This window comes from Leucobacter chromiiresistens, assembly GCF_001477055.1.
GTDB lineage: Bacteria > Actinomycetota > Actinomycetes > Actinomycetales > Microbacteriaceae > Leucobacter > Leucobacter chromiiresistens_A.
In genome coordinates, this window is sequence record NZ_LDRK01000028.1 from 1 (window position 1) to 57,671 (window position 57,671).

General features: G+C 70.1%; 47 protein-coding genes (1 of these 47 running past the window's edge). 16 read left to right on the forward strand and 31 right to left on the reverse strand.

All coding sequences use genetic code 11. The annotated features are described in order from the left end of the window. From NS354_RS06195 to NS354_RS06225, 7 genes are all read right to left on the reverse strand, one after another. The coding region (locus tag NS354_RS06195; RefSeq protein ID WP_153002125.1) for a response regulator transcription factor at window positions 1–436 on the reverse strand (436 nt) is incomplete at its 3' end. After that, window positions 433–3,138: a DUF4118 domain-containing protein gene (locus NS354_RS06200; protein ID WP_082677934.1), complete on the reverse strand. Its 2,706-nt coding sequence runs from the start codon at window positions 3,136–3,138 to the stop codon at window positions 433–435. The genes NS354_RS06195 and NS354_RS06200, both read right to left, overlap by 4 nt. 2 nt (window positions 3,139–3,140) lie before the next feature. Beyond that, window positions 3,141–3,842 carry a potassium-transporting ATPase subunit KdpC gene (kdpC, locus tag NS354_RS06205; RefSeq protein WP_058593714.1) on the reverse strand — a complete coding sequence of 234 codons (702 nt, stop codon included), beginning with the start codon at window positions 3,840–3,842 and terminating at the stop codon, window positions 3,141–3,143. Between the two features lie 70 nt (window positions 3,843–3,912). After that, window positions 3,913–6,108: a potassium-transporting ATPase subunit KdpB gene (gene kdpB, locus NS354_RS06210; protein WP_082677935.1), complete on the reverse strand. Its 2,196-nt coding sequence runs from the start codon at window positions 6,106–6,108 to the stop codon at window positions 3,913–3,915. Further along, window positions 6,105–7,790, reverse strand: a complete 1,686-nt coding sequence (kdpA, locus tag NS354_RS06215; RefSeq protein ID WP_058593715.1) for a potassium-transporting ATPase subunit KdpA — start codon at window positions 7,788–7,790, stop codon at window positions 6,105–6,107. Before kdpA ends, kdpB begins: the two co-directional genes overlap by 4 nt. Continuing rightward, window positions 7,790–7,879, reverse strand: coding sequence for a K(+)-transporting ATPase subunit F (kdpF, locus tag NS354_RS13350; protein ID WP_040504909.1), 90 nt, complete (start codon window positions 7,877–7,879; stop codon window positions 7,790–7,792). The genes kdpA and kdpF overlap by 1 nt, the downstream gene beginning before the upstream one ends. 261 nt (window positions 7,880–8,140) lie before the next feature. Beyond that, the gene (locus tag NS354_RS06225) at window positions 8,141–8,731 is read right to left on the reverse strand and encodes a TetR/AcrR family transcriptional regulator (RefSeq protein WP_241490384.1); all 591 of its coding nucleotides are present in this window, start codon (window positions 8,729–8,731) and stop codon (window positions 8,141–8,143) included. A 104-nt stretch (window positions 8,732–8,835) separates the two neighbouring features. Between NS354_RS06225 and NS354_RS06230 the strand changes: the two genes are divergently transcribed. Next, the gene (locus NS354_RS06230; protein ID WP_058593716.1) at window positions 8,836–9,837 is read left to right on the forward strand and encodes an SDR family NAD(P)-dependent oxidoreductase; all 1,002 of its coding nucleotides are present in this window, start codon (window positions 8,836–8,838) and stop codon (window positions 9,835–9,837) included. Between the two features lie 9 nt (window positions 9,838–9,846). On the opposite strand, the gene NS354_RS06235 is transcribed toward NS354_RS06230, so the two are convergent. Genes NS354_RS06235 through NS354_RS06245 form a run of 3 tightly spaced genes read right to left on the reverse strand, consistent with a single transcriptional unit; the run spans window position 9,847 to window position 11,988 of the window. Then, on the reverse strand, window positions 9,847–10,500 hold the full coding sequence (locus NS354_RS06235; protein ID WP_082677938.1) for a YdeI/OmpD-associated family protein: 654 nt from the start codon (window positions 10,498–10,500) through the stop codon (window positions 9,847–9,849). Then, window positions 10,487–11,461, reverse strand: coding sequence for an NAD(P)H-quinone oxidoreductase (locus tag NS354_RS06240; protein ID WP_058593717.1), 975 nt, complete (start codon window positions 11,459–11,461; stop codon window positions 10,487–10,489). The genes NS354_RS06235 and NS354_RS06240 overlap by 14 nt, the downstream gene beginning before the upstream one ends. 32 nt (window positions 11,462–11,493) lie before the next feature. Beyond that, entirely contained in the window at window positions 11,494–11,988 is a 495-nt protein-coding gene (locus NS354_RS06245) for an FBP domain-containing protein (protein ID WP_058593718.1), read from the reverse strand. 323 nt (window positions 11,989–12,311) lie between these two features. On the opposite strand from NS354_RS06245, the gene NS354_RS06250 reads away from it, so the two are divergent. Further along, window positions 12,312–13,790: a dihydrolipoyl dehydrogenase family protein gene (locus NS354_RS06250; protein WP_058593719.1), complete on the forward strand. Its 1,479-nt coding sequence runs from the start codon at window positions 12,312–12,314 to the stop codon at window positions 13,788–13,790. Between the two features lie 22 nt (window positions 13,791–13,812). On the opposite strand, the gene NS354_RS06255 is transcribed toward NS354_RS06250, so the two are convergent. Next, complete coding sequence (locus NS354_RS06255; protein ID WP_058593720.1) at window positions 13,813–15,087, reverse strand: AI-2E family transporter; 1,275 nt, start codon at window positions 15,085–15,087, stop codon at window positions 13,813–13,815. Window positions 15,088–15,130: 43 nt separating this feature from the next. Here NS354_RS06255 and NS354_RS06260 point away from each other — a divergent pair, with 43 nt between their 5' ends. Both NS354_RS06260 and NS354_RS06265 read left to right on the forward strand, forming a co-directional pair. After that, window positions 15,131–15,373: a hypothetical protein gene (locus NS354_RS06260; protein WP_206542597.1), complete on the forward strand. Its 243-nt coding sequence runs from the start codon at window positions 15,131–15,133 to the stop codon at window positions 15,371–15,373. Between the two features lie 175 nt (window positions 15,374–15,548). Next, window positions 15,549–18,926, forward strand: a complete 3,378-nt coding sequence (locus NS354_RS06265; protein ID WP_082677939.1) for a putative Ig domain-containing protein — start codon at window positions 15,549–15,551, stop codon at window positions 18,924–18,926. Window positions 18,927–19,075: 149 nt separating this feature from the next. On the opposite strand, the gene NS354_RS06270 is transcribed toward NS354_RS06265, so the two are convergent. From NS354_RS06270 to NS354_RS06290, 6 genes are read right to left on the reverse strand one after another with little or no spacing between them, the layout of a single operon-like run. After that, window positions 19,076–20,302 carry a C2 family cysteine protease gene (locus NS354_RS06270; RefSeq protein ID WP_153002126.1) on the reverse strand — a complete coding sequence of 409 codons (1,227 nt, stop codon included), beginning with the start codon at window positions 20,300–20,302 and terminating at the stop codon, window positions 19,076–19,078. Next, entirely contained in the window at window positions 20,299–20,673 is a 375-nt protein-coding gene (locus tag NS354_RS06275; RefSeq protein ID WP_058593723.1) for a hypothetical protein, read from the reverse strand. Before NS354_RS06275 ends, NS354_RS06270 begins: the two co-directional genes overlap by 4 nt. Continuing rightward, a complete protein-coding gene (locus NS354_RS06280; RefSeq protein WP_058593724.1) occupies window positions 20,670–20,984 on the reverse strand; it encodes a hypothetical protein in 315 nt (104 codons plus the stop codon). The genes NS354_RS06275 and NS354_RS06280 overlap by 4 nt, the downstream gene beginning before the upstream one ends. Further along, window positions 20,981–21,346, reverse strand: coding sequence for a hypothetical protein (locus tag NS354_RS06285; RefSeq protein WP_058593725.1), 366 nt, complete (start codon window positions 21,344–21,346; stop codon window positions 20,981–20,983). The genes NS354_RS06280 and NS354_RS06285 overlap by 4 nt, the downstream gene beginning before the upstream one ends. Then, window positions 21,346–21,468, reverse strand: coding sequence for a methionine/alanine import family NSS transporter small subunit (locus NS354_RS13130; protein WP_082677941.1), 123 nt, complete (start codon window positions 21,466–21,468; stop codon window positions 21,346–21,348). Before NS354_RS13130 ends, NS354_RS06285 begins: the two co-directional genes overlap by 1 nt. Beyond that, window positions 21,465–23,081, reverse strand: coding sequence for a sodium-dependent transporter (locus NS354_RS06290; RefSeq protein WP_241490387.1), 1,617 nt, complete (start codon window positions 23,079–23,081; stop codon window positions 21,465–21,467). Before NS354_RS06290 ends, NS354_RS13130 begins: the two co-directional genes overlap by 4 nt. 119 nt (window positions 23,082–23,200) lie before the next feature. Here NS354_RS06290 and NS354_RS06295 point away from each other — a divergent pair, with 119 nt between their 5' ends. Further along, a complete protein-coding gene (locus NS354_RS06295) occupies window positions 23,201–24,415 on the forward strand; it encodes a heparan-alpha-glucosaminide N-acetyltransferase domain-containing protein (protein WP_058593727.1) in 1,215 nt (404 codons plus the stop codon). A gap of 50 nt (window positions 24,416–24,465) precedes the next feature. Here the strand turns inward: NS354_RS06295 and NS354_RS06300 are convergent, their stop codons facing one another. Beyond that, window positions 24,466–27,606, reverse strand: a complete 3,141-nt coding sequence (locus NS354_RS06300; protein ID WP_058593728.1) for a hypothetical protein — start codon at window positions 27,604–27,606, stop codon at window positions 24,466–24,468. Between the two features lie 94 nt (window positions 27,607–27,700). Then, on the reverse strand, window positions 27,701–28,447 hold the full coding sequence (locus NS354_RS06305; protein ID WP_058593729.1) for a DUF429 domain-containing protein: 747 nt from the start codon (window positions 28,445–28,447) through the stop codon (window positions 27,701–27,703). A gap of 322 nt (window positions 28,448–28,769) precedes the next feature. Between NS354_RS06305 and NS354_RS06310 the strand changes: the two genes are divergently transcribed. Then, complete coding sequence (locus tag NS354_RS06310; RefSeq protein ID WP_058593730.1) at window positions 28,770–29,789, forward strand: endonuclease/exonuclease/phosphatase family protein; 1,020 nt, start codon at window positions 28,770–28,772, stop codon at window positions 29,787–29,789. Here the strand turns inward: NS354_RS06310 and NS354_RS06315 are convergent. From NS354_RS06315 to NS354_RS06360, 10 genes are all read right to left on the reverse strand, one after another. After that, window positions 29,780–30,142, reverse strand: a complete 363-nt coding sequence (locus NS354_RS06315; protein ID WP_058593731.1) for a hypothetical protein — start codon at window positions 30,140–30,142, stop codon at window positions 29,780–29,782. The two genes, NS354_RS06310 and NS354_RS06315, sit on opposite strands and share 10 nt — an antisense overlap. Further along, on the reverse strand, window positions 30,142–30,795 hold the full coding sequence (locus NS354_RS06320) for a hypothetical protein (protein WP_058593762.1): 654 nt from the start codon (window positions 30,793–30,795) through the stop codon (window positions 30,142–30,144). The genes NS354_RS06315 and NS354_RS06320 overlap by 1 nt, the downstream gene beginning before the upstream one ends. Then, window positions 30,792–31,361 (reverse strand): RNA polymerase sigma factor, encoded by a 570-nt coding sequence (locus NS354_RS06325; RefSeq protein ID WP_082677942.1) that lies wholly within the window; start codon window positions 31,359–31,361, stop codon window positions 30,792–30,794. The genes NS354_RS06320 and NS354_RS06325 overlap by 4 nt, the downstream gene beginning before the upstream one ends. Before the next feature lie 12 nt (window positions 31,362–31,373). Further along, on the reverse strand, window positions 31,374–31,991 hold the full coding sequence (locus tag NS354_RS06330; RefSeq protein ID WP_058593732.1) for a hypothetical protein: 618 nt from the start codon (window positions 31,989–31,991) through the stop codon (window positions 31,374–31,376). Then, on the reverse strand, window positions 31,988–32,575 hold the full coding sequence (locus NS354_RS06335) for a hypothetical protein (RefSeq protein WP_058593733.1): 588 nt from the start codon (window positions 32,573–32,575) through the stop codon (window positions 31,988–31,990). The genes NS354_RS06330 and NS354_RS06335 overlap by 4 nt, the downstream gene beginning before the upstream one ends. Then, window positions 32,576–32,971: an NTP pyrophosphohydrolase gene (locus NS354_RS06340; RefSeq protein WP_241490389.1), complete on the reverse strand. Its 396-nt coding sequence runs from the start codon at window positions 32,969–32,971 to the stop codon at window positions 32,576–32,578. Between the two features lie 65 nt (window positions 32,972–33,036). Beyond that, window positions 33,037–33,228: a DUF2273 domain-containing protein gene (locus NS354_RS06345; RefSeq protein WP_010154727.1), complete on the reverse strand. Its 192-nt coding sequence runs from the start codon at window positions 33,226–33,228 to the stop codon at window positions 33,037–33,039. After that, a complete protein-coding gene (locus tag NS354_RS06350; protein ID WP_058593734.1) occupies window positions 33,225–33,740 on the reverse strand; it encodes an Asp23/Gls24 family envelope stress response protein in 516 nt (171 codons plus the stop codon). The genes NS354_RS06345 and NS354_RS06350 overlap by 4 nt, the downstream gene beginning before the upstream one ends. Window positions 33,741–34,080: 340 nt before the next feature. Further along, window positions 34,081–40,383 (reverse strand): Ig-like domain-containing protein, encoded by a 6,303-nt coding sequence (locus tag NS354_RS06355; RefSeq protein WP_058593735.1) that lies wholly within the window; start codon window positions 40,381–40,383, stop codon window positions 34,081–34,083. A gap of 106 nt (window positions 40,384–40,489) precedes the next feature. Further along, complete coding sequence (locus NS354_RS06360) at window positions 40,490–40,969, reverse strand: hypothetical protein (RefSeq protein ID WP_058593736.1); 480 nt, start codon at window positions 40,967–40,969, stop codon at window positions 40,490–40,492. 381 nt (window positions 40,970–41,350) lie between these two features. Here NS354_RS06360 and NS354_RS06365 point away from each other — a divergent pair, with 381 nt between their 5' ends. The 10 genes from NS354_RS06365 to NS354_RS06405 all read left to right on the forward strand — a co-directional run bounded on the left by NS354_RS06365 (window position 41,351) and on the right by NS354_RS06405 (window position 54,674). Continuing rightward, window positions 41,351–41,692, forward strand: a complete 342-nt coding sequence (locus NS354_RS06365) for a PadR family transcriptional regulator (protein WP_058593737.1) — start codon at window positions 41,351–41,353, stop codon at window positions 41,690–41,692. After that, entirely contained in the window at window positions 41,689–42,597 is a 909-nt protein-coding gene (locus NS354_RS06370; RefSeq protein WP_058593738.1) for a DUF5808 domain-containing protein, read from the forward strand. The genes NS354_RS06365 and NS354_RS06370 overlap by 4 nt, the downstream gene beginning before the upstream one ends. A gap of 28 nt (window positions 42,598–42,625) precedes the next feature. Beyond that, complete coding sequence (locus tag NS354_RS06375) at window positions 42,626–43,285, forward strand: hypothetical protein (RefSeq protein WP_058593739.1); 660 nt, start codon at window positions 42,626–42,628, stop codon at window positions 43,283–43,285. 120 nt (window positions 43,286–43,405) lie between these two features. Next, window positions 43,406–43,810, forward strand: a complete 405-nt coding sequence (locus tag NS354_RS06380) for a PLD nuclease N-terminal domain-containing protein (protein ID WP_058593740.1) — start codon at window positions 43,406–43,408, stop codon at window positions 43,808–43,810. Further along, window positions 43,807–44,784 carry an ABC transporter ATP-binding protein gene (locus NS354_RS06385; protein WP_058593741.1) on the forward strand — a complete coding sequence of 326 codons (978 nt, stop codon included), beginning with the start codon at window positions 43,807–43,809 and terminating at the stop codon, window positions 44,782–44,784. The genes NS354_RS06380 and NS354_RS06385 overlap by 4 nt, the downstream gene beginning before the upstream one ends. Then, the gene (locus NS354_RS06390; RefSeq protein WP_058593742.1) at window positions 44,781–45,632 is read left to right on the forward strand and encodes an ABC transporter permease subunit; all 852 of its coding nucleotides are present in this window, start codon (window positions 44,781–44,783) and stop codon (window positions 45,630–45,632) included. Before NS354_RS06385 ends, NS354_RS06390 begins: the two co-directional genes overlap by 4 nt. Window positions 45,633–45,884: 252 nt before the next feature. Then, complete coding sequence (locus NS354_RS13355) at window positions 45,885–46,454, forward strand: hypothetical protein (protein WP_153002127.1); 570 nt, start codon at window positions 45,885–45,887, stop codon at window positions 46,452–46,454. 615 nt (window positions 46,455–47,069) lie between these two features. Further along, entirely contained in the window at window positions 47,070–50,228 is a 3,159-nt protein-coding gene (locus tag NS354_RS06395) for a hypothetical protein (RefSeq protein ID WP_058593743.1), read from the forward strand. A 160-nt stretch (window positions 50,229–50,388) separates the two neighbouring features. Next, window positions 50,389–52,338 carry a site-specific DNA-methyltransferase gene (locus tag NS354_RS06400; RefSeq protein ID WP_058593744.1) on the forward strand — a complete coding sequence of 650 codons (1,950 nt, stop codon included), beginning with the start codon at window positions 50,389–50,391 and terminating at the stop codon, window positions 52,336–52,338. Between the two features lie 2 nt (window positions 52,339–52,340). Next, on the forward strand, window positions 52,341–54,674 hold the full coding sequence (locus NS354_RS06405; protein ID WP_058593745.1) for a DEAD/DEAH box helicase family protein: 2,334 nt from the start codon (window positions 52,341–52,343) through the stop codon (window positions 54,672–54,674). Window positions 54,675–55,185: 511 nt separating this feature from the next. Here the strand turns inward: NS354_RS06405 and NS354_RS06415 are convergent. Both NS354_RS06415 and NS354_RS06420 read right to left on the reverse strand, forming a co-directional pair. After that, window positions 55,186–56,499: an RHS repeat-associated core domain-containing protein gene (locus tag NS354_RS06415; RefSeq protein ID WP_058593747.1), complete on the reverse strand. Its 1,314-nt coding sequence runs from the start codon at window positions 56,497–56,499 to the stop codon at window positions 55,186–55,188. Next, window positions 56,445–57,671, reverse strand: the 3' portion of a protein-coding gene (locus NS354_RS06420) for an RHS repeat protein (protein ID WP_082677943.1). Its footprint extends 282 nt past the window's final position; only the last 1,227 of its 1,509 coding nucleotides appear in the window; the start codon falls outside the window, past its right edge — the gene reads right to left on this strand; it ends in the stop codon at window positions 56,445–56,447. The genes NS354_RS06415 and NS354_RS06420 overlap by 55 nt, the downstream gene beginning before the upstream one ends.

The following is a 57,671-nucleotide window of genomic DNA, read 5'->3' on the forward strand; positions in this document are numbered from 1 at the left end:
GGGGCTCGCGGGTCGCGCTCCGCGCCGCGAGATCGACGGTGACGTCGCCGAGCCGCACCACGGGCACCGCCTCGTCGCGCACCACGCGCCGGGCGAGCGCGCGGATGCGGGCCAGCAGCTCCTCGATGGCGAACGGCTTCGTCACGTAGTCGTCGGCTCCCGCATCGAGCGCGTCGACCTTGTCCGCGGCGCCCGCGCGCCCCGAGACGACCAGGATCGGGGCCTGCGACCACCCGCGGACGGCTTCGATCACCTCGATGCCGTTCAGCGCCGGCATTCCGAGGTCGAGCAGGAAGAGGTCGGGCCGGTGGTCGATGGCGGCCGCGATGGCCTGTGCGCCGTCCGCAGCCACGAACACGTCGTACCCCTTCGCGGTGAGCGTGATGCGCAGTGCGCGGAGAATCTGCGGGTCGTCGTCGGCGATGAGAATCTTCATGGGCGGGGGCCTCCTGACGGTGCAGCATCGTGGGCGGGGGCGGAACCGGGCGCGCGGTCGGTCTCCGGCGCGAGGGCGGATCCGAGTGCGGGATCAGCGACGGGCGCGGGTTCGGCTCCGCGTGCGATGGGCAGCGAGACGACCATGGTGAGCCCGCCCCCCGGGGTGCCCTCGGGCAGCAGCGTGCCGTGCATCGAGTCGACGAAGCCGCGCGAGAGGGCGAGGCCGAGGCCGAGACCCGAGGTGTTGTCGGTGTCGCCGAGGCGCTGGAACGGCACGAAGATGTCGTCGTACTTGTCTGCGGCGATGCCGGGCCCGTGGTCGATGATGCGGATCTCGAGGCGATCGGCGAACGTGCTCGTGGTGACGGCGACCCGCTCCCCCGCGGCGGTGTAGCGCGACGCGTTCGCGAGCAGGTTCACGATGACGCGCTGCAGCAGCACCGAATCGGCCTGCACCGCCGTGTCGCCGTGCTGCAGGGCGAGCGAGACCTCGTTCGGCCCCATGCCGAGCTCGTCGAGCGCCGGGGCGATCACGGCTTCGGGGTCGGTCGGGGCGACGCGGACCGAGAGCGCCCCGGCCTGGATGCGCGTCACGTCGAGCAGGTCGGTGACGAGGGCGCCGAGCCCGTCGAGGCTCTCGGCGGCGGTGTCGAGGAGTTCGCGCCGGTCGTCCGCGCTCAGCGCGATGCCGGGGGCCCGCAGCCCGCCGATCGCGGCGGTCGCGGCGGCGAGCGGACGGCGCAGGTCGTGGCTGAGCGCCGAGAGCAGTGCGCCCCGCACCCGGTCCGAGGCGGCGATGGGCTCGATCTCGCGTGCGGTGCGCTCGAGGCGCCGGTGCTCGAGCGCGGCCGAGAGCTGGGAGCCGACGACGGTGAGGAGGCGGCGCTCGGAGGCCGCGAGCTCGGCGCCGGTGAGCTCGAGGGTCGCGTCCTCGCCGACGGCGATGTCGATGCACGCCGGATCGGCTCCCGCCGGCACCGGCGCGGCGCCCTCGGCCGGCGCCTCGATCCCGGCTCCCGCGCCGGCTCCCGCGCCGGCGACCGCCCCGGCCCCGTCGGTCGCGGCCGGCGCCGCCGAATCGCCCGATGCGGCGAGCACGGCGCCGCCCGCGTCGACGAGCCGCACGGCGCTCAGCCCGAAGGCCTCGCGCGTGCGGTCGACGAGCGCCTGCAGCGCGTCGTCGCCGCGCAGCACGCTCCCCGCGATCGTCTGGATGAGCTCGGCCTCCGCGGCCGAGCGGCGAGCGGCGCGCGTGTACCGCGCGGCGCGGTCGACGATGACGCTGACGAGCACGGCGATGACCACGTACAGGGCGACGGCCAGCAGGTGCAGCGGTTCGTGGATGTGCACCGTGTGCAGCGGCTCGATGAAGAAGAAGTCGAGTGTGATCCCCGAGAGCACCGCGGCGAACAGGGCGGGCCAGAAGCCGCCGACGAGCGCGACGAGCACGACGAGCAGCTGATAGCTGAGCACGTCGCTCGTGATCGAGTCGTCGCTGCGCAAGGAGGCGAGCAGCCAGGTGAGCAGCGGGCCGCCGACGAGCGCGAGCGCGAAGCCGAGCAGGCGGCGCCGCGCGGTGAGCGCCCCGGTGCGGCGCGGCAGGGCGAGCCGCCGGGCGCCCTCCGCGTGATTCACCATGTGCACGTCGATGTCGCCCGATTCGCGCACGACGGTCGCGCCGATCCCCGGGCCCGTGAGCGCGGCGACGAGGCGCCCGCGCCGGCTCGCGCCGAGCACGAGCTGGGTGGCGTTCACGGAGCGCGCGAATTCGACGAGCGCGGTCGGCACGTCCTCGCCGATGACCTGGTGGTAGCTGCCGCCGAGCTTCTCGACGAGCGCGCGCTGCTGCGCAAGTGCGGCGGGGTGCTCGGTGCGCAGCCCGTCCTGGTTCGACACGTGCACGGCCAGCAGCTCTCCGCCCGCCGAGCGCGCCGCGATCCGGGCCCCGCGTCGCAGCAGCGTCTCCCCCTCCGGCCCGCCGGTGAGCGCCACCACGACCCGCTCGCGCGCCTCCCAGGTGCTGCTGATGCCGTGCTCCGCTCGGTAGCCCTTGAGGGCCTGGTCGACCTCGTCGGCCAGCCACAGCAGTGCGAGCTCGCGGAGCGCGGTCAGGTTGCCGATGCGGAAGTAGTTGGAGAGGGCGGCGTCGATGCGCTCCGCGGGGTACACCGAGCCGCCCGAGAGGCGGTCGCGCAGGGCTTGCGGTGCGAGGTCGACGACCTCGATCTGGTCGGCGCCGCGCAGGAAGCGGTCGGGCACCGTCTCGCGCTGGGGGGCGCCGGTGATCTGCTCCACCACGTCGTTCAGCGACTCGATGTGCTGGATGTTGAGCGTCGAAATCACGTCGATGCCGTGGTCGAGCAGCACATCGACGTCCTGCCAGCGCTTCTCGTGGGCGCCGCCCGGCGCGTTGGTGTGGGCGAGCTCGTCGACGAGGGCCACCTCGGGTGCGCGTTCGAGCACCGCTGCGAGGTCCATCTCCTCCAGCTGCACGCCGCGGTGCGTCACCCGGGTGCGGGCCACCTCGGGCAGCCCGGCGGCCATCGCCGCGGTCGCCTGCCGCCCGTGCGTCTCGACGAGGGCGATCACTACGTCGACGCCGTCGGCGCGCATGCGGCGGGCCTCCTCGAGCATGGCGAACGTCTTGCCGACTCCGGGGGCGGCGCCGAGCAGCACCCGGAGCCTCCCCCGTCTCGTCATCGTCACTCCTCGGTTTCGGCGGGCGCCGCGCCGGGCTGCCCGCTCCGCCCCGCGTCGAGCCCCGCTCCGGCGGCCTGCACCGGGTGCGTCGCGTCGAGCGCCACGTTGAGCTCCAGGATATTCACTCGCGGCTGTCCGAGGAATCCGAGGTCGGGGGCGCGCGTGTGCGCCGCGACGAGTTCGCGCACCTCGCCGACGTCGAGGCCCCGGGCCGCGGCCACGCGCTCGACCTGGATGCGGGCGTACGCCGGGCTGATGTGGGGGTCGAGCCCGGATGCGGAGGCGGTCACGGCGTCGGCGGGCACCGCAGACTCGGGCACGCCGTCGAACGCGGCGATGTCGGACCGCCGCTGCTCGATGGCGGCGACGAGGTCGGGGTTCTCGGGGCCGAGGTTCGACCCCGAGGATGCGGCTGCGTCGTAGCCGTCGCCCGCGGCCGACGGGCGCGGCTGGAAGTACTCGGGCAGGGGCGCGCCGTCGGCGTCGGCGAACGCCTGGCCGATGAGGGATGACCCGACGACGTCTCCGTCGGGCCCCGAGACGAGTGAGCCCGCGGCCTGCGCCGGTGCGACGAGGTGGGCGACGCCGGTGATGAGCAGCGGGTAGCCGATGCCGAGGACGAGGGTGCCGAGGGCCATGGCTCGGAGGGCGACTCCGATGGTGCGGAGCTGCGGGCGGCCCGCGGGCCGGGTGCGTGCGTGCATGTGAGACAGCTTTCTGTGCGTTGGGGAGGCGAGAATCGGGGGCGCGTGCTGCGGACGGAATCGCCGACGGTCAGAATCCGGGGATCAGCCGCACGGCCTGGTCGATGAGCCAGATGCCCGCGAACGGCGTGATGAGGCCGCCGAGCCCGTAGAGCGCGAGGTTGCGACCGAGGATCTGCGACGCGCCGCCCGCCCGGAAGCGGACGCCGCGCAGCGCGAGCGGGATGAGGAACACGATGACGATCGCGTTGAAGACGATCGCCGAGAGCACCGCGGAGGCCGGCGAGTGCAGCCCCATGATGTTGAGCACCGCGAGCTGCGGGAACACTCCCATGAACATCGCCGGGATGATCGCGAAGTACTTCGCGATGTCGTTGGCGATCGAGAAGGTCGTGAGCGCGCCGCGCGTGATGAGGAGCTGCTTGCCGATGCGCACGATGTCGATGAGCTTCGACGGGTCGGAGTCGAGGTCGACCATGTTGCCGGCCTCCTTCGCGGCCGAGGTGCCGGTGTTCATCGCGACGCCCACGTCGGCCTGCGCGAGCGCCGGCGCGTCGTTCGTGCCGTCGCCCGTCATCGCGACGAGGTTGCCGCCCTCCTGCTCGCGGCGGATGTAGGCGAGCTTGTCCTCCGGCGTCGCCTCGGCGAGGAAGTCGTCGACTCCCGCCTCCTGCGCGATCGCGGCGGCGGTGAGCGGGTTGTCGCCCGTGATCATGACGGTCCGGATCCCCATGCCCCGCAGCTCCGCGAACTTCTCGGGGAGCCCCTCCTTGACGACATCCTTCAGGTGCACGACGCCGAGGATGCGCGCGGGCGCTCCGGGGCGGTGCTCGGCGACGACGAGCGGCGTGCCGCCGCTCTGCGAGACCTCGGCGACGCGCTGCTCGAGCTCGGCGCGCACCGCTGCGGGCAGCCCGGCGCGGTCGGCGCCGCGCGCTGCGAGCCCGGTCGCGGGCCCGGGCTCGGCGCCGTTCGCGCCGCCCGACGCTCCCACCGCCGCGACCTCTGCCCGCTCGGTCTGCTCCGCCTGCTCCACCTGGTCCACCCAGGCGGCGATCGCGGAACCCGCGCCCTTGCGGATGCGGGTGCCGTCGGGCAGGTCGAGGCCCGACATGCGGGTCTGCGCCGTGAACGGCACGATCTCGCCGGCAGGGCGCCGGTCGAACCGGTGCCCCTCCGCCTCGGCGAGCTCGACGATCGACACGCCCTCCGGCGTGGGGTCGGCGAGCGACGAGAGGGCCGCCGCCTCGACGAGCTCCTGCTCGCGCACGCCGTCGAGCCGCAGGAACGCGCTCGCGCGACGGTTGCCGTAGGTGATGGTGCCCGTCTTGTCGAGCAGCAGCGTCGTCACGTCGCCGGCGGCCTCGACCGCGCGGCCCGACATCGCGAGCACGTTGCGCTGCACGAGCCGATCCATGCCCGCGATGCCGATCGCGCTGAGCAGCGCGCCGATCGTCGTCGGAATGAGGCAGACCAGCAGTGCGGCGAGCACCGTCACGCTGACGGGCGCCGCGGCGTAGCTCGCGATGGGGTTCAGGGTGAGCGCCACGACCACGAAGATGATCGACAGGCTCGCGAGCAGAATGTTCAGCGCGATCTCGTTCGGCGTCTTCTGGCGCGCGGCGCCCTCGACCAGCGCGATCATGCGGTCGACGAAGGTCTCGCCCGGCATCGAGGTGATGCGCACCACGATGCGGTCGGAGAGCACGCGCGTGCCGCCGGTCACCGCCGAGCGGTCGCCGCCCGACTCGCGCACCACCGGGGCGGATTCGCCGGTGATCGCCGACTCGTCGACGGAGGCGATGCCCCAGACGATGTCGCCGTCGCCGGGGATCAGCTCCCCCGCCCGCACCACCACGTGGTCGCCGAGGCGCAGGTCGGAGGAGGCGACCGGTTCGAGCGCCGCGCGATCCGCCGCGGCGTCCGTCTCCGCGTCGTAGCCCGCGACGCGCTGCGCCGTCGTGGCCGCGCGGGTCTGCCGCAGCGAGTCGGCCTGCGCCTTGCCGCGCCCCTCGGCCACCGACTCGGCGAGGTTCGCGAACAGCACGGTCACCCACAGCCAGACGGCGATGGCCCAGGTGAAGGAGGCGGGCACGGGCGAGCCGCCCGAGTCTGCCGGGCCGCCGACGAAGGGCTCCGCGACGGCGAGCACGGTGGTGAGGGCGGCCCCGACCCAGACGATGAACATCACCGGGTTGCGCCACTGCCGACGCGGGTCGAGTTTGCGGAGAGCGCCGGGGAGTGCGGCGCGCAGCATGGAGATCATGACATCAGCCCTTCAGCCAGGGGACCCAGCGCGAGAACGGGGAAGAATGTGAGAGCGGTGACGAGGAGCGTCACCGCGGTGAGCATGCCGACGAACAGCGGCCGGTGGGTGGGCAGCGTGCCCGCCGTGGTGGGCACGCGATCCTGCGCCGCGAGCGAGCCCGCGAGGGCGAGCACGAGCACGATGGGCACGAACCGGCCGAGCAGCATCGCGACTCCGAGCGCGATGTTCATCCACGGCGTGTTCGCCGTGAGGCCGGCGAATGCCGAGCCGTTGTTGTTCGCGGCCGAGGTGAACGCGTAGAGCACCTCGGAGAGGCCGTGCGATCCGGGGTTCCAGATCGAGGTCGCCATCACCTCGTCGCGCACGCCCGGCACCGCGAAGCTGAGCGCCGTGCCGGCGAGCACGAGCGTCGGGGCGATGAGGATGTACAGCGCGCCGAGCGTGATCTCGCGGGTGCCGATTTTCTTCCCGAGGTATTCGGGGGTGCGCCCGATGAGGAGGCCCGCGATGAAGACCGCGATGATCGCGAGCACCAGTACCGCGTAGAGCCCCGATCCGACGCCGCCCGGCGACACCTCGCCGAGCATCATGTTCAGCATCGGCAGCATGCCGCCGAGCGCGGTGTACGAGTCGTGCATCGAGTTCACGGCGCCCGTCGACGTGCCCGTGCTCGTCGTCGCGAAGAGCGTCGACCCGACGATGCCGAAGCGCCACTCCTTGCCCTCGAGCGCGCCGCCCGCCAGCTCGGGCGCCGTGCCACGGCCCGCGCTCTCGACCGCGGTGAGCAGGGCGAACGAGGCGGCGTAGAGGATCGCCATGACGCTCACGATCGCGAGGCCCTGCCGGGTGTCGCCGATGATGCGGCCGAAGGCGCGGGGCAGGCTGAACGGGATCAGCAGCATGAGCACCACCTGCACCAGGCTCGTCCACGGCGTCGGGTTCTCGAAGGGGTGCGCCGAGTTGGCGTTGAAGAAGCCGCCGCCGTTCGTGCCGAGCAGCTTGATGGCCTCCTGCGACGCCACCGGCCCGCCCGGAATGCTCTGCGCGGCGCCGCTCAGCGTCGTCACGTCGGTGAACCCGGCGAAGTTCTGCACCACGCCGCCGAGCGCCAGCACGACGGCGGCGACTGTTGCGAGCGGCACGAGCACGCGGACCGTGCCGCGCGTCAGGTCGACCCAGAAGTTGCCGATCGTGCCCGAGCGGCGGGCCGCGAAGCCGCGCACCAGCGCGATCGCGACCGCCATGCCGACTGCCGCCGACACGAAGTTCTGCACGGCGAGGCCGGCGATCTGCACCGTGTACCCGAGGGTCTGCTCGGGCGAGTACGACTGCCAGTTCGTGTTCGTGACGAACGACACCGCCGTGTTGAACGAGAGGTGCTCGGACGGGGCCGGGAGCCCGAGCGCGTAGGGCAGCCACGGCTGGAGGCGCTGCAGGGCGTACACGATGAGCACGCCGACGGCGGAGATGATGAGCACGCCCCGCAGGTACGAGCGCCACGTCTGCTCGGCGCCCTCGTCGACGCCGATCGCCCGGTAGACGACGCGCTCGACGCGCCAGTGCTTCGGCGAGGTGTACGACCAGGCAAGGTAGTCGCCGAACGGCCGGTACAGCACCACGAGCACGAGCGCGACGGTCGCGATCGAGGCGAGCGCGGCCAGGGCGGTCGACCCGGCCATCAGAATCGCTCCGGTTTCAGGAGCGCGACGACGAGGTAGGCGAGTGCCCCGACGGCGAGGAGTGCGGCGAGCGCTTCGAAGACGATCACAGCCGTTCCACCCCCTTGGCCAGCACGCCGATGAGGGCGAACACGGCGATCACGCCCAGCACGGTGATCAGATCCAGCACGGGATCTCCATTCGAGATGCGCCGACCGCCGCAGCGGCCGGGGGCCCGTCCCTCGGGCTCACCTCCCGATCGAACACCCGGCCGGCCCGCTGCTCGGCGATCCTCACGGAATCCATACGGCCCCGCTGCGATTGCTCACGCAACGCTCACACCGCCGCGCGCTGAGCGCTCCGGGCGCGCGCTACTCCGGCGGTGCGACGATGCCGTGCATCAGGTGCGCGACGATGCCGCGGAGGCGCTCCTCGCTGTGCACGGTGCCGGTGAGCGCCGCGTACGCGGTGATCGCGATGAGGTGGTCGGCGATCAGGATCGCGTCGACTCCGTCGCGCAGCTCCCCGCGCGCGGCTGCGCGATCGATGCGCCGCTGCACCCACTCGCGGATGGGCGCGGCCAGGCGCTCGTTGAGCGCCGCGCCGATCTCCGGGTCGGCGGCGGTGACGGCGATCAGGGCGCGGGCCACGCCGAGCCCCTCGGCGCGCTGGAGCTGCCGCGTGGACTCGGCGAGCCAGGCGAGCAGGTCGGCCGCGAGGTCGGGCGCCGTGTCGCCGGTGTCGTGCGGCAGGGGAAGGTGGGCGGGCGGCGCGCCCTCGACGAGCGCCTCCCCGAGGATCGCGGCCTTGTTCGGCCACCACCGGTAGATCGTCTGCTTCGAGACGCCGGCGTCCGCCGCCAGCCGCTCGATGGTGAGCGGCTCGTACCCCTCTCCCGTCACCGCGCGGCGCATCGACGCCAGCACGGCCCGTCGGGCGGTTTCGCTTCGCGGTCTCGGCACGGATTCAGGGTACTCGGGTGTAGCCTGATGCATAAGTGGACGCACCGTTGCGAAACGCGATTCGCCCCGGTTCCGACGCGCCCGCGCTCAGCGAAGGAGACATCATGGCACTCACGGCTCGATCCAGCATCGGCGACTGGCTCGCAGACCCCGTCGGCGGCGAACTCGTGCGCGGGCTGCTCGCGCAGTCCGGCGCCGACCCAGCATCGCTCACCCCCGTGCTCGGGCTCCCGCTGCAGCAGCTTGTCACCCTCAGCCAGGGTGCGATGCCCCAGTCGGTCGTCGACGACCTCGTGCGCGCGGCGAACGGCGGCGAGCTGCCCGAAGCCGCCGAGGAGACGGGGTGGACGGAGCGCATCACCCCCGGCCGCTTCGCGGGGAGGACGATCATCGTGACGGGCGCCGCGTCGGGCATCGGGCGCGCGACCGCGTCGCGCATCGCGCGCGAGGGCGGCCGCGTCGTCGCCTGCGACATCGCGGCCGAGAAGCTGGAGGCGCTCGCCGCCGAGCTGCCCGACGCCGACATCGTCGCCGTCTCAGGCGACCTCACCCGGCAGGATGCGATCGATCGCGTGATCGCCGCAGCCGGCGACCGGATCGACGGGCTCGCGAACGTCGCCGGCGTCAATGACGACTTCTCGCCCGCGGGCGAGACGCCCGACGCCGTCTGGGACCGGGTGATCGCCATCAACCTCACCGCGCCGTTCAAGCTGATGCGCGCCGTGCTGCCCGCGATGGAGGCGGCGGGGCGCGGAGCCATCCTAAACGTCGCGAGCGAGGCCGCGCTGCGCGGCAACGCATCGGGCAACGCCTACACCGCCAGCAAGCACGGCATCGTGGGCGTCACGAAGTCGGCGGCCTTCATGTACGGGGCGCGAGGGATCCGGGTGAATGCGGTCGCCCCCGGCGGCGTCGCCACGGGCATTCCGATGCCGCCGAACATGTCGGAGGCCGGGTCTGCGAGGCTCGCCCCGTTCCAGCAGTCGATCCCGACGATCGCGACGGCCGAGCACCTCGCCGCATCGATCACGTTCCTGCTCTCGGACGACGCGGTCAACATCAACGGCGCGATTCTCGCGTCTGACGGCGGGTGGTCGGTGCAGTAGGGGAGCTGCTCAGGGCTCGCGCAGCCTCGCGACGAGCGCGGCCGCGCGTCGCGCTCGGGTCTCGGGCCGCACGGCGGTGGCGATCGGATGGAGGGCGCTGTAGCGGGCGCTGCGGCTGAGCGCATCGAAGGCGGAGCTCGCCGCCGCGTCGGCGGCGAGCGCGCTCGCGAGCTCCTCGGGCACGTCCATCGTCGCCGCCCCCGCGTACGCGCGCTCCCACCGGCCGTCGGCCCGCGCGCGCTCGACCTCCGCGCGCCCGCGCGGGCGCAGCCGCCCCTCGGCCTCGAGCCGGGCGATGATCTCGACGTTGCGCTGCGACCACATCGAGCGCGCGCGCCGCGGGGTGAAGCGCTGCAGAAAGGTGTCGGCGTCGCGGGACCGCTTCTGCCCGTCGATCCACCCGCTGCAGAGCGCCGCCTCGAGGGCCTGCTGGTAGCTCAGCGACGTCGGGGCGGTGGTGCCCTTCTTCGCGAGCACCACCCATCCGCCGTCGTGCGCGTCCTCGTGGGCTTCGAGCCACGCGCCCCACGCCGCGGCGTCGGCGAACACGGCGGGCTCGGCGAACACGGCGGGCTCGACGAAGACGGCGGGCTCGGGCGCGCCCGAGGCGGCGCCCGCGTCGACCGCGCCCGCCGCGTCGGCTGGGCGCTCAGCCCGCGACATCGAGGATCACCTTTCCGAGGTGCCCGCCCGCCCGCAGCATCTCATGCGCGCGGGCGGCGTCGGCGAGCGGCACTCGCGCGTGGACGGGCAGCGAGATCTCGCCGTTCTCGAGCAGCGGCCACACGAGCTCGGCGGTGCGTTCGAGGATGCGCTGCTTGTCGTGCGGTGCGCGCGAGCGCACGGTGGTGCCGATGACGCGCGCCCGCTTGCCCATGAGCGCGGCCACGTCGAGTTCGCCGGTGGCGCCGCCCAGGGTCCCGATGATGACGAGGCGGCCGAACTCCCGCAGCATCGCGACGTTGTCGCGCAGGGCGGGGCCGCCGACGATGTCGAGGATGATGTCTGCGCCGCCCGCGTCGCGCACCGCCGCCGCGACGTCGGTGGTGCGCCGGTTCCACGCTTCGGCGGCACCGAGGCGCCGCACCTCGGCGACAGCCTCGTCCGAGCCCACGGTGGTGAGCACGCGCGCTCCGAGCGAGCTCGCGAACTGGATCGCGAAGGTGCCGATGCCGCCGGTGCCGCCGTGCACCAGCACGGTCTGGGGCTCGGGGGCCGCTCCCCCGTCGCCGCCCGCGGGTTCCGCGCGCAGGCCGCCCTCGATGACCAGGTTCGAGACGACGGTCGCCGCGACTTCGATGATGCCTCCCGCATCGGCGAGCGAGAGCGCGGGCGGCGCGGGCACGACCTGCGCTTCGGGCACGGCCACGACCTCGGCGTAGCCGCCGCCGGCGAGCAGCGCCACGACCGGCTCGCCGGTGTCGCGGCGCCGCCCCGACACTTCGAGGCCCGGCAGATCGGAGGCCCCCGGGGGCGGCGGGTAGTGCCCCGCCGCCTGGGCGACGTCGGCACGGTTCACTCCCGCGGCGACGACGTCGATGAGGATCTCGCCCTCGCCCGCCACCGGTTCGGGCAGATCGGCGAGTTCGAGTCGGTGGTCGTCGGTGATGGTGATGGCGCGCATGGCTCAACGCTAGACCCGGGCGCGCGCCGCCGCTAGCGCCCGGTGACCAGCATGTCGGCGAAACCGGCCACCCGCTGCTGCAGCCGCTCGATGCGGCGCCGCCGGTCGGCATCCATGTCGAAGCCGTCGTAGGGGGCGGGCGGATCGGCGCGGACCACCCAGGAGCACTGGAAGTTGCGGCACAGCAGGGTGCCCACGGTGTTGCCGCGCCGGCCCGATTCGCCGACGCGCCGTGCGGAGAAGAAGACCACCTCGTTGATGAGGCGCGGATCGCGGCACCACTCGCAGATCTGCCGCCGCTGGGGCGACGCGTTCGACTGCCGCAGCAGCACGCCGGTCGGGGTGCCGTCGGGAGCGGGGAGCACGGCGTAGGCGCGCCCCGCGAACTTCGGGTCGTGCCAGCCGAGGTAGTCGAGCGAGTCCCAGTCGCGGGTGTCGAGGTCGTCGGGCAGCCCGGCGACGGAGACCTCTTTGCGGGAGGCGTTGACGAAGCTGGAGCGGATGGTGTCTGCGGTGAGCGGAAGCATGGGTGTGTCCTGTTCGAACGGGGGCATTCGGCGGCCGGGGCGCCGGACGTCGGCCGGGCGCCAGCCGGGCGTCGCGTCGCTCAGTGGCGCGACTCGAGATGCCCGGGGATGGGTGGGAGGGTTCGCACCCTGAGACGGGTGCGGGCGCGGCTCGGCGGGGCCGCGGTACGCGGCACGCGTCGCCGAGCGGCGGAATCAGCTGTCGAGGGCGAGGATTCCGCCGACGACCTCCCCACGCCCCAGGGGCATTCGCTGCGCATCGTTCACCCGGCAACGGTAGCATGCGGATCGGGAGAGCACCGCTGCGATCGAGAAGGAGCACCATGTCCGCTGAGTACGACGTCATCGTGATCGGAGCCGGCCCCGTCGGCGAGAACGTGGCCGACCGCGCCGTGCAGGGCGGCCTCACGGTCGCTCTGGTCGAGTCCGAGCTCGTGGGCGGCGAGTGCTCCTACTGGGCGTGCATGCCCTCGAAGGCGCTGCTGCGCTCCGGCGAGGCCGTGCGCGCCGCCGAGCGGCTCGACGGCGCGAAGCAGGCCGTCAGCGGCTCGGTCGACGTCGCCGCCGTGCTGCGCCGACGCGACTCGTTCACGAGCCGGTGGGACGACTCCGGGCAGGTCGAGTGGGTGGCGGGCGCGGGCATCGAGCTGGTGCGGGGCCACGGCGTCATCTCGGGCGAGCGGGAGGTCACGGTGCGCACGGCGGAGAGCGGCGCGACCGCCGACGCCCCCGAGGCGGGCACGGTGCTCCGGGCGCGCCACGCCGTCGTCGTGGCGACCGGCTCGGCGGCGCTGCTGCCCGATATCGACGGGTTGGCCGAGGCGAGCCCCTGGACGAACCGCGAGGCGACGAGCACCGAGGTGATCCCGCCCCGCCTCGCGATCGTCGGCGGGGGCGTGATCGCCTCGGAGCTCGCGACGGCCTTCGCCTCACTCGGCTCGCAGGTGACCGTGCTCGCGCGGAGCGGGCTGCTCTCGGGCCAGGAGCCCTTCGCGGGCGAGCTCGTGGGCGACGCGCTGCGCGAGCTCGGCGTCGACCTGCGCCTCGACACCTCCCCGGCCTCTGTCGAGCGCGGCGACGACGGGGTCGTGCGCATCACGACCGACGGCGGCGATACGGTCGAGGCCGACGAGATCCTCGTTGCAACCGGCCGCGTGCCCCGCACGTCGGATCTCGGCCTCGACAGCGTCGGCCTGGAACCGGGAGCTTGGCTCGACACCGACGACACACTGCTCGTGCTGGGCGCCGACGGATCGCCGCTCCCCGGCGAGTGGCTGTACGCCGTCGGAGACGCGAACCACCGGGCGCTGCTGACGCATCAGGGCAAGTACCAGGCCCGAGCGGCGGGCGATGCGATCGCGGCCCGCGCGAACGGCACCCGGCTGCGCGACGAGCCCTGGGGCCGGCACGCGGCCACCGCGGATCACGCGGCGGTGCCGCAGGTCACGTTCACCGACCCGCCGATCGCGTCCGTCGGATTGACCGCTGCGGCAGCCGAGAAGCAGGGCCTCAGCACTCGCGTCGTCGACTTCGAGCTCGGCGACATCGCGGGGGCGAGCCTGCACGCCGACGGCTACCGCGGCACGGCGCGCATGGTCGTCGACGAGGATCGCGGGGTGCTCGTCGGGGTGACCTTCGCCGGCCCCGACGTGCACGAGCTCGTCCACTCGGCCACGGTCGCCATCGTCGGCGAGGTGCCGCTCGAGCGGCTGTGGCACGCCGTGCCGTCGTACCCGACGATCAGCGAGATCTGGCTGCGGCTGCTCGAGTCCTACGGGCGGTCGAACGACCGGCTGGCGTAGCCCCGCGATCCGGCGCCCTCGCTCACGCCTCGGCGCTCGGCGCCCCGGGGCTCGGCAGCCCGTCCGCGGGCTCGGCGGCGCCCGTCTCCGCGGCGAGCGGCCGCTCCCCCGGGGGCAGCCGCTTCATGTCCTGCGCCGGGAAGACGACCTTCTGCACGATGATGATGACGCTCGCAGCGACCGGGATCGCGACGAGCGCGCCGAGGATGCCGCCGAGCGCGCCGCCGCCGACCGCGGCGATCACCACGAGCGAGCCGGGCACGGCGACGGCGCGGCTCATGATGCGCGGGCTGAGCACGTACGCCTCGATCTGCATGTAGACGAGGTAGTAGATGCCCGCCGTGAGGGCCGTCATCGGCGAGTTCACCAGGCAGACCGCGGTGATGATGATCGACGCGCTCAGCGTGCCGACGAGCGGGATCAGCGATCCGACGAACGCGATGAGCGCCAGCAGCGCCGGCAGCGGGGCGTCGATGATGCTGAGGAAGACGAGGCTCAGCACGCCGTTGCAGAGCGCGAGACTCACCTGACCGATCACGTAGCGGCCCACGGCGCCCGACACGTCTTCCAGCAGTTCGCGGAAGCGGGGGCGGTGGTAGGCGGGCACGAAGCGCACGGCGAGGCGCTTCATGGCGCGCATGGAGGCCATGAAGTAGAGGGTCAGGATCAGCACGATGATGACGCCCGTCACCCCGCCCGCGATGCCCGCGCCGACCGCGACGATGCCGCCGCCGATCTCGCCCAGGTTCGTCGGATCCTGCAGGAAGTCGAGGGCGCCCGAGATGGCGCTGTCGAAATCGGTGCCGAGCTGGCCGGTGAGCCAGGCGTACCAGTCGGAGTGCACGATGTCGTCGACCATCTGCGGGGCGTTCTCGACGAGATTGGTGATCTGCTGCACGAGCACGGGCACGATCGCGAGCAGCACGCCCGCGAACGCGAGCAGCACCCCGCCGACCACGACCGCGACGGCTGCGGGCCGCGGTAGCCTGCGCTCGATGCGCGAGACGACCGGATCGAGTCCGAGCGAGAGGAAGAGGGCGACGCCCACGTAGACGAGCACCGTGCCGAGCTGCCCGATGATCGCGCCGATGAGCAGGGCGACGAGCACGCCGAGCGCGCCGAGCAGGCCGAACGTGAAGGGATTGATGCGCGCGCCGTTGCCCCACGGGATGTACCCCGGGCTCGACACGGCCTTGCTCGGCCCCTCTTCGCCACTCTCTTTCGCAGCCCACCACCGCAGCATGTCGTTCCCCTCCGTCGGGGTGCCGCGCAGCGCCACCCGGTGCCAGTCGACCACTCGGCGGGGTGCGGGTCAAGCTCATCCCGTCGTGGGTCGCCGCGTGTCGCGCTACCGTGGGCCGCACGCGCGCCAGCCGGGGTACGCGCGCGACGGCAAGGTCGTCGTGTTCTTCCGCAGCGGGCAGATGGACGCGCTGCGCTACTCGACGTTCGGAGTGAGCCCGCAGGCGGCCCTCGACGAGGAGAGCGGCCTCTGGCCCACCTCGTACGCGCTCATCGATCCGACGGACGCGGCCCGGTCGGCGCTCGCCGACGTCGTGCGGCGCGCGGGCGCGAACGACTGACGCCGCTCCGGTGTCGCCCGCCGGGTGAAAGCGGGGGTGAAAACCGAGGCTTCGCGCCTGAGCGTCGCCCCGACTCGGCTATCTTTCACCCGGGGGACGTGAGTGATCACGGTCAATTCACTGTTGAAGCAGGCATGAAGATCACTCAACATGTCGCACGGGTATCTGGGAGCACATGTTGTCATCATTTCGCGTGCCGCGCGCACGCACGAATCGCCTGCGATCTCGCGCCGGGCGCGCGATCGCCATCGCCGCGACGGCCGCCGTCGCCTTCTCGGGCCTGGTGATCGGCTCGGCGGAGCCCGCAGCCGCCGCCGTCGAGAACATCCAGTTCGAAACCCCGAACAACAATCTCGTGACGCTCGGCGACCTCGCGAGCCGCTCGCAGCGCGGCCCGGTCAGCATCAGCGGCATCGGACCGTACACCGTGCGCGGCACCGACGCGAAGTCGGGCCAGCCCTACGAGTTCGTGACCGACTGGAACTACTCGGCCACCAACATCGGCTGGCAGCGCGAGAGCGACGAGCGCGCCAGCTCGATGACGTTCGGCTCCGCGACGAACGTCCCCTTCCTGGGCCGCACCGGCGCTCTGCAGCTGACCTCGGGCGGCAGCTGCAACAACAACAACACGTTCGGCGGGCTCACCACCTACTGCTCCGCGTTCGGTCCGGAGGTCTACTCGCAGCCCTTCACCGCGACGGACGGACAGGCGGTCTCCTTCGACTGGGCGGCGCAGCGCGTCAGCGACGACTACGAGATCTACGCGTACCTGGTGCGCGTGGACGGTCAGGGGTACGGCACGCCGGCCGATCACACGCTGATCGCGTACGGCCGCGGCGGCACGCAGAACTGGACGACGTCGAGCAAGAAGATCCCCGCCGACGGCACCTACCGGTTCCGCTTCGTCAACGGCACGTACGACCAGACCGGCGGCTTCGCCATCGGCTCGAACATGTACATCGACAACGTGCTCAAGCTCGGTCAGGCGAACCCGATCGACTTCGGGCAGCTCTCCGACCGGGTCGTCGCCGACGGCCCGCTCACGGTCAGCGCGACGGCGCCGGGCGGCGCCGTGACCTTCAGCACGAGCACCACCTCGATCTGCGCGGTGAACGGCAGCACGGTCACCTTCACCGGCAACGTGGGCACCTGCACCATCGTGGCCAACCAGGCCGGCGGCGGCGAGTACGTACCCGCCGAAACCACCCCGCAGTCCTTCCGCGTGCTCGCGGCGCGCACCGCGCCCGTCAACGCCGGCGCGCCCTTCATGACGGGAGCCGCGAGCGAGGGCGACACCATCTCGTTCAACGAGGGCACCTGGCTCGACGGCGGCTCGCCGATCACGGCGACGCGCGTGCAGTGGACGCAGTCGGTGAACGGCGGCCCGGCGACGCCGATCGCCGGTGCGACGGGTGACTCCTGCTACCTCGTCGACTCCCCCGGCAGCCAGCTGCGCGTGAGCGTCACGAAGGTGAATGCGATCGGCGAGACCACCTCGGTGTCGACGCCGCTCAACGGCTTCGTGTGCGGCGCCCCCGCCGCGCCGGTGTGGACGCCGCAGTCGCTCGGCGATCCCATCGCCGGGAACGCCGTCTCCGTGACCTTCACCGCGAGCGGCGCGACCAAGCCGACCTACTCCGTCGTCGACGGCGCCCTGCCCGCGGGTCTCGCGCTCAACGCCGCGACCGGCGTCGTGTCGGGCACCCCGACCGAGGCCGGCGCGTACTCGTTCACGCTGCGCGCGACGAACCCGACCGGCACCGCCGATCTCGAGGTCTCGGGCACCGTCAACGCGGCTCCCGGCGCGATCACCGGCGCACCCGACGCCTTCGTCGTCGGCGAGCCCGCAGCCGGCGCCGTCGCCGCGACCGGCACCCCCGCACCCAGCTTCACCGTCACGGCGGGCGCACTGCCCGCCGGCGTGACGCTCGATCCGGCGACCGGGGCCTTCACCGGCACGCCGACCACGGCGGGCGAGTACGCCTTCACCGTGACCGCATCGAACGGCATCGGCACGGCGACGACGCGCGAGTTCACGGGCACCGTCGAGGAGGCGCCGAACTGGAGCATCGCCGTCGGCTGGGCTCCCGAGGTGGGCGAAGCGCTCGACGTGACCTTCACCGCGACCGGCACCCCGGCGCCGACGTACTCGATCAGCGCGGGCGCACTGCCCGCGGGGCTCACGCTCGACGCGGCGACCGGCCGCATCAGCGGCACGCCGACCGAGGCCGGGCCGTACTCGTTCGTGATCCTCGCGACGAACACGCAGGGCACGCAGGGGCTCAACGTCTCGGGCACCGTCGTCGCCGCGCCGGGCGCGATCACCGGGGATCCCGGGCACTGGATCGTCGGTGCGGGCGCGACCGGAACGCTGCAGGCCGCCGGCACCCCCGCTCCGGTGTACCTGGTGACCGCGGGCGAGCTGCCGCAGGGCGTCTCGCTCAACCCGATCACGGGCGCGTTCAGCGGTTCGCCGACGACGGCGGGCGAGTACGCGTTCACCGTCACCGCGACCAATGGCGTCGGCGCCGATGCGACGCGCGAGTTCTCGGGCGTCGTCGACCAGGCCCCGGTCTGGAACGCGCACGAGGGCCTCGCGCTGCAGACCGGCGTCGACGTCTCGACGACGTTCACCGCTTCGGGCACGCCGACTCCGACGTACTCGATCCTGGCCGGCTCGCTGCCCGAAGGGCTGACGCTGAACGAGACCACCGGCGAGATCACCGGCACGCCGACCGCTCCGGGCTCCTACTCGGTGACGCTGGGCGCGTCGAACGGCATCGGCGATCCCGTGCCGCTCGAGCTCACCGGCGTCGTGACCGACGCGCCCGTCTGGGTCGACCGCACCATCGGAGACCTGCGCGTGGGCGCCGCGTTCACGGACGGCGTCTTCGCTCAGGGCACCCCCGCGGCGACCTACTCGGTCACCTCGGGCACCCTTCCCGCGGGGCTCAGCCTGAACGAGCTCACCGGCGCCATCACCGGCACGCCGACGCAGTCGGGCGCGTTCGCGTTCACCATCACCGCGTCGAACGGCGTCGGCGAGGCGATCGCGCAGGAGTTCACGGGCACCGTCGTGAAGTCGCCGGTGCAGACCCCCGGCTCCACGGTGAAGCTGCCCCAGCTGCAGCAGGGCACGTACGTCGAGGTCGATCTGAGCGAGGGCGTCGATTCCGACCCGGCGCCGACGTATCTCGTCACCAGTGGCGCGCTGCCCGAGGGGCTCAGCCTCGACCCGGTGACGGGCATCCTGAGCGGCACCCCGCTGCACGAGGGACCGTACTCGTTCATCATCACGGTCGACAACGGCACCGGTGAGCTGCTCACCTTCGCGTTCGAGGGCTACGTGGACGCTGCGGACGCCGCCGCGCCCGCTCCCGCGGCGCCCGGTGATGCCGCCGCACCCGCCGGCAACGGCACCGGATCGGGCGGCGGCCTCGTCGCCACCGGTGCGGACGCGGCTCCCGCAGCCCTCCTCGGCGGCGCACTGCTGCTGATGGGCGGGCTGGTCGGCGGGCTCGCGCTGGCGCTGCGCCGCCGCCGCGTCGGCTGAGCCCGGCGCTCGGCTCGCACCGCACCGCGCGTGAGTGACGCAGCCCCCGGATCCGCTCAGGGTCCGGGGGCTGCGTCGTGCGCGCGCTCCGAGCGCCTGCACGCCGCACGCGCTCCGAGCGCCTGCACGCCGCACCCGCTCCGAGCGCCCTACTCCGTGACGTTCGTCATGGTCGCCCGCCAGAACAGATCCTCGACGTCCGCGGCGCTGACGCGGAACTCGCCGCCGCCGTCGGCGCTGTTGCCGGGGCCCCAGGGGTTGCGCATCCACACGCTCCCGTCGGGGTCGATGCGGGTGATCACGTACGAGTGCGACGTCACCACGTCGACTTCGCGGGAGTTCCCGTCGGGGTCGGTGACCGTGATCTGGTGGTCGCCGCTCCGGGGAGACGAGATGACGACCTGGCCGCCGTCGTCGAGCACGTCGCGCAGCTCGTCGACCTGATCGGCGTCCAGGCCGGCGTAGTTGCCGTTCTCGATGACGTCGACCGGGTGCCCCGTGATGATCTCCATCGCCTCGGCGGGCACGCCGCCGTCGATGAAGTCGTACCCGTACTCCTGACGGATGGCCGCCTCGTAGAGGGCGGCGATCGACGGCTTGTCGCCGCCGAAGATCCACCAGTCCCAGTCGCTCTGCCTCGCCCCGTTGTCGAAGACGTACTCGACGAAGACCTCCTCGGGCTCTCCGTTCGCGTACAGGGTCACCCAGTACCCCTCCCGCTCCGCGTCCCAGCGCACGTGGTCGCGGATGAACGCGTCGCCCGCGTCGGTGTTCAGCAGCGCCACGACCGAGCTCAGCATGAAGCAGTCGCCGATGCTGCCCTGCGCCACGTCGTCGGGGTCGAAGGCGTCGTCGTCGAGGATGTTGTCGGAGACCCGCTCATCGGGGTCCTCCGCGTCGGTGAACCAGCCGAACGGATCCCACCAGGGCCGCCCGTCGCCTTCCTCGCCGATGGCGGCGCGCAGTTCCGCGGCCGCAGTGGCGGCCGCCTCCTGCAGCTGCCCGAGCGCCGCCGTCGCGGCGAACTCCGCCCGCAGACCCGTCAGCGCCGCGCCGAGGTCGAGCGGGTTGCCGCGCAGCGCACGGGCCGAGCGGTCGACGTCGTCCTGCGCCTCCGCGAAGACCGACGCGGCCTCGCGCTGCACCGCGGCGTACCGGCGCAGCGTGGAGCCCGCCGCGTCGAGCGCATCGGCGATGTTCACGGTCTCGGGCAGCGTTCGCTCGAGCGCCGCCCGGTAGGCGTCGGCCGCCGCACCCGTCCAGGTGTCGGGCCGCGCGCGGGCCGCCTCGTGCCGGGCGCGCTCGGCGGCCTGCGCGCCGGTGCGCAGGCTCGCCGCAGCCGTCTCGACGGCGGCCGGATCGCCGAACCCGCTCACCACAGCCGCCACCGCAGGCGCACCGCGGCCTGCGCGCCGTCGGCGTCGGCGCCAGACGCCGCGACGCCGGGCCCGTCGTCGCCCGGCCCGTCATCGCCCGACCCCGCGACGCTCAGCACCTCGACGACGCAGAGCGGATGCACGCGCGCCCGGTCGCCCGCGGCGAGCGCCGACTCCGAGACGCCGAGCAGCCGCGCGCTGCGGCCCGCTTCGCTCACCGAGACACCGATCGTCGCACCGCAGATCCGCGTCTGAGCTCCCGCGGGCACCGTGCGCTCGACGCCGACGAAGCCGAGCAGCCCGACGGCGACGACCGCCCCCGCGATCGCGACGCCGCCGGCGCCCGCGGCGATCCGCTTCCTGCGGTTCACGGTCGCGCCCCGCCTCCGGGCGCAGCATCGGCCTCCCGGGGCTCGTCGATCTCGATCGCCGCGGCGGTCTGCGTGCCGTCGGGGCTCGCGAAGAGGTCGATCACGCGCACGGATCCTCCGCCGGGAAGCTGCGCCGACTCCCCCGGGGCGAGCTCGACCGAGGTGCGACCTGCAGGGCCCGAGATGCCGAGACGGGCCGCGAGGCCGCCGCCGGCTTCGGAAGGCCGGAGCGTCGTCGTGATGAACCCGATCGAGCAGGTCGCGCCACGTCGCTGCGCCCCCTGGCGCAGCAGCTCGGGCCGCGTGCTCACGGTCGCGGCCCCGCGCCCGTGTCGGAGCCGGCGCCGGGAGGAGCACCGACGGGCGAGCCGCCCGCCCCCGGGCCGATCGCCGCGCCGAGGCGCCCGATGCCGGCCGTGAGCTCCTCCTCGACCGCGCTCAGGTCGGCGAAGGTGTCGCGCACTCCGGTCTCGAGGTCGGCCCATCGCTTCGTCAGGCGCTCCGCCTCCCGACGCATAGCGGCTTCGAACGCCGCGACGGCGCTGCCGAGCACCGCCGGCCCGAAGGCCCCCGCGCGCGGCATCGTCGGCACCGCCTCCCCCGCGTCCTCCGCCGCGACGCGCAGCCGTCGGCGAATCGCTGCCACGTCGCCGTCGTCGATGGCGAGTGTCATCAGTCGTCCTCGCCGGCTCCGCTGACGTCGGGGTGCTTGCGCAGCCGGAGGATCGACCAGGCGAGCCCGCCCCAGAGAATACCGATGGAGAGCACCATCATGACGAGTGCGCCGGTGGTCATCGTGTTCCTCCCGTGGTGCGTCGCTGCGCGGTTGTCTCGCGGGCCTCGGCGATGAGGTCCGTCATCTCGGTGCGGAGCCGGTCGGGCTCATCGGGCACGAAGCTCGTGGCGTCGCTGCGGCGGTACGCCCGGTAGCTCATCGCGAACGAGAAGACTGCGAGCAGGGCGATGGCGCCCCAGCCGATCGTCGTGACGAACCAGGTCGGGAATCCGCCGTAGCCGGCAGTGAGGTATTCGGTCGCCCCGCGCACCAGAATGATGGCGAGGATCACGGGGGTGATCGCCGTGACCGCGACTGTCCAGATGGGGCCGAGTTTCAGCGATGAGAGCGCGTTGAGGTGCGCGCGCAGGCTCGGCACGGCGCGGAAGACCCAGGCGACCAGCACGAGGGTGGCGACGGCCGAGCCGGTGACGCCGATGTTGTTGACGAACGCGTCGAGCACGTCGAGCACGTTCAGACCCGAGGACGTGCCGAACAGCAGCACCGACGGGATGCCTGCCGCCAGGCCGACCGTCACGGCGACGCGGCGCGTCGACCATCCGGTCTTGTCCTGCAGGGCGCCGGTCACCACCTGGTAGATCGAGAGCAGCGACGAGAACCCGGCGAGCACGAGGGATCCGAAGAAGAGCACCCCCATGAAGGCGCCGCCCGGCATCTCGCTCAGGAGCGTCGGGAACGTCATGAAGGCGAGGGCGACGCCGCTCAGCCCCTCGAGGTCGTCGATCTGCACGTTCTGCGTGTAGGCGAGGAAGCCGAGGGCGGCGAACACGCCGATGCCCGCGAGGATCTCGAACGCGCAGTTCGCGAAGGCGACGACGACGCCCGACCCCGCGAGGTCGCTGCGCCGCTTCATGTACGACGCGTAGGTCAGCATGATGCCGAACGCGATCGAGAACGAGAAGAAGATGTGCCCGTAGGCCGCCAGCCAGACGCCCGGGTGCGCGAGCGCCGCGAAGTCGGGCTCGAAGAACTGGTTGATGCCGTCCCATGCGCCGGGGAGCGTCATCGCGTAGATCACGATGATCACGAAGACGATCACGAGCAGGGGCAGGGTGATGCGATTCGCGCGATCGAGGCCGCGTCGCAGGCCGAGCGACATCACGACGATCGCGGCGATCCAGACGATCAGCAGGGTGATGAGCACCGCGGGCACGAAGTCCAGCGTGACGCCGGGGGCGTCGGCGAGCTGCAGGTAGTCGCCGGTGAAGAAGCCGACGGCGTCGTCGCCCCACTGACGGCCGAAGCTGAACCAGACGAAGCCGAGCGCCCAGGCGATGATCACGGCGTAGTAGGTGAGGATGAGGAAGGAGACGCCCACCTGCCACCAGCCGAGCGGCTCCGCCTTGCGGTTGAGCCGCTTGAACGCGAGCGGCGGCGCGGCGCGGAACTTGTGGCCGATGGCGGAGTCGAGGAAGAGGATCGGCAGGCCCGCCGTGAGAAAGGCGACGAGATACGGAATCAGGAAGGCGCCGCCGCCGTTCTCGTAGGCCACCCCCGGGAACCGCCAGATGTTGCCGAGGCCGACGGCCGAACTGATGGCGGCGATGATGAAGGCGCTTCTGCGGCCCCACGTTTCGCGCTCGGGAGCGCTGGTCTGCACTGATTCAGTCACGCAGTCACGGTAGCAGGCGGGCCGCCCGCTCGCGAAGCGCCTTCCACTGCCTGGGAAGCGCGGCGGAGTCGCGCCGGTCGCCTCGCGCATTCCGCACGACTCCCCTACTGTCGTACCCGATGAGACCCGCCGCGCCCCCCGCCGAAGCCGCGCCCCGCCGGGCCGGGCCGCTCGGGCGCGTCGCGTCGCGCGTCGCGTCGCGGGCCGCGCGGCTCGGCCCCCCGGCGCGCATCGCGGGGGTCGATCTCGCTCGCGGCCTCGCCGTGATCGGCGTGTTCGCGGCTCACCTGGCGGTGATCTCACCGCTCGAGTGGGGCGACCCCGGAACCTGGTCGGGCCTGGTGGAGGGGCGCTCGGCGGTGCTCTTCGCCATGCTCGCCGGGGTGTCGCTCGGCATCGTCTCGGTCGCGGCGGAGCGCCGCCGGCTGGCGGGCGCGGTCTCGGCGTCGGCGCCGCTGTTCGGGCTGCGCGCGCAGCTGCTGCTGCGCGGCGTGCTGCTCTGGCTGCTCGGCATCTGGCTCGATGATCTCGAGGTGCCGGTGTACGTGATCCTGCCCGCCTACGGAGCGCTGTTCGTGCTCGCGATCCCCTTCACGCGGCTCGCCCCGCGGGCGCTCTTCGCGCTGTCGGCCGCGCTCGCCCTCGGGGCGCCGTTCGCCGTGCAGTGGATCGACGGCGCGGTCGCCCGCAGCGACGACCCGCTCGCGGTCGAGGAGTCGCTCCGCCTCATCGCGTGGAACTACCCGCTGCCGCTGTGGCTCGCGTTCCTGCTGTGCGGCATGGCGGCGGGCGCGCTGCTCATGCGCTCGCGCAGGTACGCGTGGCCGCTGCTCGGCGCGGGCGTGCTGCTCGCCGCGCTCGGGTACGGGGTGGTCGGGTCGATTGCGCGCGCGGCCGAAGCGGCCGAGGCGCGCGCGTTCTCGGATGGCTCCGGCGCGTGGTGGGTCACCGCGCTGAGTGACGCCCCGCACGGCTCGGGCGTGGGCGAGGCGCTCGGCTCGGGCGGGTTCGCGCTCGCGGTGACGGGCGCCGCGGTGCTGCTGTGCCTCACGCCCCTGCGCTGGATCGCGCTGCCGTTGCGCGCCGTGGGCTCCATGCCGCTCACCGCGTACGTCGTGCACATCGGCATCTGGGCGGTCTGGATCGCGGTCGAGACGGCGCGCGACCCGGGGCTCGACCCGTCGGCCGGGTTCCGCGCCCTCGAGCCGTTCTGGCCGACGACCGCGGGCGTGATCGCGGGGTGCACGCTGTGGGCGCTGACCGTGGGGCAGGGCCCGCTCGAATGGTTGCTCGGCGCGATCACGAAGGCGCCCGCGCGCTGGAACCGCCGTTGAGCGGTCACTTCCGCGCACTTCGACCTCGAATACTGCACCGCACTGACCGGTCACGGCTCGAACGGGAACCCGCCTTCCGCCTCCCGCAGCTGCGCGAGCAGCCCCGTGCGGCTGCGTCCGTGCGCGAACTCGCCGGCCTCGACGTACGCGAGCACGCTGCGGCCGTCGGGCAGGGCGGGCGCCGTCACGTCGAGCTCGCCCCGCATGAGGAGCGAGTGCACGAACAGCTCGATGACGGCGTCGTCGAGGTCGCGGTCGGCGAGCTGCACGATCGGATGGCGCGCGACGCCCGGGCCGCCGAGGCCCGACCCGGCCTCGGCCCCGGCTTCGAGCAGCCTGATGAGCAGCAGCCGGTCGTCGGCGCCGAGCGTCGGGTTCTCGAACAGCACGTTGACCGGGGTGAGGTGCGACAGCTGCACCGATGCATCGAGGTCGTCGAGATCTTCGAGCAGCAGGAACGCGATCTCGGCGCGGTTCCGCGGGTCGGGGTTCGCGAGCGCCGCGTCGAGCACGTAGCGGCGCGGCGGCATGCCGAGCACGGTGTCGAGGAACTGGTTGAGCGACCCGGTGAGCGCCACGCGGTGAACGTCGCCGAGCTGCGCGTAGGCCGCTTCGGCCTGCTCGAAGGCGACGGGGTGCCCGAAGACGACGCTCGAGTAGCGGTCGTCGGCGAGGATGTGCGATCCGAACTCCTCGCCGGCCCCCACCGCCCACTGCAGCTGCGGCACACCGATCACGGCCGAGTAGAGGGTCGCGAACGGATTCGACGTGTCGGGAGCCGCATGCGGAGCATGGCCGCGAATCGTGTCGGGGGCCGTGTCGGGTGCCGAGTCGGGGGCCGTGTCGGGAGCCGCGTCGGCGTCGCCCTGCGCCTCCGAAACCGCCGCCGCGAACGCGGGCCGCACCCGCTCCAGCATGCCGCCCGAAGCGCGCCAGTCGTACGCGTCGCGCCAGAACACCGCCTGCACCGCGGGCAGTGCGCTCGCGGTCGGCAGAAAGCCCGGGATCGCCGATCCGTCCGGCCGTTCGCGCGTCACCACGGGGTACAGCCCATCGGGGTCGCGGTCGGTGACGAGCGACAGCAGATCCACCGGCACCCCGGCGAAGAGCCGGGCCTGATCCTCGAACGAGAGCCGCGCCTCCTCGGCCGCCGCTGCGTCGACCGGAAACGACATGAGCAGCCCGCGCCCGTCGTGGGCGAAGTGCCACACCCAGTAGTGGTCGTCGGCGCGCACCCGCCCCCGCACCGCGTCCGGGCGCACCGACGACCCCGCGAGGTGCGGCCCGCGCCACGCGATCTCCTGCGGGGCGGGCTCGCCGGCGACCTCCGTCGCGAGCGACGCGATCACCCGCGTGCGCTGCCGCAGCTCCCACGTCCGGGTGCCGCGCATGAGGTCGACCACTGCGTCGGCCCTCCCGATCACGAGGATCGCCTGCGGGTCCTCGCCGGTGCTCGGGTCGGGGGCGCCGGCGACGAGCACCACTGCGTGGCCGTTCACCCACCACATGGGCGCGCTCATGATGCCGATGCCGCGCATCACGCGCGCGACGGGCGTCTTGCGCTCCATGCCCGTCCTCGGTTCGCGCGCCTGCATCTCGAAGGCCGGGCCCCACCGATCCTCCATCGCATCGCTCAGCCCGCCGACCCAGGCCTGCAGCACCTCCACCGTCCAGGGCTCGGCGACGGCGAGCACCGTGCGCAGCACGCGACCGTCGTCGTCGCGCAGGTCGCGGCCGCCCACGCTGAAGGTGCGATCCTTCCAGTCGACCGACCCGGGGTCGGTGCTCCACCACGCCTCCGTGATCCGTTCGATCTGCGCCACCAGGTCGCCGTGCGTCGCGTCGCGCGGCAGCCCGTAGCCGAGGCGCTCGTGGTCGGCGGGCCGCTGCTGCTCCGGGTAGGGGCACGCCGCGAACAGCTGCTCGATCTGCCGGCGGCGCTCGTCGGTCGCGCGCCCGGCGACGTCGTCGGCGGTGAAGGATCCGCCGAGCCGGTAGGGCCGCCGCACCGCGTCCGCGAACCCGAAGTCGTCCATGCCGAAGTCGTTCAGGCTGCCGATCTCGAGCAGGTTGCGCGTCACCCTCCAGTGCTCCCCGTCGAACCAGACCGCGCCCGAGATGATCGGCAGCGGCTGGTCGCCGAGCACGCGGAACTCGAGCTCGTGCTCGCTCGGCTCGCCGCGGCCGTTCTCGGCGGGGGCGGCGATCAGCTCGCGCAGATCCTCGGGAATGCCGTCGAGCATGCGGGCGATCAGGATCAGCCGGGCCTCCTCCAGCAACTCCTCGGGGTGCGCCGCCTCGGCCCCGTCGCCTGCGGCCTGCGGCTCCGCGCCCGACAGCTGATCGGCGATGAGCTGCCCCGCGGCGCTCGTGATGAACTCGGAATCGGGATCCTGCATGAGCACCAGCACCCGGCCGTCGTCGGCGAACGTCCACACCGTCGTCGTGCCGCCCCGCGACCGCAGGCTGAACCGCGACGCCTCGAGCGCCGTGCCGCGCACCCGCACCTCGCCCTGCCCGGCCAGCGTGCTCATCAGCCACGCGCGCCGGCGCAGCTCGAGGGGGTGCTCGCCGTGCATGATCAGGTCGTGCACCGTGATCTCGTCGTCGGCGAGCACCGCCATGCCGCCGAAGGCGTACTCGCGGGGCAGCACCACGAGGATCTGCCGCAGCATGCTCGTCATCGGCTCGCCGTCCCAGCTGGTGAGGAGCACGCAGCACAGCTCGCCGCGATCCCACATCTCGGCCCGGTCGATGCTCACCGCGACCATGAGGAAGTCGAGGATGCCCTCCGGCTCCTGCGAGACGCCCACCAGCTTCGGCGTGCGCACGAGCGGAGCGCCCCACGCCTGGTGGAGCACGCGGCGCACGCCCTGCGCCCACGTGTCGGCAACCTCGGCGTAGCCGCCCGGCGGCAGCTCGCGGTCTGCGGGGGCGCCCTCGGTGAGCGTCTTGTCTTCGTTCGGATCGTAGCCGCCGAGCGGCAGAATCCAGACGCCCTGCGACTCCTCCCCCTCCACCCCCTCGAACGTGAACTCGTCGTCTGGCGATTCGGCGATCAGGTACTCGACGAGGCGCTCGCAGAAGCCCGGCACCGCGTCGAGGCCGAACGGGGGCTCGTAGATCGGCAGGTCGTCGTCGCCCTCGGGCTCATTCGATCCGCTGGCGCTTCCGGTCGTGTCTTCGGTCATCGCTCACTCGCCGTTCTCGATTCGGACCCGTACGCGGCTTACGCTAGCAAACCCGGTGGCGCCCACGGCAGGGGCGCGGGGCCGGGCCCGGGCGTCAGCGCCCGGCGAGCAGCTCGGGCAGACCCACGTTCGGCAGGGCGATCCACCCCTCTCGGCGCGCCCGATCGAGCAGCTCCAAAGGGGGCGGCGTGCTGCGCCCGGTCGCCGAGCTGCGCGCCGCGAGCGCGGCGATGACGGCGTCGAAGGCGTCGGCCGAAGCGATCATCAGGTCGCGGCACCCATCGACGTCGAACCACGGCGCCGCGGCACCGATCTCGCCGAGCAGCCGCTCGCGGCGCTCCGCGTGCGCGCGGTATCCCGTCGTCGCGAACCCCCAGTGCCGCAGCGTCGCGCCCGGGTAGACCTCGACCACATCGCCCGCGCCGGAGCGGTCGACATCGGCCCCGCTCTCCTCGAGACGGGCGAGCAGTCCGGCGCACCGCATCGCGGTGAGCCCCAGCCGATCCGTCGAGACGCTCAGCGGCCAGCGCCCGGTCCGTTCGCGCACGTCGCGGTCGGTCGCCCGATACGCGAGCGTGCGGCGCCAGGCGATCCCGCCGTCGGGCGGCGGCGCATCGCGATCCCGAGCGGCGTGCGCCGCGACGAAGCTGACGAACTCGTCGGGCCATCCGAAGGCGCAGTCGATCCCGAGCTGGGCGACGCGCGGCATGGTCTCGACGATCTGCGCGTCGTCGACGCCGAGCTGCAGGTGCCGCAGCACCGCTCGAGCATCGCCCCACTCGATCACGGCGAGCGCGGTACCCGTGCGCTCCGCGGCGAGGTCGACTCCGGCTGTCAGCATCCGACCATGATAGGCGCGGCACGCACTCCGAGCGCGGGCGCTGACTGCGCCCCCCTCCGCCTCCACGCCTCCCCCAACCATCGCTTCGGTGAGAGATTCGCCGTCGGTGGGACCGATCGCCGCCGAAACGCCTCACCGAAGCCGAATCCCCGACGCTGGCGAGCACTCGCGAGCCGCCGCCCGCTCAAGGCCGCGCGCACCGGCCAGCCGACGCCGGCGAGCGACTGGGAGCAGAGGTGCCCCGGCACGCCGCCTCCGCATACACTCGGTCAGGGGGCCGCCGTTCGCATCGCGAACACTGACCGGAAAGTGACGGTGACACATGCCTCGCCTCCCGCACCCCAGCAGCTCACGACGTCCGATCCGACGCGCGCTCGCGAACTGCGCCTCGCTCATCAGCGCCATCGGCGTCCTGCTCTCGCTCGTGAGGTTCGTCGACTCCGCCGGGTCGTGGATCGTGCCGACGCTGCAGGCGGGCGCGCCCTGGGCTGCGGGCGCCGCCGCCGCGGTGGCGGTCGGCTCGGTGCTGCTCGCCCCGCGTGCACGGATCGCGTGGGTCTGCGCGCTCGTGTCGGCGGCGAACATCGGCGCGGCCCTGATCCTCGTCGCGCCCGCCGCATCAGGAGCAGTCGCGCCGGGGGAAGCGGCGACGGGAGCCGCGGCCGCCGACCGCGCGACGGTGGTGTCGTTCAACGCGCTCTACGGCAACGGCGATCCCGCGGAGCTGCTCGCGGAGGCTCAGGCCCTCGATGCCGATGTGCTGCTGCTGCTCGAGGCGGATCGCGACTACGTCGCACGTCTCGACGCCGCGGGGGCCGCGCAGCGTTTCCCGTTCCGCTTGGTGAGCGATGCGTCGGGCGGCGCGGCGACCGCGATGCTCTCGGCGACGCCGCTCGACGAGGTCGAGCTGGCGCCGGAGGATGAGATGCGGTTCGCCTCGTGGGCCGCAGACGTGCGCATCGGCGACGAGAAGGTGCGCGTGCGCGCCGTGCACCCCGTTCCGCCCCTCGACGGACGATCGGAGGTCTGGCGCGACGAGATCGGCACGCTCGACACCTGGGCCGCATCGACGACCGGCCCGCTCGTCGTCGCCGGAGACTTCAACGCGAGCGCCGCTCACCCGGCCTTCCGGGGGCTCTGCGCCGGGCCCGGAGCGCTGGCGGGGTGCGGATCGATCTTCGCCCCGCCGACCTGGGCGCCGCGCGAATGGATTCCGCCCGTCCTGCCCCTCGACCACGTGCTCACGCGCGAACTCGCGGTGCTCGACCGCGGGGCGTTCCGGGTGTCGGGTTCGGATCACCGAGCGGTCTGGGCGACCGTCGCGCCCGCCGGTCAGGGCTGAGCGGTCGCCTCGGGCGCAGCCTCGTCCACGTGACCAACGGTGATGCGGACCCGCGCGGGCAGGCCGGTGGCGTCGCGCACCACCTCGGAGATCGTACGGTGGAGCTCGTGCACCGTCTCGACGACGCTGCGGGTGCGCACGAGACCGACGGAGCACTCGACCGAGACCGCCTCGCTCCCCCGCTCGATGCGCACCGTGGAGTTTCCGCGCTCGCCGAGGCCGAGCAGCCTGGCACCCGCGTCGATGACCGCACGGGTGCTGACCCCGCTGCGCAGGACAGATGCGACGCCGGGCACGGCGAGCGCGGCCGCCTCGATGCGGGAGGCGAGCAATTCGTTCGTGATCGCGCTCATCAGTGCTCCTCACTCTCCGTTTCGATCCCGTCGCCCCGGCGGCCTCCGAACGACGACGGCACCCCGTGCACGTCTTGCACCACGATGTCGATCCCGGCGAGGTTCAGCAGCGCGTGGGCTGCGAGGCGCGAGTCGATCGCCTCGCGCAGCTGGCCCACCACGTTCGGAATCTCGATCCCGTGCGCCACGCTCACCTCCGCGCAGATCGTGACCGGCAGGCTCGCGTCGGTCGGGTCGCCGTCGATCCGCACCCGGCCGATGAGCACCCCGGCGACGTCGTTCTCGGCGGCGCGCACCATGCCGCGCACGGCGCCCTCGGTGATGCCGAGATCGGCGGCGGGCTCGGGGCTCGGGATCGGGATCCGCCGCCCGGCGCGCGCGTCGAGCGAGATGCCCGCGAGGATGCTCCGCACCCAGCTCTCGTCGGCCTCGGGTTCGGCTCGCGTGTCGGCGGCGAGCAGCTCGGGTGAGAGCTGTCGCAGGCGTTGCAGCGCGTCGAGCGCGATGCGGCAGCCGGGCGAGCTCTCGATCTCAGGGTTCGCGGGCATGCGCCCAGAATCGAGGTAGTCGGAGAGCTGCTCGATGGTGTAGCCGTCGAGGTCGTCGGGTTCCATGCCGAGACCGTCGGGCGTCGGGCTGTTGAGGTCGTTCATCGCCACTGCTCCATCCGAACGATGATGTCTTTTCGTGCGCGAGCGAGCAAGCCCCGCACCGTTGAACGGGAGATCTGCAGTTCGTCGGCGATCTCGTCGTACGAGCTTCCGCCGATCTCGCGCATCACCCAGCACTCGCGCTGGAGTTGCGGCAGCTCCTGGAGTGCGGCGCGGAGCGCGGCGATCCCGGCACGCGCCTCCGCCTGCCGCGGGGGCGCCGAGCGCTCCGCGGCGGGCAGCTCGACCGCGTCGAGCGCGGAGTAGGGCCGCGCGGCCCGAGTGCGATCGATCGCCTTCCGGCTCGTGATGCGCATGAGCCAGCTCTTCACCTTGCCGGGGTCTTCGAGCCCGGGCAGCTGCTCCCATGCCGTCACGAACGCCTCCTGCACCACGTCGTCGACGTCGGCCGTGCCGTTCAGCAGTCGGCGGGCGTAGGCGCGCATCATGGGCGTGTATCTCCGCACGAGCACCGCGAAGGCGGTCGCGTCGCCGTCTGCCGCACGCCCCGCGACGATGCGGTCATCGGCCGCTTCGACGCCGGGGGCGCGATCTCCACCAGTCACCACGTGCCGGTCCTCTCACTGCACCCGCGGCTCGCCCGCGGCGACGCGCGAGCGGATGCCTGAGCGGATCGACAGCAGCATCGGGGTCTCGCGGCCGGTGAGCATCGCGAGATTGTCGGCGAGTCGCCCCACGATCTCGGCGATCTCCCGGGGCGAGGCGTGCTGGCGCGGCGTGACCTTCACGTGCAGCACGTCGACGCCGCGCAGGGTGCGGGAGGTCACTCGAGATGAGAGGATCTCGCTGCGGTGCGCCAGCGCGCCGGTGAGGGCGTCGGCGGCGAAGCCGTGGCCGATGGTCACGGCGCCCTGCGCCCCCTCGCGGGCTTCCTCGCGCAGCACCGTTCGGCTGCGCCCGCCGCCGAGCCGCGCGATGATCACGATTGCGATCACCACGAGCACGAGCAATGCGGCGAGCACCGCGATGACGAACCAGCTCACCGGGCTCGCCTCGGCGACGCGCGTCACGGTCGAGGCGTCGCGCATCCACTGCACGGCCGACTCCGTCGCCGTCGTCCACGCCGAGCCGATGTCGGGCAGGAGGGCGGCTGCGGCTGCGGCCGCTCCTCCGGCGATCAGCACGATGCCGACGACGAGCAGCACGCTGCGGTTGATTCCGCGCTGGGTGGCGTTCATCGTTCTCTTCCTTCTTCGTCTGCGGGCTTCGCGATGCGGGCGTGCACCTTCAGTCCGGGCGACAGGTCGTAACGGGCGACCTCCTCCGCGGCGAGATCCCGCACGCGATCCTTCTCGATCGTCTCCCCCGGAGCCGGTCGCACCGTCACGTCGATGCTGCGCGACCCGACTCCCACGACGACCGCGCCGGGCGCGAGGTCGAGGGCTCGGCGCAGCTGCTCGGCGACGGCGGACGCGAGCACGCCGTTGTCGCACACCACCGCGATCGGGTGGCCGCTCATCGCGTGTCTCGGCCTGCGGCCCGGGCCGACGGCGAGCCCGACGAGCACGAGCCCTGCGATCGCGGCGACTGCGCCGCCCGCGACGACGGCTCCTTGCGGCTCGGCATCGGGCAGTTCGGTGAGCGCGCGCAGACCGTCGCCCGGCGCCACCAGCAGCGGGCCGAGCCCGGCGAACCAGCGCACGATCTCGATCCCGACGAACACCGCCGCCGCACCGAGCACGACGAGCACGATGACGGCCGCGACGGTGCGCGGAGAATGGGTTTCCCGGCGCACGCCCCGGCTCAACACCTGTTGCGACATCTATCTCACCCGCTTTCGTTCGGTGATGACGGCCCCGTTCACGGTGACGGAGATGCGCCGGATCGCCCGGCCCGTCATCCGTTCCAGGTCGCGCGCCAGGGTGGACTGCACGTCGCGCATCCGCTCGAACACGGGGGTGTAAGCGCGGATCGCCTCGGTGTCGGCGAGATCGGGGATCGGCAGTCTGGTCGAGAGTCGCACCGCGATCCCCCCGCCCCACTCCGACACCTCGGCGTGCACGTCGCCGCGTGCGACGCCGATGGCGTGCGCCGACGCCTGCGTCACGATCTTGCCGAGGACGCGCTCGTGCACGTGTACGTGGCCCGGCGGCTGGGCTTCGGTGGGTTCCGTCGCGCCCAGGCCGTCTGTTTCGTCGACGGTGCCGTTTGCGCTCACCGTGCCGGTTTCACCGAGAGCGACGGTTTCTCGGGCGGCGCCGGCCGAGCCGACCCTACCGGCGCTCATGATGAGGTGCGCCGCCCGGTGAACGCTCCGACGAGCGCGCGGGCGTCGAATCGGCCTGACACCAGGCCGCCCACGAGGGCGCCGAGCGCCATGAACACGGCGACGAGCAGGAAACCCCAGAATCCGAAGATCAGGGCGGCGAACGCCAGCACGGCGCCCGCCGCCGCCCCGGTCATGGTCGCGTTCACGAGACGCGCGTCTCGGTGTCGGCGTCGTCGGCGTCGTCACCCGGCAGGTGCACGTCGTTCACGGCGACGTTCACCTCGACGACCTGCAGCCCGACGAGGCGGGTGATCGCGCCTGCGACGGCGTTGCGCACGTTATCGGCGACCTCCTGGATGGGGGTCGGGTAGTCCACGACGATGGTGAGGTCGGCGGCGACCTGCGTCTCGCCCACCTCTACCTTGACGCCCTGGGTCAGGTCGGTCGCGTTCATGGCGTCGCGCAGCGCCCCGAGTGCCCGAGCTCCGCCGCCGCCCAGTGCGTGCACGCCGGCGACCTCGCGGGCGGCGATGCCGGCGATCTTCGCGACGACGCCTTCCGCGATCGTGGTGCGTCCCGCTGAGGCGTCTGCCGCGGTGCCGGCGCTCGTCGTCGACGATACGTGGTCGACGCGGGGTGCGCCGCTGCGATTCTTGCCGTTCGCGGCGTTCGTCGCGGTGTCGACCTGTGCAGAGTTCTGGGTCTCGTTCGTAGCCATGTGCACTACCTCCTGTGTCGGTGAGCGGCTGACGGGCCGCCCGTGGTGTCGAGCGACGGATCATCGCTCTGTAGATAGGACGCAGGTGCGGCCACCTTTGTCACAAAAAATGTCACACATTTTTTGTTGGAAGGCGAGGGGCTGGTGCTCGGCGGTCGTGAGGGGTCAGTGATGTGCGGTATTCGGGTGCGATGCGCACTTTATTGACCGCTCACGTTCTTCTGAGCGTTAGGTGCGGCCTCGTGACAGCACGAAGGGCGCAGAGGCTATGTGCCTCTACGCCCTTCGGGTGCACTGAGTGTCAAGTGGTGTTCCGCTCGACCTCAGCTTCGGTGGTCAGCTAGGCGCTGACTTCTTCGCGCTCCTTTCCTTTCCGGCGCAGCACCAGGAGTCCGCCGAGCATGAGAGCTCCTGCTGCCAGCAGCAGGCCGGAGACCTGTCCGCCGGTGATCGGCAGCTGGGCGTGCTCTTCCGCCTGCGGAACCTGCGGGGCCTGGGGGGCCTGCGGGTTCTGCGGCGTCTCGAGCGGTTGATCCGCGCTGACTACGGTGAACTCTGCGCTGACCTGACCCGACTGAGCTCCAGTGAGGAGAGCAGTGTGGGTTCCGAGGGCGAAGTCGGCAGGCACTGCGAAGGTGAACACGACGGTTCCCTCTGCGTCTGCTGTCGCACTTCCCAGCGATACCGGCTGCGAGTGAACCTCTGCGCTTACGGTCTCCTCGGGGAGGAAGCCGGTGCCGGTGATCGTCAGCGTATCGCTCGGGTGCACTTCGGTAGCGCTGAGCGTGATGGCGGGGCCGCCGACGCGAACCCAGGTGCTGACGGACTCGTTCCCCGCAGGGTCGGTCGCGGTGACCTGCAGCAGGGTGCCGTCAGGTGCAGCGGGCGAGATCTGGCAGGTGAAGGTGCCGTTGGTATCGACGAGGGTCTCGCACAGAACGTTTCCGTCCTTGTCCTTCACCGTCACCGTCGAACCGGGCTCTCCTGTACCTGAGACCTCATCGCCGTTTGCATGGTCCACCTTCGGAGCGGCAGGCGCGTCCGTGTCCACGGTCACCGGAGTCGGAGCCGACTCGTTCCCAGCGGTATCAACGGCAACCACATCGTAGTTCCCATCACCCACCGGACCACACGAGAACTGACCGTTCTCATCGGCCACGACCGAGCACACGACCTCACCGGTCTCCACGTCACGGATCTCGACCGTGGTCCCGGGCTCAGCAGAACCCTCGACCGAGTCACCGACCGCAACCGCCGTCGGCGCCTCCGGCACCGTCGTATCCACGACCACCGAGACCGGATCGGACTCGTTACCGCTCTCATCGATCACGACAACATCGAAGCTGCCATCATCGACCGGACCGCACGAGAACACACCGTTCTCATCAGCAACCGTCTCGCACACGACCTCACCGGTTCCCGGATCGCGAATCTCGACCTTGGCACCCGGCTCGGTCTCACCCGTCACCGTGTCCCCGTCAACACTCACCTTCGGAGCGGCAGGCGCATCCGTATCGACCGTCACCGAGACCGGATCGGACTCGTTACCGCTCTCATCGATCACGACAACATCGAAGCTGCCATCATCGACCGGACCGCACGAGAACAGACCGTTCTCATCAGCAACCGTCTCGCACACGACCTCACCGGTCTCCGGATCGCGAATCTCGACCTTGGCACCCGGCTCGGTTTCACCCGTCACCGTGTCCCCGTCAACACTCACCTTCGGAGCGGCAGGCGCGTCCGTGTCCACGGTCACCGGAGTCGGAGCCGACTCGTTCCCAGCGGTATCAACGGCAACCACATCGTAGTTCCCATCACCCACCGGACCACACGAGAACTGACCGTTCTCATCGGCCACGACCGAGCACACGACCTCACCGGTCTCCACGTCACGGATCTCGACCGTGGTCCCGGGCTCAGCAGAACCCTCGACCGAGTCACCGACCGCAACCGCCGTCGGCGCCTCCGGCACCGTCGTATCCACGATCTCGACCGTGGCGGTGGAGACGCCGGGCTCACCGTCTACCGTGAAGGAGATGGTCGCCGTGCCCGCGTCGGTTGCTCCGCCGCTCAGGACGGCGGTGAAGCGGCCGTCCTCGGTGCGCACGACCTCCGAGAGCTGACCTCGATCCGTGCTGATGAGCACCGAGTAGTCGCCTTCCGAGACGACGTTGCCGAAGGCATCGCGAAGTTCGACGGTGATGGTCGAGTCGTCCACCGAGTCACCGCTGATGATCGACTTCGACGCCTGAATCTGCGACTCGTTCATGTCGGCGGTGGCAGCGACGAACACGATGTCGCGTGCGTCTGCGATCTGCGATCCAGCGACTGAAGCGACCACTTCGTACGTGCCGGCGGTCGTGGCCGACAGCTCCACTGACGCGAGGCCCTCGGCGTTCGTCACGGCCGTGACGTAGCTCGGTGTTGCACTTCCGTTGATTCCAGCAGGAACAGCGAAGGTCACCGTTTCGCCCTCGACCGGGTTGCCGTTCGAGTCGACGATCAGAGCTTCAGCGACGAACGCCTCGCCTGCCGTCTGCTCTCCTTCAGGCGTGACGGTCCAGGAGGATCGCTGCGCGTCGGCGTCGCTGCTCCCGAAGTCGACCGCGACGGGCGAGTTGCCGATGCCGGTCAGTACTCCGTCGACCTCGACCTCAGCCGACACCTCGTACGAGCCTGCAGTGGTCGTGGCGACCTCCAGCTTCGCCTGACCGTAAGCATCGGTCTGCACGGTGGCCGGTGATGCACCGGCTGCGCTGACGAGCTGAGACGGGAACGAGAACACCACGTCGGTGTCCGCTGCAACGGGATTGCCGAAGCGGTCGTAGATCGTGGCGGTGACGGTGTGGGTCGTCGAGCCGTCGGCGCTCACGATGCCTCCGGTCGCGCTCAGATTCGACTTCGTCGCGTCCGATGCGGCCGCGACGAACGCGATCTCCTTCGAGCTCGTCTCCGCGGTGCCGCCGACAGGCAGCCCTGCGACGGTCGCCTGCAGCGTGTACGCGCCAGCCACCGTCGAGGTCACCGGGATCGACAGCACGCCGTCTGCGTCGGTGACGCCGCTCGCGGCTGCACCGTTCGCGGTCGCCAGATCTGCGGGGAGCACCAGTTCCACCTCGGCCCCTGCGACGGGGTTGCCGAGAGCGTCCTTGGCGAGGATGGTCGCGGTGTAGGGCTCGTTCACCTGCACCGGGCTCTCCGGCGTAACCGTCCAGGTCGACGTCTGAGCGTCGACGACTCCCGCGACGTAGGTGATGCGCTGAGGGGTACCCAGTGCACCGGCTGCCGCAGAGGCCGAGACCTCGTAGGTGCCGCTCTTCGTGGATGCGAGTTCTACCTCGGCGACCCCGTCTGCTCCGGTTGCGACGACGATCGTGCCGCTCGTTCCCGACACCCATGTGCCACGGGCGCCCGCGTACTCCAGGTGCTCGGGAATGGTGAACGCGATCTCCTCGCCGGCTACCGGGTTGCCGAACGCATCGACTACCTTGGCCGTCGCGGTGTGGGTGTCCTGCCCGTCGGCGAGACGGCTGTCGGCAGAGACCTCGAAGACCGAGTCGGTCAGGGAGACCTCGTCTGCGTTCCAGCTCCGCTCTTCGCTGTCGCCGATCTGCTCGTCGCCGAGCCGAGCGGAGAATACGTACGTTCCCGCCTGCGTCGACTGCAGCTCCACCACGGCTCGACCGTTCTCATCGGTCGGCACGACGATCTGCGTGTCTTCGGTCGCGCCGTTCACTCCTGCCGGTACGACGAACGTGACGTCGACACCGGCACCGACGGGGTTCCCAAGGGCGTCGGCGATGTCGGCGACAGCCGTGTAGGTGCTGTCGGTCTGCGATCCCACGGTGAGCGGCCCCGCGGGATCGATGCTCCACGCGGAGTTCTCTGCGCTGGGCGCGCCTGTCGTGAAGTTGGCAGTGCCGGGCGAGCCGGCGACTTCCGTGTCGACGCCGTCGATGGCGACGGTGGCGTGGATGCTCGGGTACGTTCCCGCCACGGAGCTGGTGAGCGTTGCCGTGTAGGTGCCATCGCCGTTGTCCGTCACCTCCGACACCGCGACCTTGTCGTCGGTGCTGAAGATCTTGACGTTCTGCCCGGCCAGCGGGGAATCGCTCTGCGCGCCCCTCACTGTCACCGTGGCGGGGATGGTCGCTTCGCCGTTCGCCGGCACGCTGTCGGGCGGTCCGACCTCGAGAGTCGACGAGGTTGCCGACGGCGCTTCCGAGTAGCTCAGCACGAGGCGGATGTCCGCCCCGAGGGTCACCATCGAGCCGGGAACCGTAACGGTGCCGTCGGCGGCGACCTCAGCCGCTCCGATCCGATCTCCCGTCACCGCGTCGATCACCTCTGCACTCTGCAGCTCAGCACCAGCGGGTACCTCCGGAGTGACCGCGATCGGCTGTCCGATCGAACCCTCGTGAGCGCCCGATTCTGCTGCCACGCCTGCCTCGCTGAGCGTGATCTTCGCGCTCTGCGAGGAGGGCGCGGTGGCGCTGACGCCGGTCATGCCGTAGGAGTAGTCGCCGGGCAGCGTGCTGTCCACCGACAGCCGGAGGACCGAGTCGACGATCTTCACGTCGTAGTCCTCGACTTCGCCGGCGGTGGTCCACGGCTGCGTCGTACTATCCGCCGCTCCCGCGTATTCGTTCGCCGAGTTGTCGGGCTTCTCGACTTCGACGAGCGAGCTGTTCACTCGGAGCGTCGCCTGGCCGGCCGTGCTCGGGAACGGTACTTCGAATTCGGCGTTCGCACCGGAGGACTTGATGACCGAGCCGAAGGCGCCCCGGGGGTTGGCGTTCGCCGCGCCCGCGGCGCTCATCCACGCGCTGATCTTCGCGCTGTCAGCCTGCGATCCCTCGCTCTTGGCGAGCAGCGGGTACTGCAGTCCCGCAGCGAAGAGCTGGTCGGATGCGAGCGGAGTGTCGCCCGCGAGATTCAGATACACGCCGTCGTCGCTCTCGTGGCTGTCATCGGTCGCTCCGACGACGTAGTTGCCATTCGTGGCTCCCAGGCGCAGGTCTGCCGCGTCGTCGCCCTGCAGGGTCACGTGCTGAGGGCCGTTGCCGGTGCGGGCATCTCCGGAGAGCAGGCTGTTCGGCGACTGGTCGGCAGTGGATCCTGCGAAGGCGACGGTGAAGTCGATGGCCGCGACCGAGCGAGCGTCGACGAGGTCGTACTTCACCAGGTCGTTGAGCCCGTCGGCGGTGACGTCGATGGTGGTCTCCCCGGGGGTTCCGGCCGGAGGGTTCGATCCGTTGTTGCGGTCGTTGACCACCGACATGCGGTTTCCGGTGACGTCCTGCCCCACGGTGAAGTACGTGTTCGTAGCCACGACTTCACCGTTCTTGCTCTCAGAGCCGCTGACGACTCGCGGCTGCACGAGGCGCAGGTAGAAGGTTCCCGAGGAGGAATCGAGCAGACCGGCGTAATTGCCGTTCTCGTCGGTGGGGTCGGTCGTGCCCGCGAGGGTCGCGGTGCCGTCGCCGTTGTCGCGGTAGATGGCGACGGGGCTTCCGCTCACCGGGTTGCCCGCCTCATCGGTGACCGTTCCACCGATTCCGACGCCGCCGGCCAGGGGGCCGGATCCCGCACTGTCGAGTGTCGCTGTCCACGCGGTACCGCCGCCGGTCACGTGCTCTGCCCAGCTGCCGTTCGGCAGCGCTGAGGATTCCTTGGTGAGGGGGTTCACCTGCAGCGGCAGCGCCTTGCGTCCGTTGGCCGTGTTGATGATGCGGCCGTCGTAGAAGGCCAGGCCGACGCTCGCGGGCGAGGCAGTGCCGTTCTTGCTGCTGTAGGTGGTCTTGCCCAGGAGCACGTGCTGGCCGGTGTCGCGGTTCCACCGCCAGATGGTCGGGTTCAGGCCGTCGGTGATGCCGTACACGTTGCCTGCGGCGTCGAGCGTCATGTCGGATACGCCGTCGAGCTTCGGTGTGGTCGTCGTCTCGAGGTACTCGACGACGTTGTCCTCGAGCGTCAGCGGATCGCCGTCAGCGCCCGGAGAGAAGTAGAGGATGTTGTTCTGGTAGCCCGTGTATCCCGGATCGCACGGCCCGGTGAGAATGACGAGCTCGTTCGTGAGCTGATTCACCTCGATGCTGCAGGTCGTGGTGACCCAGGACTTCGTCAGGTTGTTCGGGATGGGGAGTTCGATCGCGAACGCCTTCCCCTTGTTCGGCCCGCTGGCCGGAACCCACTTGACGTGGCCCGAGTTCGTGAACGTGGTCCCCGCCGGCTTCACGGAGCCGGCCGATTCGTAATGGGCCTTCACATCGGGGCTGATCTTCGTCAGCGACCCCATGGTGAGCGCTTCATTGATGTAGAGACCGGGGTTCTCGGAATCGCCGGAGACGCCCAGGTTCGCCAGTGCTCCCGACACGCGGATCGGCTCCGTGGGCGTGCCGCCGAAGGCGCCGATCACTCCGCTGCTCGGGCTTCCCGAGATGCCCGTCGCGATCGACCAGATGGCGGAGCCCTCTGCGAGGTTCACGTCGTCCGGCCACACGGCCGTGCCGATCTCGGCCCCGTGCGTGTAGCTCGCAGCCTGCGCCTGCGTTGCTCCTGCAACCTGCCCGTAAGCGACGAGGGAGGCGAGCAGGAGCAGGAAGGTCATGGCCGCCGCGAACGGGCGGCGCAGCAGCATGAGCGCAGATGCGCCGGAAGACGGGGCGGATGCTGGTCCGCTCCCGTCGTCAGAATGGAAGAATTGTCGAAACACTGTTGTCCCTTGCTCTCTTGGTGTGAGGTCTCTATCGCTGAGCGATCATGTATTTGATCTGGTAGCCGGCTTCTTCGGAGTGGCTGAACGACAGGCGCGCGGTGAACTCATCGCTGCTCATCGAGACCACGTGCCCGATCGGGCCCGAGCCGCTCTGGCCGGTGACCCAGAACCCGGCGGCTTGCATCTGCTCGACGGCGGCCTGCTGCGCCTCGGCGTCGTCGACCCGGATCGTGACCGACATGAGGTCGCCGTCGGGGTCGCTCGAGGCGATCCGCTCACCATCGGCGAGCGGAAGCTGCTCCTGCGCCGGGAAGCCGTCGGGCACAGCCGCGGTGCCGCCGTTGCCCCAGAAGAAGAACGCGAGCGGAACCGCGATGACGACCGCGACCACTGCGCCGACGATCGACCAGAAGAATCCGCGCCGCTGCAGCAGGCCCTTCTGCGGCTTGGAGATTCCGGCGGGTCGTCCCGCCGCACCATCCGTCGTTGTTCGGTCGTTCGGAAGCACACCTTGCTCCCCGTGCTCGACAGCAGTTTCCTGCTGTCGGCTCTCAGCCTCCATCGTCATAACGCACTCACCCCTCGCAATCGGTTCGGACGAAATTGCCCGATCTCACTTTCGGTTGTCAGCGAGCGGGAATTCGGTGGCGGACGATCTTTGAGTAGGTCGCGGCGGCGATTTGAGTGCCGAACGAGGGTTTTGCAGTACCCCGTGGGCGAAAGTGCGCGGGCCGCGAGGTCTGAAATGCAGTAGTGCGCACCGGCGGCGAATGCACTGCGACTGCGAGGGCGGATCGCCTTCATGCCCGTCGCCGCCCGCCGATGCACCGGCGCGACGCGCCCAGCCGAGGCTTTGACAAGGCTTCCGGGTATTGTCAGGCTGTGGGGCATGCCCACCAGCGACCGCACCGCGCAGCTGCGCAAAGGCGTGCTCGAGCTCGCGATTCTCGCGGTGCTCGACCGCGACGAGTGCTATTCGATCGAGATCATCGATCGGCTGGGCGAGCACCCCGCGCTGACGGCCACTCCGGGCACGGTGTATCCGCTGCTCGCGCGCCTCGATAAAGCCGAGAAGGTGGCCACCCGCTGGGTCGAGGCGCCCGGCGGCCCGCCCCGCAAGTACTACCGCCTTACCGACGAGGGCCGTGCCGCGCTCGCCGAGGGGTCGGAGGCGTGGACCGCACTGAGCGGGGCGATGCACGACATTCTGCGGCCGGAGGGGGCGAAGTGAATCGGTACCTGCACGAGGTCGAGGCGCAGCTCGGCGCGCTCTCGCGGCGGGATCGGGCCCGCGCGCTCGAGGCCCTCTCCGCGCAGCTGAACGAGCTCGCCGACGCCGGCATCGATCCGGTCGAGGCGCTCGGGCCCGCGGAGCAGTACGCGGCGGATCTGCGCGACGCTCTGACCGGTGACGCGCCTGCCGCCGACTCGCGGCTGCGCGTGCTCGGCGTGCCGGTCGAGCTGCGCGGCCCGGTGAGCGCTGAGGTGCGCTCGCGCACATGGGATCCCGACACCCCCCGGCTCTTCGTACCTCGACTCTTCGGCGCCGGGTGGACCGTGAACCTCGGCGCCCTTGCCGTGCGCCTGCGGCTCATCCGCCCCGATGACGCCACGAGCGACGTGCTCGACCGGGTGCCGCAGAGCGCTGTGAGCGGGGCGCAGCTCGTGCCGCTCGCGATCGCGGCGACTGCCGCCGGATCCCTGACGCTCACCTGGCGGCGCCTCCCCGATCGCGTGGCCACGGGGTTCGGGATCGGCGGCCGGCGCACCGGCACCGGATCCCGGCGCTCGCTCATCGCCGCCGTCGCGGTCGGCGCGGTGCCCGCGCTCTGGGCGCAGCGGCGACGGGTGCCCGTCGAGGATCGGCTCGTGCGCACCGCGAGTGCGACCACGCTGGCGACGCTCTCGGCGTCCATCGTGGCGGCGACCGTGCTCGATGCGCGCCGCCCCCGCGGGCGCTGGGGCCTCCTCGTTCCCGCGGCGCTGCCCGCGGGTCTCACCGCCGCGCTCGCCGTGATCGTGCTGCCGCTGCGTGCCGGACTGCGCCGCGCGTGGCGGGACGCGCGTGCGGAGGGCGCTGCGGCGGGCACTGCGGCGGGCGCTGCGGAGGGCACTGCAGCGCAGTCTTCGCGGTAACCGCGCCGCGACATGGGAGCATGAGGGCATGTCTCTCTACGACGCGACCCTGGCGCGCACTCCCGGGCTCGTGTCGCGCCGATCCGCACCCCGCACCGCCGTCGCCGTGGGCGTGCTGGTGCTCTGCGTGATCGGGATCGCGTGCGCAGCGGCGAATTACCCGGAGCTGGCCGAGTACGCGCGTCGCAGCGCGGAGGAGTCGTCTCGGCCGCGCTATCGGGCGATGCGGGGGCTGGGTGTGCTGCCCGCGGCGATCGTCGTGCTCGCGACGACCTTCGGCGTCTTCGCGGTCGCGGCGCTGCTCGGGTCGGCGACGCGGGTGTGGGTGCGCGCGGAGACGGGCACGCCCCTGCGGCGGCGCTTCACCGGGTACCACGCGCTCACCCCCGCCGCGTTCGACCGGCTGCACGCGGCCTTCGCCTCGGGTGACTCGGCGCGGTACACGCCGCTGCCCGAGCAGACCCGCGGCGGCGACGGCGTGGTGCTCATCTGGACGGCCGACGCGGATCGCGAGGCGTACGTCGGCATGACCTGGGGACGCCGCGTCAGGTCGACCCGCAACGCCCCGCTCATCCGCCTCACGGGCGAAGGGTTCGATGCCCTCGAACGGGCGCTGCGCGACCGCCTCACCACTCCGCAGGGTGCGGCTGCCTCCGCTCCCCCGCGCACGGCGCCGTCGTCCGAGTGACTCCGGTGACACGGCTGCGGATCCCGAATTGACATCGTTACTTTGCATTGCAAGGATGTAGGCAATACCGATTTACCCACCGGCGACGCTCGCGCGCCCGCACTGCGAAGGAAGCTGCGCATGAATCTCGACGTCCCCTCCCTCAGCGGCACCGTATGGCTGCTCATCGGCATCGTGCTCGCCCTGCAGACGCTGCTGCTCGTCATCGGCTTCGTCGTGCTCGTGCGCACGCCGACCGAGCGCGTGCAGTTCGGCCGCAAGTGGCCGTGGGTGCTCATCATGCTGTGCCTCAACATGATCGGGCCCATTCTGTTCCTCGTGGCCGGCCGCCGCCCCGCACCCGTCGCCGACGCCCCCGTGGCCGCCTCGTCGCACGTCGCGAGCACCGTCGCGAGCTTGTACGGCGGGCGGCCGGGGTCGTCGCCGGCGGCGTCGGCTGCGCCCGGGGCGACCGAGGCTTCTGGCGCGACCGAGGCTTCCGGCGCGACCGGCGCTTCCGGCCCGAGCGACGAGGCGCAGCGATGACGGGCGCCGCGAGTGCCGTCGCGGGTGCCCCCGCGCTCGAGACGCGCGCGCTCACGAAGCGGTACGGCGGGCGGCTCGCCCTCGACGGGGTGAACCTGCACGTCGAGCGGGGGTCGGTGTTCGGCTTTCTCGGCGCCAATGGGGCTGGGAAGACGACGGCGATCCGGATCCTGCTCGCCCTGGCCCGCGCCAGCAGCGGCACCGCCCGGCTGCTCGGCCACGCGCCCGGCAGCGCAGAGGTGCGCCCGCTCATCGGCTACTGCCCCGACGTGCCCGGGTTTCCGTCGTGGATGACCGGGCGCGAGGTGCTCGAGCAAGCCGCGACGCTGTTCCAGCTGCCGAAGAGCACGACCCGGCGCCGCGTACCCGAGCTGCTCGACCTCACCGGCCTCGCCGACACCCGCGCCCGCGTCGGCGGATACTCGCGCGGCATGCGCCAGCGACTCGGGCTCGCGCAGGCCCTCATCAACAGCCCGCAGCTGCTCGTGCTCGACGAGCCGACCTCCGCGCTCGATCCGATGGGGCGGCGCGCGGTGCTCGAACTGCTCACCGAACTCAAGGGACAGACCACCGTGTTCTTCTCCACCCACTTGCTGCCCGATGTCGAGCGCGTGTGCGACGACGTCGCGATCCTCAGCGACGGCCGCGTTGCCGCCGAGGGCCCGTTGCGCGAGGTGCGCGCGCGGTTCGGCGGATCGCGCGGCCGGCTCATCGTCGAGACCGACCAGACCGAGCGGCTTCGGGAGGCGCTGCTCGCCCCGTCTGGAGTGGGCGCCGGATCGGGCTTCGCGCTCGACGTGGCCGAGGAGGCCCCCGGATCGCGCGCCCTCGTGGTCACCGTCGACGACGTGGAGGACGGCGCCGCCCGCATCGCCGCTCTGGTCGGCTCGCTCGGCGCTCGCCTCTTCCGCCTCGAACCGCGCGAGGCGAGCCTGGAAGACGTGTTCGTCGACCTCGTGGAGGGCGCCCGATGAACGCCCTGCTGCCGCTCCTGCGCCTGCGCACCCGCGAGATCGTACGCACCTGGCGCATCTGGGTGCTGCCCGTCGTGCTCGTCTTCTTCGCCGCGAGCGGGCCGGTGATCACGCGGTACACGAACGAGCTGCTCGCGGGAGCGCTCGGCGGCGAGGTCGGGGCGCTCGCGCTGCCGGATCCGACTGCCGCCGACGCCGCCGCGCAGTGGGTCTCCGATCTGTCGCAGCTCGTCGTGTTCGTGGTGGTGATCATGGCCGCGGGCGCGATCAACGGCGAGGTGCGCTCGGGCGTCGCGTCGCTGCTGCTCGTGAAGCCCGCATCGCGCGCGGCGTACGTGGTGAGCCATGCTGTCGTGCACGTGGGGTTTGTTGCTGCGGCTGCGTTTCTTGGGGCGTTGGTGTGTTGGGGCGTGACCTCGGTGGTGTTCGGGGGTGATGGTGGCGGTTCTGGTGGCGCTGGCAGCGGTTCTGGTGGTTCTGGCAGTGCCGCTGCTGCCGCCGGTGACGCCGCTGGCGGTCTCGGGCCGTTGCTCGGTGCGACGGCGCTGTGGGTGGTGCTCGCCACGCTGCTGATCGCGGTGTCGCTGCTCGCCTCGGCCGCGTTCGACGCAATGGCTGCGGCCGCGGGCGTCGGCGTCGGCGCGTTCTTCCTGCTCGCCGTCGCCGGCGCGGCCCCTCGCCTCGCCGAGTTCACACCCGCGGGCCTGCTCCCGGCGGCCGTGGCCCTGGCGTCGGGTACTCCCCCGGAGGGTGCCGCGCTGTGGTGGCCTGTCGGGACCGGGGCTGGGGCCAGCGTCGTGCTGGTTGCGGTGGCCGTCGCCGTGTTTCGGCGGCGGGAGTTGCGGTGATGGACACAGTCGGCCGCCCAGGGTTAGGCCAGCGCTCGCCTACCATCGATCATTCCGGTCGCGTTGCGCCTTCTACGTACGTACAGAATTCGACTCGCCGAGCACCTGAATGGCTTGATAGGCTGGCATCGATGCCGGGTGACATGAAAGAGTCCCTCGGTGATGCGTCAGAAGCGGTCGACTTGAACCAAGAAGTACTGAGGCGATCGCGGACCGTTCAATACTTGGCGAATCATCCAAGGCACGGAATGAGTGAAGGATACTCACCTACAGAAAAAGTCCCGGAAGCCCTTGAGTTTCCGGGATCTCTCGTTCGGGGTGTTCTCCTCCTGTGCAAAAGAAATAGGACTGGGGTGGAGGCTGCTTGCCGAGGCGAGAAACTCCCCAAAGACCGCAAGAACTCAACACTCTCCACGATCCTTCACTCGCATCACGGAAGAGAGGCTGCGCCTCATTATTGCCGATTACGAGGCCGGGCTGTCCGCATACGAGTTGGCGGGTAAATACCGGCACAACCGCGGCACCATAATGAAGCATCTCCCTGGGACAGGCGTTCGGTCACGAGTAGTGGTGCCCACTGCCGACGAGATCTTCCGCTGGAGAGAGCTGTGGGCCGAAGGGCTTGGCTTCAAGACAATAGCGAATCGGGTAGGGGTGAAATCACAAGACGATTCGGAAATACACCTTAGAGAATTAGGGATACTCCAGCTCCTCCCGATGCTCTCAGGACAGGATCTTGCACTTATTCCGCCGTTTCTCAAACGCTTCTTCCCCGCCATCCAAGATTTCACATATATGTTCGCGAACGCCAAATCTTTCTAGAGCGGTAGCGCTCGATTCGTAGGGTCGTTTCGTGTGCTCAAGTGCGCCCGTGAAGTCGTGAGACTCCAACCTGGTCGGGCTGACAGGATTTGAACCTGCGACCCCTTGAGCCAGCGACGTGATCTACGTCACGCACGCTCAATAGCCTTATATGCCATACAGGAGTAGGGATCGTGGGCGATCGCGGTTCCCGACAGTTCCCGCTGATTCCAGTGACATCCTGCGTCTAGCGGTGACATCTGCGGTGACATTTTCCGGGTCGCTGAGCGAGCCGTTGCGTGCTGGAGCGAGGGGCTTGGAGAAGGTGCGTCCAGCACGGAGAGTCCTGACCATCTCGCGCCCGGCGCGACCGGACGGATCCTGATATTCGATCCTCAGTCGGCTCGGTTTCAGTACCGAGATGGGGCGCATCACAAGGGGCCGTGTCGTGCGTGGCGACCCGTGGCCGAGGTAGCCCGCCTGCCTACACTTGAAGGACGGGCCCAACGGCCGAACGACAACTCAAAACGGGCGGTGAGCACTTTGAATGCAGCACATCGGCAGGATCTGTCTCCTTGAATACTTGATCACGGAGAGAGACGCGTCTTCGATCAGTCCTTCTGAGAGGATCGCCCTATGAGTCTGACGACTGAGTTGCGCAACGCGTCGTCGCCCGTTCGCGCCTACCTCGATGGGGTCTCCCCTGTGTTGGCGGCCTCCCGCGGCACGAGCAATAAAGCGCGCGAGATGGCTGCTGAGCTGGGTCTAGTCGACCTGGCGGGGAAGACCCTGCTTGTGCCGGCGAGCGAGCCGGTTGATGGCAGGCTGTCAGGCACGGGGTTCGACATCCGCGCCAGGATCGCGCTGGGCGGCTTCGACCCTGCGAAGTCGACCTCGGCTCAAGGCGTTGCCCGGCTCAGCGATTTTGTGCCGCTGGTGGAGAACGGCGAGCACCGAGCACGCGTCCTGACAGAAGCCTTCATGATCGGCGAAGCGCTGTTGAGCTCGCCGAGCGATTCGTCTGATCTCACGCGCGCGTCGATCTTGCTGGCCTATTGCGAGCAGGTCTACCGGGGCGGAGTCGCTGCGCTATCCGGATCACTGGGCGATGCGTGCGATGCGGTGACGGGCGGAGCGGAGCTGGCAGACGCGATCTCCGACGCTGCCATCGAAGACGTCGACGCTCTCCTGTCTGCGAGTGAGGCGCAGCTCGATGAGTGGCGCGAACGTATCGCCGCCGAGAGCCGGTTCCGCCCCAATCCTGGTTTCAGCGGGGCCATGCTGCTGGGCGGCGCGGACGGCGACTGGATGATCGATGGCACGCTCATGGATTGCAAGGTGTACACAAAACTGAGCGTGGCCACGCTCCGCGACTTCCTGCGCCAGTTACTCGGGTACGTGATGCTCGATCTGGACGACGCCCTGGGCATCCGGGAGGTCGGTGTGTGGCTGCCTCGACAGCAGGTACTCAAGATATGGACGCTCGAGCAGCTGCTGGGAGGAGACCCAGAAGCCCTCTTGCCGAGGCTTCGTGAGGGCTTCGTCGGCGCGACCGCACGCAACCAGATCGCCGTGCACGTGCCGGTGTCAGAGCGCCGCAAGCTGCAGCTCCTTGCCGACAACCGGCACACCCCGCACGCCATGCTCATGGCGCTCGCGGCGGGCGACGACATCGATCTACGGTTCCGCGTCGGACGCAACGCCTCGTCGCCGACGGACATCGTGAAGCAGCTCGCGACAGACCATTACGCCCGCGTGCGCGAAGGCGTCGCCAGGAACACGGGAGCGCCAGCCGAGGTGTTGCGAAGCCTCGCCGGGGACAGCAGCGTGATGGTGCGCCGCGCAGTGGCCGCGAACCCGTCGTCAGGCACCGCATCGGCGCAACAACAGACGCAGATCGCAAGGCGCACCGATGGTGCGGCTCCGGACGAATCCGGCAAGGGTGAGATCGTTCAGCTTGACGAGCGCCAAGCGTACGAGGTCGATACGCGCCGCGTCGAGATCAACCAGGACCGCGATCCCGAGGCAACTCCGGGGGTCGCGCTCGGCTCGATTCTGTTGGCGATGCTGCACGGGGCCAGCGATCGAGCTCTCGACAGCTGCTTGCCGGAGGCCAGCCGTATCTGGTCCTGGAAGTCCGTCAGATCCCTCCGCCTCCCAACGGAGGCATCACAGGACCTCCCTATCGAGGTCATCGCGGACCTGATGTCGGACCAGCGGACGGCTTACGTGCGCCGGATCGCGGCGAGGATGCTTCCCATCGCGGACACCGCCGTCCGCCGGGCGCTCTTCGCGGACGAGGACCCCGGAATCCGTTGGGACGCGCTCGAGCGATCGATAAACAATCCCGACCCGCAGCTCGGCGAAGTCCTCACCGAGCTCGCGGGCTCTCGTGAAGCACGGATCAAGTTCGCCACGGGAGGGCTCGAGCCGCACGAGCGCTGGCAGACGCCGACCGAGTACAGCGACCAGGTCGCGCGGCTCATCGCGCGTCACCCGGCGACGCCGAGCGAGGCATTGGCAGGCCTGGTCGCCGAGAAGTCGCCCGAAGTGCTGATCGCCCTGGCAGGCAATCCCTCGCTTAGCGAGGGGTCGCTGAAGTCGCTGACGAAAAGGATGGCGAGCATGCGGGCCGAGGCCGCGCGCGAGCTGTTCGCCGAATCCGATCGGACACCGGTCGTGGTTCTCGAAGGGCTGTCGACGGATAGGAGGAGCTATCTCCGCGCCGCGGTGGCGGCCAATCGCTCTGCGCCGCTCCACGTCTTGTCACGGCTGGCGCAGGACAGTTTGGCCGATGTCCGACTGGCGGTCATGGCGAACCCCCTGGTCCCCAGCGAGCTTGCTGCTTCCATCGCGGAGGAGCTCCTAGCCTCTTCGGAGAACCTCGATCTACACTCGGTGGTCCTCGAGGTGGAGCAAAGACCGGATCTGGCTGTGCCTGATGGCCTGATGGAGGCTGCGCTCGCCCGCTTGTCGAAGAGTAGAGTCCGCGACCCCGATCTCCGGTACTACGCGGCGATGCACCAGAGAACCGGTATCAGCACTCTGGAACGCCTCGCCAAAAGCAAAGACGCAGACGTGAGGATGGCGGTCTCCGAGAACCCTCGCACCCCGCAGAGCGTCTTGGAAGCACTGGCTCTCGACGCAGACGCGGAAGTGCGCCGAGCGGTCGCGTGCAACGACCGCCTGCCGCAGGATCTGCTGAACGCTCTGCTGCTCGACGACGACGTTGACGTCCGCATCGCGGCCTACCGGGAGCCCGACCCGGAGGAACAGACCGACGACGAACCCGCACTGTCGACGGAGGTGAGCGTCGCCGCCCGACCTACGGTTCCGACCGTCGCCGAACTGCAGGAAATGGCCGCGAACACCAGGGCCGAGGTGCGCATCCGCGTCGCCTACAGCGAGCACGCGACGCCGGACATGTTGGCGTTTCTTGGAGGCGAGCGGCGCAGCGCGAAAGTCCGGCGGGCTGTTGCCGCACACCCGAAGACGCCACCGGAGATTCTCAGATCGTTGGCAGCCCGAGACGATCCGGACACGCTCATGTCCGTAGCGTTCAATCCAGGCGCACCGATTGACGTGATGGCCGACCTCGCCGGCCGAAGTGCCGAACTAGCGGTGCTGGTGGCGCTGAACCCGGACGCTCCGCTCGAGGTGCTCGATGCGTTGGCGAACGACTCGGACTTGTTCGTTAAGTTCGTCGCAGAGGCGCGGATCGAGGAGCGCCCGCGGGGAATCGAAGCGGAGCCCCGGTTCACGGGCTTGAGGCCGGGGCTGTGCAATGAGCAATGAGCGATGAGCATCAGTACTGGTCCGCTGCCCGCTGAATCAGTGCCGGCTGACGGCGCTTACCGGCATCAACGTCGGTGGCCACCATTAACATGTAGGTGTGTGCTTGGCATGAGCGGAACATGCCATCAAGACCCCGGCCGCCCTACCAAAGGACACATCTGTGGACGACATCACTGCGCTCGAAGATCTTCCTGTTGAGCAGCTGATCGAGATGATCAGGGAGAAGACCGGCGCGGGCGTCAACCTCTCTTTCCCGGGCAAGGTGCTCGCCCGGCAACTCGGCCGCCGCGTACGCCCACGTAACCAGCGCCCGATCAAGAAGTACAGCGCCGGTGACGAGCATGGCCGCGCGAGGAACCTGCTCATCGAGGGCGACAACCTCCAGGCGCTCGCCTCGCTGTACCGCGAACGAGGCCACGTGGACCTGATCCTCACGGATCCGCCGTACAACACGGGCGGCGACTTCCGTTACAACGACAAGTGGGACGCGGACCCGAACGACCCCGACATGGGCGAATTCGTGGGCAGCGACGACCCCGCGAAGCACACCAAGTGGATGAAGTTCATGTATCCGCGCCTCCAGATGATGCGGTCCATGCTGAAGCCGTCTGGCGTTCTCGCGATCTGCATCGACCATCGCGAGCTCTTCCACCTAGGCCAGATGCTCGATGAGCTCTTCGGCGAGGAGAACCGCCTCGCGATCATCAACTGGCAGAAGTCGTACTCGCCGCGATCCGACAAGTCCCACGTCAGCACGGCAACTGAGTACGTCCTCGTCTACGCCCGCAACGAGGCACGTGCGAAGACAGCGCTGCTATCACGTGACGAAGAGATGGATGCTCGATACCAAGCTCGTGACGGAGACCGCAAAGTCTGGAAGTCGGGTGACCTCTCTGCTGGCAAGGCAGACAAGAACCAACCGATGGTCTATGCGATTCAGTCGCCCTTCACCGGGGAGCTTCACTATCCACCGGAGGGCCGTTGTTGGTCTCTGGCACGCGCTCAGGTCAAGCGCGCGCTCGAGGGGTGGGGTACCCACTACGTCGAGCGCGACCTGAGCGACGAGGCCGAGCGGGCACGCGTCGCAGGTGTTTCGGCGTCTTCCGTGCAGCGGGGAGTCAAGGCCCTGATGCTCGCCGATCCCATAGATGTGGCTGCCGCCCGCGCGAAGGAGAAACTCGCGACAGGCCCGTGGCCGATCGTCTACTTCGGCATCGCGGGGAAGGGCCGCCCGCAGCACAAGCGTTATCTGGAGAACGTGAAGCGCGGCGTCGTGCCGATGACGTACTGGGCTGATGACGATCACGAGTTCCCTGAGGCTCTGGGGTCAATCTCGTGGGAGCACGCAGAGTCGGGGCACAGTCAGACGGGCGTCGACGAGCTCAGCGCAGTCGTCGGACGCGATCACGGTTTCCGAACGGTCAAGCCTCTCCGCTTGATCCAGAAGATCATCCAGATCTGGTGCCCGCCTACCGGAACTGTGCTCGATCCGTTTGCCGGTTCCGGGACAACGGGGCATGCGGTGCTCGGACTCAATGAGTTGTCGGGGAGCGATAGGCGATTCATCCTCGTCGAGCAGGGTCGGCCGGAGCGTGGCGACTCGTACGCCCGAGCGCTGACCGCCGTCCGTCTGACACGCGTGATCTCGGGTGACTGGGCCAACGGCAATGGGAAGCCTCTGAGCGGCGGCTACACGTTCAAGGCCCTCGAGAAGAAGGTCGATGCCAAGACGCTCCTACTTATGGAGCGCGACGAGATGGTCGACACGGTTATCGCTTCCCACTCAAGTACCGGCTCTCGTCGAGCGGCGGTGCTCATCCCGGTCGAGCGCGACGCCGAACCGTATGCCTACCTCGTCGCCAAAAACGCCAGCAACGAGGGCATCTTCCTCGTCTGGGCTGGGCCCGACTCGAGCCCCGATCTCACGGAAGACGTGTACGAGGCCATCACGGAGGAAGCGGACGCAGCTGGGCTGGCCGACAACTACCACGTATACAGTCGGCGCAATCTCTTCGTCACGGATGACGTGATCTGGTATCAGATTCCCGACCGCATCCTGTCTGACTTCGGCCTGGATGTCCGCACCGAGTCGTTCACAGAGGAGGCCTGATCATGGCGCTCGAACTCTTCCAGTTCCAGCGAGGGGCGGCCTCATTGATGGCCGACCGGTTCATCGAATATAACTCTGACCCGGTCGTCATGGGCCGCCGCGACAGCCGGCACGAAGTGCCGTTCTATCAGGCGCTCTCATCGATCACCGGTTCGGGCAAGACCGCCATTCTGGCGCAGGCCGTGAGTGAGATCGTGGCGCTCGCGGAGATCCCGCCGGTGATCCTGTGGCTTTCCAAGGGCAAGGTCGTCGTCGAGCAGAGTTACGCGAACCTGCAGGAAGGCGGGAAGTACAGCCATCTGCTCCCCGACATCGCCGTGCGCCTGCTCAGTGAGTACGACCCAGAGGACGCGGCGCAGGCGCGGGAGGGGCTTCTGTACTTCGCCACGGTCGGGACGTTCAACCAGAAGGACCGCGAAGACAGCAAGCTCAAGATCTACAAGAACGACATCGACGGTATCGAGACCACCCGCTGGGAAGCGCTCAAGGTCCGTGAGACGTCGGACGGCCACCAGCGGCCCCTAATCGTGGTCTACGACGAGGCGCAGAACCTGAGCGACCAGCAGACGACGCTACTGCTCGAACAGCAGCCGAGCGTATTCTTGCTGGCCAGCGCGACGCTGCGTTTCCCTGCGCAGTTCGACGCCGAGGTTATCCAGCCGTTGCGCACGCAGGCCGGCTACACGGACGACGGGCTCGTGACTTCGGTGAAGTCGTCAACCGTCGTGGGGTCGGGCCTAGTCAAGGGCATTATCAAGCTCGACGGTCTCAACGCGCCGATGGAAGAGACCGTCTCCGACATGCTCGTGGATCTGCGTGACGCGGAGTCGGCGGCGAAGGCCGAGGGACTGGGCTTCCTGCCGAAGGCGATCTACGTCTGCAATACGAACGTGCTCGCCGACGACGCGAGCCGGACGGACGACCCGAAGCAGCCGTTCGACCAGCGGCAGGCCCCGCCGATCGAGATCTGGCGCTATCTCACCGAGCAGTGCGGCGTTCCAGCCGACGAGATCGCGGTTTACGCCAATCTCAAGACAGATAAAGATTTCCCGCTGCCCGCAGACTTTGTGCTCTTCGGCGGCGGCGAGAGCGACTACGACGACTTCGTGGCCGGTGACTATCGGCACATCATCTTCAACAAGACGCTCCAGGAGGGCTGGGACGACCCCTCGGTCTACTTCGCCTACGTCGACAAAACGATGGAGTCGACGATCGACATCACGCAGGTCGTCGGGCGCGTGCTGCGCCAGCCCGGCGCGACGCACTACGAGGCGGATCGGCTAAACACGGCGCACTTCTACGTGCGTGTCGACCGCAACGACGTGTTCAAGAGCATCGTCGACGAGGTGCGCAAGGGGCTCGGCGGCGACGCGCCAGAGGTGAGGATCCTTACCTCGCCGCCGGGATCCGAACCGCCGGTGAGCATCGAGCCGAAGGAATCGAGGACGGTCCCGCGCACCGGAGTCGACAACGCGGCAACTGTGGATCCCGTCAAAAAGGTGCTCGAGAAGGTCAACGACTACTCGCAGGACACCGTGAACACGCGCGGCACGGGCCGCCGGCGCACGGTGACGCAGGCCATTGGCGGAGGCGATGCTGCCGACTCCGAGTGGGTCGACTTCGAGCAGTCGAACCGCGTCAACGCACGGTGGGTTTTCCAGCGCGAGGTGTCGCGGCGCTACAAGCCCGCGCTGACCATCATGGACACGGACGGCAAGAAGTTCGATGCCAAGGTCGGTGTCGGCTCCCGCGCCTACGCGAGCATCACCGACGACGCCGCGGACGCCGTCGACGAGTACCTGCGCCACGCGGTGCTGAAGCAAGCCAGGCCCAAGCCCTACGAGGTCGGCAGCACACTCGTGCGCCGCGGATCCATGGAGACGTTCCGCAACGCTCTTCACGAGGGCTACGACGGCCTCAACCCGCTCGAGCTGCAGTTCGCCCGCGCGCTCGACGACACGGGTCTCACGTGGGCGCGGAACCGCTCGCAAACTGGCTACCGCATCCAGCTCGTCTCGCTCGGCCAGACCGCCTGGTTCTTTCCGGATTTCCTGCTTTGGTCTAGGGAAAGGGTACTCTGCGTCGATACGAAGGGCGGGTACTTGGTAGAGGGCGATGGCCGGCGGAAGCTGCTGTCGATCCAGCCGCACAAGGACGTCTCCACGACCGTCGAGGTCAAGTTCGTGGTCGAGGGCACATGGAAGGCCGACGGCACGCCCGACGGCAAGGACGGGTTCTCCGTACTCGAACTCGGCAGCGGTCGTGACCTGCGGACGCTGCCCTACGAGGACCTCGAGTCGCTTGTGAAGTCGTTCCTCCCGGTCGACGCCAAATAGCCGGGAGATCGGGAGGAAGAGTCCGGCCAACCCCGCGCGTCGGGGCCGGCCAGGCTGGCAGCTCAGGCATTGTCGCCCTGGTTCCTAGCTTGCTGCGTTGACCGTCATCGCGAGGATGAACGCCGGCACGCAAAGAGCTGGAGTAGTCAGCTAGGACAGCCATGTCATTGACCCTCGCGACAGCACGCCGTCGAGGTCGCGAGGGTGCTCATTGATTGATCGATTCTCGATGTCAGGTCACTTCATCAGAAACACCCCCATGGCGACGCAGTAGCCCGTTGTGAGAATCAATCCGTGGTCGTAACCGTGGAGCACGTAATGCGCTGCGGCTAACGGAGCGAAGACCTGAAAAGTCGGCCTGATCGCACGGCTACACCATGCGGCGAGTTCCGCGTTCTCAATCCGAATCACTCCCTGAAGCGCCAAACAGACCATTATCGCGTGAACGGCTCCAGCGAGCGTTGCCATCACGGCGACTACTAGGCTAAAAGTCACTTGGTTCTCCTCTCGGTCAGCATGTGTGAGCGCCCTTGATGGCGCGGTTGCCGAAATCGTTGACAAGCGGCAGCGCTCCCGCGACCCCCTGAACGGCCTGATGGGACGCACGGATGGTGGAGTCCCCGGAGGTGGCAAGCTTCCAGGACGTGGCGAGAGGCTTCGTGAATGAGACTGCCCCCAGGCCAATGCCAAGCACACTTCCTCCGCAGTCGGGCGTCGGTATCTGGTCTGATCGACACGTTCGTGCCGCGGTGTACGCGCTCGTAACTACGCCCGCAACGGTGGTGACGGTGACGGCGAGCGCCAACGCACCAACTATCGGAGCCCCGATCGGAGTGAACGCGAGGATGGTCGCTCCAAGCCCGATCACTCCTGCTACGGATCCGATACCTCCCGTGAGGTTGTCGGTGTCTTCCCAACCCCAGCTGAACAATCCGAGCGGATCAGTCATCTGCAGCGGATTCCCGTCGGCGTAGCCGTAGGGATCGAGTGTCATGCTGACGAGCGGGTCCACGCTGATGAACTGGCCGACGGCCGGGTCCAGGTACCTGTAGCGCAGGTAGACCAGACCCGAGTCGTCATGCTGTTCGGAGGCGAAGCCGATCGAGCTCACGTTGGCTCCCGCGGTGAGCGTGCGCTCGCCGAACACGGTGTAGCTGTACTCCCCCACCGAGGAGAGCTGGTCGTCGAGCACGCTGTGCACGGAGCCGAGGGCGTCGGTGACGGCCTGCTGGGTATCAGCCTCGCTGTTGCTGTTCAACGGTGCCTGTGCGAGAAGAGATCCATTGGGAGCCCAGAGGTACTTCGTCTCGCCGTCGCTGAGCAGCTTCAGGTCCTGGCCGTAGTTTTGCACGGCGGATCCGACCTTCGTGCGGATGCCATCAGCGCCGTAGGAGAACGTTGTGTCGTCGAGCTTGGTCAGCTGGTTCAGGCCGTTCCAGGCGTAACTGGTCTCGGTGCTACCGTCGACGCTCTTGGTGCGGTTGCCCTGAGCGTCGTACTGGTACGAGGTGGTGTCCGACCCCTTGGCCGCCTGCGAGAGACGGCCAGTCGCCGCGTCGTAGGCGAGGTCGCGGACGCCGGTGCTGGTCAAGAGCCTGCCGTCCCACGCGAGCGGGTCCTGGTCGACCGAGGCGAGAGCACCGTTGTCGTTCCATGCGAAAGCGCGCTCGTTCGCGTCGACGGAGTCGCCGCTCATCAGACCCGATGTCTCGTACTCATAGCCGAAGCTCTTGAGCGGATCGCCAGCGGCGTCGTTCCAGTCTTTGGAGGTCAGGCGGGAGCCATCGAAGACCGTGTCGAAGCCCAGCCCGGTGCTCGAGGACATCGAGGCGAGCTGGCCTCCCGGAGCGTATCCGAAGTCGTAGGTCGTCCCGTCCAGGAGGTGATCCCAGTCGCGCGACCCGCGAGGTCCGTCTCGTGGAGCACCTCGGTGCCGTCCGAGTACACAGTTTTCGAGATGTTGCCGGCGAGGTCGTACTCGTAGGAGACGTCGCAGCCCTGACCCCTGCGGGATTTCAGCTGCCCGAATCCGTTGTAGGCGTAGGAGACCTCCTTGTGATTCTGGGATTCCATGGCGATTCGCCCGGCTTCGTCGTACTCGACCTCGGTGGTGGTGGACCACTTGTCATCTGGGTCGAGGCTCGTGAAGCCCGCGCTCTCTCGCTTGATCGCGTGCCCGTTCGGGAACCTGCTGTTCGTGATGACGGTCCCGACGTCGCGCCAGCCGATCTCGGTCTCGAGAGTGGTCTTCGCGCCATCGGGTGCTGTCGTGGTGACTGCGCTGCCGTCGTAGGAATACGTGGTGGTCAAACCTTGGGGGTCCTTCCACGAGGCGCGCAGCCCGGTGTCGAGGTCGTAGGTGAACTCGTCGGCCGAGCCGTCCGGGCACGTGATCTTCGTCGGCTGGCCGGCGGCGTCGTAGACGACTCTCTTCGTCTTCCCCCGTGGATCGGTGATCGAGGTCGGCAGGTACTTCTCGTCGTACTGGTATGCGGTGGTGCCGGACTGGTCGGTGACTGAAGTGACGTTGCCGTTCAGGTCGTAGGCGTAGGAGGTGGTGAACTTCGAGCGCTCCTCGACGGTGACGCCTGCGAGGTTCCCGCCCGGTGCGACGGTGCTGGCCAGTCGGCCGAGGGAGTCGTAGTCGTTGGTCGTCACAGCACCGACGGGGTCGGTCACCGAGACGAGCCGCCCGGCATCGTCGTGCTCGAGCACCGCCCGGCCGCCGAGCGGGTTCTTGACTGCGACGACGTCGCCCTTCGCGTCTATCTCGAAGGTCGTGACGCGGGGATCTCCGCCGTCGTTCGGGACGACTCTTGTCTGAATGAGGTTCCCGCGGTCGTCGAACGAGTGCTCGGTGCGAGTTCCAGCCGGGTCCACGCTCACAGTCAGCCGGTGCTCGCCGTCGTGCTCGTAGTGCACCGTGCTCTTGGAGTTGGCCTCGGTGGTCTTCGCGCGGTCGCCGTTGATGTACGCGTGGGCGAAGCTCTTCTCGAC

What these genes read in the sequence shown, in the direction of transcription:
- NS354_RS06200 (WP_082677934.1), bottom strand. Translation starts at nt 3,138, where the DNA reads ATGACGAGACGGGGGAGGCTCCGGGTGCTGCTCGGCGCCGCCCCCGGA.
- kdpC (WP_058593714.1), bottom strand. Translation starts at nt 3,842, where the DNA reads ATGCACGCACGCACCCGGCCCGCGGGCCGCCCGCAGCTCCGCACCATC.
- kdpB (WP_082677935.1), bottom strand. Translation starts at nt 6,108, where the DNA reads ATGATCTCCATGCTGCGCGCCGCACTCCCCGGCGCTCTCCGCAAACTC.
- kdpA (WP_058593715.1), bottom strand. Translation starts at nt 7,790, where the DNA reads ATGGCCGGGTCGACCGCCCTGGCCGCGCTCGCCTCGATCGCGACCGTC.
- NS354_RS06230 (WP_058593716.1), top strand. Translation starts at nt 8,836, where the DNA reads ATGGCACTCACGGCTCGATCCAGCATCGGCGACTGGCTCGCAGACCCC.
- NS354_RS06235 (WP_082677938.1), bottom strand. Translation starts at nt 10,500, where the DNA reads ATGTCGCGGGCTGAGCGCCCAGCCGACGCGGCGGGCGCGGTCGACGCG.
- NS354_RS06240 (WP_058593717.1), bottom strand. Translation starts at nt 11,461, where the DNA reads ATGCGCGCCATCACCATCACCGACGACCACCGACTCGAACTCGCCGAT.
- NS354_RS06245 (WP_058593718.1), bottom strand. Translation starts at nt 11,988, where the DNA reads ATGCTTCCGCTCACCGCAGACACCATCCGCTCCAGCTTCGTCAACGCC.
- NS354_RS06250 (WP_058593719.1), top strand. Translation starts at nt 12,312, where the DNA reads ATGTCCGCTGAGTACGACGTCATCGTGATCGGAGCCGGCCCCGTCGGC.
- NS354_RS06265 (WP_082677939.1), top strand. Translation starts at nt 15,549, where the DNA reads ATGTTGTCATCATTTCGCGTGCCGCGCGCACGCACGAATCGCCTGCGA.
- NS354_RS06285 (WP_058593725.1), bottom strand. Translation starts at nt 21,346, where the DNA reads ATGACACTCGCCATCGACGACGGCGACGTGGCAGCGATTCGCCGACGG.
- NS354_RS13130 (WP_082677941.1), bottom strand. Translation starts at nt 21,468, where the DNA reads ATGACCACCGGCGCACTCGTCATGATGGTGCTCTCCATCGGTATTCTC.
- NS354_RS06295 (WP_058593727.1), top strand. Translation starts at nt 23,201, where the DNA reads ATGAGACCCGCCGCGCCCCCCGCCGAAGCCGCGCCCCGCCGGGCCGGG.
- NS354_RS06300 (WP_058593728.1), bottom strand. Translation starts at nt 27,606, where the DNA reads ATGACCGAAGACACGACCGGAAGCGCCAGCGGATCGAATGAGCCCGAG.
- NS354_RS06305 (WP_058593729.1), bottom strand. Translation starts at nt 28,447, where the DNA reads ATGCTGACAGCCGGAGTCGACCTCGCCGCGGAGCGCACGGGTACCGCG.
- NS354_RS06310 (WP_058593730.1), top strand. Translation starts at nt 28,770, where the DNA reads ATGCCTCGCCTCCCGCACCCCAGCAGCTCACGACGTCCGATCCGACGC.
- NS354_RS06315 (WP_058593731.1), bottom strand. Translation starts at nt 30,142, where the DNA reads ATGAGCGCGATCACGAACGAATTGCTCGCCTCCCGCATCGAGGCGGCC.
- NS354_RS06320 (WP_058593762.1), bottom strand. Translation starts at nt 30,795, where the DNA reads ATGAACGACCTCAACAGCCCGACGCCCGACGGTCTCGGCATGGAACCC.
- NS354_RS06330 (WP_058593732.1), bottom strand. Translation starts at nt 31,991, where the DNA reads ATGAACGCCACCCAGCGCGGAATCAACCGCAGCGTGCTGCTCGTCGTC.
- NS354_RS06335 (WP_058593733.1), bottom strand. Translation starts at nt 32,575, where the DNA reads ATGTCGCAACAGGTGTTGAGCCGGGGCGTGCGCCGGGAAACCCATTCT.
- NS354_RS06350 (WP_058593734.1), bottom strand. Translation starts at nt 33,740, where the DNA reads ATGGCTACGAACGAGACCCAGAACTCTGCACAGGTCGACACCGCGACG.
- NS354_RS06355 (WP_058593735.1), bottom strand. Translation starts at nt 40,383, where the DNA reads ATGCTGCTGCGCCGCCCGTTCGCGGCGGCCATGACCTTCCTGCTCCTG.
- NS354_RS06365 (WP_058593737.1), top strand. Translation starts at nt 41,351, where the DNA reads ATGCCCACCAGCGACCGCACCGCGCAGCTGCGCAAAGGCGTGCTCGAG.
- NS354_RS06375 (WP_058593739.1), top strand. Translation starts at nt 42,626, where the DNA reads ATGTCTCTCTACGACGCGACCCTGGCGCGCACTCCCGGGCTCGTGTCG.
- NS354_RS06380 (WP_058593740.1), top strand. Translation starts at nt 43,406, where the DNA reads ATGAATCTCGACGTCCCCTCCCTCAGCGGCACCGTATGGCTGCTCATC.
- NS354_RS06385 (WP_058593741.1), top strand. Translation starts at nt 43,807, where the DNA reads ATGACGGGCGCCGCGAGTGCCGTCGCGGGTGCCCCCGCGCTCGAGACG.
- NS354_RS06390 (WP_058593742.1), top strand. Translation starts at nt 44,781, where the DNA reads ATGAACGCCCTGCTGCCGCTCCTGCGCCTGCGCACCCGCGAGATCGTA.
- NS354_RS06395 (WP_058593743.1), top strand. Translation starts at nt 47,070, where the DNA reads ATGAGTCTGACGACTGAGTTGCGCAACGCGTCGTCGCCCGTTCGCGCC.
- NS354_RS06405 (WP_058593745.1), top strand. Translation starts at nt 52,341, where the DNA reads ATGGCGCTCGAACTCTTCCAGTTCCAGCGAGGGGCGGCCTCATTGATG.
- NS354_RS06415 (WP_058593747.1), bottom strand. Translation starts at nt 56,499, where the DNA reads ATGTCCTCGAGCACCGGGCTGGGCTTCGACACGGTCTTCGATGGCTCC.